At 30.9% G+C, this 57,671-nt stretch carries 55 protein-coding genes and 1 tRNA gene (1 of these 56 running past the window's edge); 22 read left to right on the top strand and 34 right to left on the bottom strand.

What is annotated here, in order from left to right:
• Positions 1-1,733 carry the 5' portion of a TonB-dependent receptor domain-containing protein gene (locus tag ACKTTC_RS13460; RefSeq protein WP_408040357.1) on the bottom strand. Its footprint begins 583 nt before the window's first position, so 1,733 of the gene's 2,316 nt are visible here — the first part of the coding sequence; it begins with the start codon at positions 1,731-1,733; its stop codon lies off the left edge, out of view.
• Positions 1,734-1,992: 259 nt separating this feature from the next.
• Between ACKTTC_RS13460 and ACKTTC_RS13455 the strand changes: the two genes are divergently transcribed.
• Both ACKTTC_RS13455 and ACKTTC_RS13450 read left to right on the top strand, forming a co-directional pair.
• Positions 1,993-3,033, top strand: a complete 1,041-nt coding sequence (locus ACKTTC_RS13455; protein ID WP_408040356.1) for a sensor histidine kinase — start codon at positions 1,993-1,995, stop codon at positions 3,031-3,033.
• A gap of 11 nt (positions 3,034-3,044) precedes the next feature.
• Positions 3,045-3,767: a LytR/AlgR family response regulator transcription factor gene (locus ACKTTC_RS13450; protein ID WP_408040355.1), complete on the top strand. Its 723-nt coding sequence runs from the start codon at positions 3,045-3,047 to the stop codon at positions 3,765-3,767.
• 1 nt (position 3,768) lies between these two features.
• Here ACKTTC_RS13450 and aroC read toward each other — a convergent pair whose 3' ends face one another.
• Positions 3,769-4,833, bottom strand: coding sequence for a chorismate synthase (gene aroC / locus ACKTTC_RS13445; protein ID WP_408040354.1), 1,065 nt, complete (start codon positions 4,831-4,833; stop codon positions 3,769-3,771).
• Positions 4,834-4,871: 38 nt separating this feature from the next.
• Positions 4,872-5,618, bottom strand: a complete 747-nt coding sequence (locus ACKTTC_RS13440) for a sulfite exporter TauE/SafE family protein (RefSeq protein ID WP_408040353.1) — start codon at positions 5,616-5,618, stop codon at positions 4,872-4,874.
• 131 nt (positions 5,619-5,749) lie between these two features.
• Between ACKTTC_RS13440 and ACKTTC_RS13435 the strand changes: the two genes are divergently transcribed.
• A tRNA-Ser gene (locus ACKTTC_RS13435) sits at positions 5,750-5,837 on the top strand.
• A gap of 290 nt (positions 5,838-6,127) precedes the next feature.
• On the opposite strand, the gene ACKTTC_RS13430 is transcribed toward ACKTTC_RS13435, so the two are convergent.
• Positions 6,128-7,249 (bottom strand): AraC family transcriptional regulator, encoded by a 1,122-nt coding sequence (locus ACKTTC_RS13430; RefSeq protein ID WP_408040352.1) that lies wholly within the window; start codon positions 7,247-7,249, stop codon positions 6,128-6,130.
• 260 nt (positions 7,250-7,509) lie between these two features.
• Between ACKTTC_RS13430 and ACKTTC_RS13425 the strand changes: the two genes are divergently transcribed.
• From ACKTTC_RS13425 to ACKTTC_RS13400, 6 genes are all read left to right on the top strand, one after another.
• Positions 7,510-9,864: a TolC family protein gene (locus ACKTTC_RS13425; protein ID WP_408040351.1), complete on the top strand. Its 2,355-nt coding sequence runs from the start codon at positions 7,510-7,512 to the stop codon at positions 9,862-9,864.
• 20 nt (positions 9,865-9,884) lie between these two features.
• Positions 9,885-10,970 (top strand): efflux RND transporter periplasmic adaptor subunit, encoded by a 1,086-nt coding sequence (locus ACKTTC_RS13420; RefSeq protein WP_408040350.1) that lies wholly within the window; start codon positions 9,885-9,887, stop codon positions 10,968-10,970.
• A gap of 20 nt (positions 10,971-10,990) precedes the next feature.
• Positions 10,991-14,104, top strand: a complete 3,114-nt coding sequence (locus tag ACKTTC_RS13415) for an efflux RND transporter permease subunit (protein ID WP_408040349.1) — start codon at positions 10,991-10,993, stop codon at positions 14,102-14,104.
• A gap of 5 nt (positions 14,105-14,109) precedes the next feature.
• Entirely contained in the window at positions 14,110-15,192 is a 1,083-nt protein-coding gene (locus tag ACKTTC_RS13410; protein ID WP_408040348.1) for an adenylate/guanylate cyclase domain-containing protein, read from the top strand.
• A gap of 22 nt (positions 15,193-15,214) precedes the next feature.
• Positions 15,215-15,910, top strand: coding sequence for an ion channel (locus tag ACKTTC_RS13405; RefSeq protein ID WP_408040347.1), 696 nt, complete (start codon positions 15,215-15,217; stop codon positions 15,908-15,910).
• Between the two features lie 156 nt (positions 15,911-16,066).
• Entirely contained in the window at positions 16,067-16,579 is a 513-nt protein-coding gene (locus ACKTTC_RS13400) for a hypothetical protein (protein WP_408040346.1), read from the top strand.
• Between the two features lie 34 nt (positions 16,580-16,613).
• On the opposite strand, the gene ACKTTC_RS13395 is transcribed toward ACKTTC_RS13400, so the two are convergent.
• From ACKTTC_RS13395 to ACKTTC_RS13370, 6 genes are all read right to left on the bottom strand, one after another.
• Positions 16,614-17,327, bottom strand: coding sequence for a hypothetical protein (locus tag ACKTTC_RS13395; RefSeq protein WP_408040345.1), 714 nt, complete (start codon positions 17,325-17,327; stop codon positions 16,614-16,616).
• 2 nt (positions 17,328-17,329) lie between these two features.
• On the bottom strand, positions 17,330-18,475 hold the full coding sequence (locus tag ACKTTC_RS13390; RefSeq protein WP_408040344.1) for a serine hydrolase domain-containing protein: 1,146 nt from the start codon (positions 18,473-18,475) through the stop codon (positions 17,330-17,332).
• 95 nt (positions 18,476-18,570) lie between these two features.
• Positions 18,571-19,371 carry a LytR/AlgR family response regulator transcription factor gene (locus ACKTTC_RS13385; RefSeq protein WP_408040343.1) on the bottom strand — a complete coding sequence of 267 codons (801 nt, stop codon included), beginning with the start codon at positions 19,369-19,371 and terminating at the stop codon, positions 18,571-18,573.
• A gap of 4 nt (positions 19,372-19,375) precedes the next feature.
• Entirely contained in the window at positions 19,376-21,904 is a 2,529-nt protein-coding gene (locus ACKTTC_RS13380; RefSeq protein WP_408040342.1) for a TonB-dependent receptor, read from the bottom strand.
• A 41-nt stretch (positions 21,905-21,945) separates the two neighbouring features.
• On the bottom strand, positions 21,946-22,860 hold the full coding sequence (locus ACKTTC_RS13375; RefSeq protein WP_408040341.1) for a FecR family protein: 915 nt from the start codon (positions 22,858-22,860) through the stop codon (positions 21,946-21,948).
• Between the two features lie 57 nt (positions 22,861-22,917).
• Complete coding sequence (locus tag ACKTTC_RS13370) at positions 22,918-23,427, bottom strand: RNA polymerase sigma factor (RefSeq protein ID WP_408040340.1); 510 nt, start codon at positions 23,425-23,427, stop codon at positions 22,918-22,920.
• A gap of 105 nt (positions 23,428-23,532) precedes the next feature.
• Here ACKTTC_RS13370 and ACKTTC_RS13365 point away from each other — a divergent pair, with 105 nt between their 5' ends.
• The 4 genes from ACKTTC_RS13365 to ACKTTC_RS13350 all read left to right on the top strand — a co-directional run bounded on the left by ACKTTC_RS13365 (position 23,533) and on the right by ACKTTC_RS13350 (position 27,977).
• Positions 23,533-24,528 (top strand): zinc-binding metallopeptidase, encoded by a 996-nt coding sequence (locus ACKTTC_RS13365; protein WP_408040339.1) that lies wholly within the window; start codon positions 23,533-23,535, stop codon positions 24,526-24,528.
• Between the two features lie 80 nt (positions 24,529-24,608).
• Positions 24,609-24,998, top strand: coding sequence for a DUF6438 domain-containing protein (locus ACKTTC_RS13360; protein ID WP_408040338.1), 390 nt, complete (start codon positions 24,609-24,611; stop codon positions 24,996-24,998).
• A 36-nt stretch (positions 24,999-25,034) separates the two neighbouring features.
• A complete protein-coding gene (locus tag ACKTTC_RS13355; protein ID WP_408040337.1) occupies positions 25,035-27,542 on the top strand; it encodes a T9SS type A sorting domain-containing protein in 2,508 nt (835 codons plus the stop codon).
• A complete protein-coding gene (locus ACKTTC_RS13350) occupies positions 27,543-27,977 on the top strand; it encodes a hypothetical protein (RefSeq protein WP_408040336.1) in 435 nt (144 codons plus the stop codon).
• A 49-nt stretch (positions 27,978-28,026) separates the two neighbouring features.
• Here the strand turns inward: ACKTTC_RS13350 and ACKTTC_RS13345 are convergent, their stop codons facing one another.
• From ACKTTC_RS13345 to ACKTTC_RS13330, 4 genes are all read right to left on the bottom strand, one after another.
• The gene (locus ACKTTC_RS13345; RefSeq protein WP_408040335.1) at positions 28,027-28,419 is read right to left on the bottom strand and encodes a hypothetical protein; all 393 of its coding nucleotides are present in this window, start codon (positions 28,417-28,419) and stop codon (positions 28,027-28,029) included.
• Between the two features lie 86 nt (positions 28,420-28,505).
• Positions 28,506-29,294, bottom strand: coding sequence for a class I SAM-dependent methyltransferase (locus tag ACKTTC_RS13340; protein ID WP_408040334.1), 789 nt, complete (start codon positions 29,292-29,294; stop codon positions 28,506-28,508).
• A gap of 8 nt (positions 29,295-29,302) precedes the next feature.
• Positions 29,303-29,848 (bottom strand): GNAT family N-acetyltransferase, encoded by a 546-nt coding sequence (locus tag ACKTTC_RS13335; RefSeq protein ID WP_408040333.1) that lies wholly within the window; start codon positions 29,846-29,848, stop codon positions 29,303-29,305.
• A 58-nt stretch (positions 29,849-29,906) separates the two neighbouring features.
• Positions 29,907-30,446: a Crp/Fnr family transcriptional regulator gene (locus ACKTTC_RS13330; RefSeq protein ID WP_408040332.1), complete on the bottom strand. Its 540-nt coding sequence runs from the start codon at positions 30,444-30,446 to the stop codon at positions 29,907-29,909.
• A 549-nt stretch (positions 30,447-30,995) separates the two neighbouring features.
• On the opposite strand from ACKTTC_RS13330, the gene ACKTTC_RS13325 reads away from it, so the two are divergent.
• Both ACKTTC_RS13325 and ACKTTC_RS13320 read left to right on the top strand, forming a co-directional pair.
• The gene (locus ACKTTC_RS13325) at positions 30,996-31,229 is read left to right on the top strand and encodes a hypothetical protein (RefSeq protein WP_408040331.1); all 234 of its coding nucleotides are present in this window, start codon (positions 30,996-30,998) and stop codon (positions 31,227-31,229) included.
• A complete protein-coding gene (locus tag ACKTTC_RS13320; RefSeq protein WP_408040330.1) occupies positions 31,216-31,770 on the top strand; it encodes a DUF6261 family protein in 555 nt (184 codons plus the stop codon). Before ACKTTC_RS13325 ends, ACKTTC_RS13320 begins: the two co-directional genes overlap by 14 nt.
• A 157-nt stretch (positions 31,771-31,927) precedes the next feature.
• Here the strand turns inward: ACKTTC_RS13320 and ACKTTC_RS13315 are convergent, their stop codons facing one another.
• The 18 genes from ACKTTC_RS13315 to pdxH all read right to left on the bottom strand — a co-directional run bounded on the left by ACKTTC_RS13315 (position 31,928) and on the right by pdxH (position 46,527).
• On the bottom strand, positions 31,928-32,338 hold the full coding sequence (locus tag ACKTTC_RS13315) for a VOC family protein (protein ID WP_408040329.1): 411 nt from the start codon (positions 32,336-32,338) through the stop codon (positions 31,928-31,930).
• On the bottom strand, positions 32,338-32,601 hold the full coding sequence (locus ACKTTC_RS13310) for a hypothetical protein (protein ID WP_408040328.1): 264 nt from the start codon (positions 32,599-32,601) through the stop codon (positions 32,338-32,340). Before ACKTTC_RS13310 ends, ACKTTC_RS13315 begins: the two co-directional genes overlap by 1 nt.
• 14 nt (positions 32,602-32,615) lie before the next feature.
• Entirely contained in the window at positions 32,616-32,888 is a 273-nt protein-coding gene (locus ACKTTC_RS13305) for a hypothetical protein (protein WP_408040327.1), read from the bottom strand.
• 22 nt (positions 32,889-32,910) lie between these two features.
• Positions 32,911-33,891: a deoxyhypusine synthase family protein gene (locus ACKTTC_RS13300; protein WP_408040326.1), complete on the bottom strand. Its 981-nt coding sequence runs from the start codon at positions 33,889-33,891 to the stop codon at positions 32,911-32,913.
• Positions 33,885-35,309 (bottom strand): hypothetical protein, encoded by a 1,425-nt coding sequence (locus tag ACKTTC_RS13295; RefSeq protein WP_408040325.1) that lies wholly within the window; start codon positions 35,307-35,309, stop codon positions 33,885-33,887. Before ACKTTC_RS13295 ends, ACKTTC_RS13300 begins: the two co-directional genes overlap by 7 nt.
• Positions 35,309-36,253 (bottom strand): agmatinase, encoded by a 945-nt coding sequence (speB, locus tag ACKTTC_RS13290; RefSeq protein WP_408040324.1) that lies wholly within the window; start codon positions 36,251-36,253, stop codon positions 35,309-35,311. The genes ACKTTC_RS13295 and speB overlap by 1 nt, the downstream gene beginning before the upstream one ends.
• On the bottom strand, positions 36,240-37,640 hold the full coding sequence (locus ACKTTC_RS13285; RefSeq protein ID WP_408040323.1) for a type III PLP-dependent enzyme domain-containing protein: 1,401 nt from the start codon (positions 37,638-37,640) through the stop codon (positions 36,240-36,242). The genes speB and ACKTTC_RS13285 overlap by 14 nt, the downstream gene beginning before the upstream one ends.
• Before the next feature lie 375 nt (positions 37,641-38,015).
• Positions 38,016-39,020 carry a GTP 3',8-cyclase MoaA gene (gene moaA / locus ACKTTC_RS13280; protein ID WP_408040322.1) on the bottom strand — a complete coding sequence of 335 codons (1,005 nt, stop codon included), beginning with the start codon at positions 39,018-39,020 and terminating at the stop codon, positions 38,016-38,018.
• On the bottom strand, positions 39,017-39,925 hold the full coding sequence (moaCB, locus tag ACKTTC_RS13275) for a bifunctional molybdenum cofactor biosynthesis protein MoaC/MoaB (protein WP_408040321.1): 909 nt from the start codon (positions 39,923-39,925) through the stop codon (positions 39,017-39,019). Before moaCB ends, moaA begins: the two co-directional genes overlap by 4 nt.
• Complete coding sequence (locus ACKTTC_RS13270; RefSeq protein WP_408040320.1) at positions 39,925-40,359, bottom strand: molybdenum cofactor biosynthesis protein MoaE; 435 nt, start codon at positions 40,357-40,359, stop codon at positions 39,925-39,927. Before ACKTTC_RS13270 ends, moaCB begins: the two co-directional genes overlap by 1 nt.
• Before the next feature lie 168 nt (positions 40,360-40,527).
• Positions 40,528-40,761 carry a MoaD/ThiS family protein gene (locus tag ACKTTC_RS13265; RefSeq protein ID WP_408040319.1) on the bottom strand — a complete coding sequence of 78 codons (234 nt, stop codon included), beginning with the start codon at positions 40,759-40,761 and terminating at the stop codon, positions 40,528-40,530.
• 3 nt (positions 40,762-40,764) lie between these two features.
• The gene (locus tag ACKTTC_RS13260) at positions 40,765-41,511 is read right to left on the bottom strand and encodes a sulfite exporter TauE/SafE family protein (RefSeq protein ID WP_408040318.1); all 747 of its coding nucleotides are present in this window, start codon (positions 41,509-41,511) and stop codon (positions 40,765-40,767) included.
• A gap of 1 nt (position 41,512) precedes the next feature.
• Entirely contained in the window at positions 41,513-42,685 is a 1,173-nt protein-coding gene (locus tag ACKTTC_RS13255) for a molybdopterin molybdotransferase MoeA (RefSeq protein WP_408040317.1), read from the bottom strand.
• Complete coding sequence (locus ACKTTC_RS13250; RefSeq protein WP_408040316.1) at positions 42,682-43,257, bottom strand: nucleotidyltransferase family protein; 576 nt, start codon at positions 43,255-43,257, stop codon at positions 42,682-42,684. Before ACKTTC_RS13250 ends, ACKTTC_RS13255 begins: the two co-directional genes overlap by 4 nt.
• Positions 43,258-43,266: 9 nt before the next feature.
• On the bottom strand, positions 43,267-44,286 hold the full coding sequence (locus tag ACKTTC_RS13245; protein ID WP_408040315.1) for an XdhC family protein: 1,020 nt from the start codon (positions 44,284-44,286) through the stop codon (positions 43,267-43,269).
• A 165-nt stretch (positions 44,287-44,451) separates the two neighbouring features.
• Positions 44,452-45,345 carry a Ppx/GppA phosphatase family protein gene (locus ACKTTC_RS13240; RefSeq protein WP_408040314.1) on the bottom strand — a complete coding sequence of 298 codons (894 nt, stop codon included), beginning with the start codon at positions 45,343-45,345 and terminating at the stop codon, positions 44,452-44,454.
• 14 nt (positions 45,346-45,359) lie between these two features.
• On the bottom strand, positions 45,360-45,848 hold the full coding sequence (locus ACKTTC_RS13235) for a SixA phosphatase family protein (protein ID WP_408040313.1): 489 nt from the start codon (positions 45,846-45,848) through the stop codon (positions 45,360-45,362).
• Between the two features lie 31 nt (positions 45,849-45,879).
• Entirely contained in the window at positions 45,880-46,527 is a 648-nt protein-coding gene (gene pdxH, locus ACKTTC_RS13230; RefSeq protein WP_408040312.1) for a pyridoxamine 5'-phosphate oxidase, read from the bottom strand.
• A 72-nt stretch (positions 46,528-46,599) separates the two neighbouring features.
• On the opposite strand from pdxH, the gene ACKTTC_RS13225 reads away from it, so the two are divergent.
• The 4 genes from ACKTTC_RS13225 (at position 46,600) to ACKTTC_RS13210 (ending at position 51,066) form a co-directional block, all read left to right on the top strand.
• A complete protein-coding gene (locus ACKTTC_RS13225) occupies positions 46,600-47,523 on the top strand; it encodes an AraC family transcriptional regulator (RefSeq protein ID WP_408040311.1) in 924 nt (307 codons plus the stop codon).
• 93 nt (positions 47,524-47,616) lie between these two features.
• Positions 47,617-49,776: a TonB-dependent receptor gene (locus ACKTTC_RS13220; RefSeq protein WP_408040310.1), complete on the top strand. Its 2,160-nt coding sequence runs from the start codon at positions 47,617-47,619 to the stop codon at positions 49,774-49,776.
• Between the two features lie 214 nt (positions 49,777-49,990).
• Positions 49,991-50,413 carry a DUF2141 domain-containing protein gene (locus ACKTTC_RS13215; protein ID WP_408040309.1) on the top strand — a complete coding sequence of 141 codons (423 nt, stop codon included), beginning with the start codon at positions 49,991-49,993 and terminating at the stop codon, positions 50,411-50,413.
• Between the two features lie 29 nt (positions 50,414-50,442).
• The gene (locus ACKTTC_RS13210) at positions 50,443-51,066 is read left to right on the top strand and encodes a tetratricopeptide repeat protein (RefSeq protein ID WP_408040308.1); all 624 of its coding nucleotides are present in this window, start codon (positions 50,443-50,445) and stop codon (positions 51,064-51,066) included.
• 72 nt (positions 51,067-51,138) lie between these two features.
• Here ACKTTC_RS13210 and ACKTTC_RS13205 read toward each other — a convergent pair whose 3' ends face one another.
• Entirely contained in the window at positions 51,139-52,569 is a 1,431-nt protein-coding gene (locus tag ACKTTC_RS13205; RefSeq protein WP_408040307.1) for a DUF389 domain-containing protein, read from the bottom strand.
• Between the two features lie 204 nt (positions 52,570-52,773).
• Between ACKTTC_RS13205 and ACKTTC_RS13200 the strand changes: the two genes are divergently transcribed.
• From ACKTTC_RS13200 to ACKTTC_RS13190, 3 genes are all read left to right on the top strand, one after another.
• Complete coding sequence (locus ACKTTC_RS13200; protein WP_408040306.1) at positions 52,774-53,175, top strand: response regulator; 402 nt, start codon at positions 52,774-52,776, stop codon at positions 53,173-53,175.
• Between the two features lie 120 nt (positions 53,176-53,295).
• Entirely contained in the window at positions 53,296-53,835 is a 540-nt protein-coding gene (locus tag ACKTTC_RS13195) for a heme NO-binding domain-containing protein (protein WP_408040305.1), read from the top strand.
• Positions 53,832-55,034, top strand: a complete 1,203-nt coding sequence (locus ACKTTC_RS13190) for a sensor histidine kinase (protein WP_408040304.1) — start codon at positions 53,832-53,834, stop codon at positions 55,032-55,034. Before ACKTTC_RS13195 ends, ACKTTC_RS13190 begins: the two co-directional genes overlap by 4 nt.
• Positions 55,035-55,052: 18 nt before the next feature.
• Here the strand turns inward: ACKTTC_RS13190 and ACKTTC_RS13185 are convergent, their stop codons facing one another.
• On the bottom strand, positions 55,053-57,455 hold the full coding sequence (locus ACKTTC_RS13185) for a TonB-dependent receptor (protein ID WP_408040303.1): 2,403 nt from the start codon (positions 57,453-57,455) through the stop codon (positions 55,053-55,055).
• Positions 57,456-57,671 lie beyond the last annotated feature (216 nt).

The following is a 57,671-nucleotide window of genomic DNA, read 5'->3' as shown; positions in this document are numbered from 1 at the left end:
AAACCTAAATCAAAAGCATCTGTAAACATTGGGTTTAAATCTGGATTTCCAACACGAATATTTCTTCGATCTGCAATTCCTCCAAACGGATTCAATTGCCAAAAACTAGGTCTTCTAATTCGTTTACTATAACTCAGCTGAAGATTTGTTTTTTCGTTAAAATTATAGGTTAAATGTACCGTAGGAAATAAGTTAGAGTACTTTTTATCTGTTTCAAATTGTTGTTTTATATCTGTACTTCCTGTATGTGTGTATTCAGCACGTAACCCCAACAAATATTGTAGTTTATTTTTTCTATTTCCATATTGAGCATATGCAGCATAAATACGTTCTTTATATTTTAAAACATTATCTAAACTATCTACCAATACATTGTTATCCCATACTTTATAATCGCTATCTATATCTCTAATCTCACCTTTAATTCCTAACTCTAAATGAGTTTTAGGAGCTAATGGTAATCTAAAATCGGTTTGAAACAATAAATCTTTACTACTCTCTACATCTCTACTTTGCAATACATTAGGAGAAACCGTGTTTGTATTTTCTTCTATAAACTCATTTTCATCATCATTCCAAAAATCATATTGTACATCTATTGTTAATTTTTGACCTTTTTTAGCAAAAGTTTTTACATGATTAAATTCTATTCTACTAAAGTTTTGAGGCTCCCTATAGCTTTCTTTATTAAGAATCGTATTTTGTAAATTTTGCGATGCATCTAAAAAATCAAATTGAAAATTACCAAAACGCTTACTCACATTACTTCGTAAAAAATAGCTAAATGTGGTTGTATTCTGTTTGTTGAAATAAATATCACTTCCTACATAAAGATTAAATATATTTCTTCTGAATAAAGCATTTCTTGTTTGGTTTAAAAATGAAGTTATTCCACTTGTATCAAAATTGGTTCGTTGCATTGCTGTTTCATACTCAAAATCTTGAATTCTATACCTTGCATTTGCAAATAAGTTAAATGTTTCTTTTTTAAAGTTTACATTATAATTTACTCCATGATTCGCAGGGCTTCCTGTTGTTAATTGTAATGAGCTACTAAAACCTCCAACTTTATTTTTCTTTAGTATGATATTTAAAATTCCTGCGGTACCTTCTGCATCATATCTAGCCGATGGATTTGTAATAACTTCTATACGTTCTATTGTAGATGCTGGTAATTGTTCTAATCCATTATTATTGGTTAGTACAGATGGTTTTCCATTAATTAGAATACGTACATTAGCATTTCCTCGTAAGCTTATAGCTCCGTCCATATCTACATTTACCGATGGAACATTATTTAAAATATCTGTTGCATTTCCTCCTTTTGCAACTAAATCTTTTCCAACATTAAAAATTCGTTTATCTAATTTATATTCGGTTGTAGATTTTTCTGCTCTTACTTCTACTTCTGCTAACTGTGTACTGTTTTCTTCTAAGAATACAACACCTATGTTTTGCGATGTAGTTAAATTTTTCGATTTTATTTGAGTTGATTTAAATCCTACAAACTCAATCTTAATATCATAGACTCCTGGTTTTGTAGTTATAGAAAATTCTCCTTTATCATCTGTAGATGTTCCAGTGATTAATGTAGTTGTATTTGGTTTGGTTACTATAATTGTGGCAAATTCTAGTGGTTGTTGTGTTGATTTGTCTGCTACTTTTCCTTTCAAAGTAATTTGTCCAAAAGAACAAATACTTAATAACAATATTAATAGTGTAATAAGTCTCATTGTTTTGTGTCTAATTTTAATTTACGGTATAAAAATGCATGGGTTTCCTCGGTACTATTAGCGTAATAGACCAATTCTGTAAAAAAGTCGACGTTTAAACAAAACCTGCATAAAAGACTTATTCAGGTTAAAAAAGGTTACATTCAGGAGTCAAAATCTCAAACTCGTCTACTTCTTTAACATTTTTCTTAGTTTTAAGTACTTTTGATACATGCTGGAATACATTCAAAAAATAACAAGCTACATAAAGTCTAAACGCGTGTTAAAACATTTTATATTTTGGACTGTTTTTATTCTTTTTAACCTAGTAAAAAGTTTAGCTACTTTTAAAGACAAAGGAGATGTGTATACAAGTAAACTACCTATCTCTTCTATTATAGGTAATTTACCAGATATTATTACCGCATATATTGTTGTCTATATCATTTTTGAAAAACTTATTAAAAAGAGAAAATACCTTTTAGGCACACTTTCTTTTTTTATTGTTATATATATAATGAGTGTTTTAAACAGGTTATGGGTTGTACAAGTAGTAGAAACTATTTATAGAATTCCGCCTTTTGAACAAGAAAGCTTCATGGAAATTATTAATGAACCTAGGCATTTAATTGCTTATTATATGCCTTCACTGGTTTTAAGTAGTTTTGTTTTTGCTGCTGTAAAATATTATTTTGAAAATGAAGGGAAGCATCTAAAACAGTTAGAAATAGAAAAAGAAAAATCTAGCATCGAATTAAAAACTTTAAAAGGACAATTAAATCCTCACTTTTTATTCAATACATTGAATAACATTTATTCTTTATCTGTAATGAATTCTCCACAAACTTCGAATGCCATTGCCAAACTTTCTGAAATGCTCGATTTTGTTTTATTCAAGTGTGATGATCAACTTGTTTCTTTAAAAAATGAATTAGCTCTTATAAGAAACTACATTGCTTTAGAAAAGTTAAGATATACTGATGAATTACAAATTAATATTACTTCTGATATAAATGTTCCAGCAAAAGTACCTCCACTTATTTTACTATCTCTTGTAGAAAATGCTTTTAAGCATGGAGCTAGTGCAAATGGAGGAGCTCCTGAAATTACTATTGATATAACGAGTAATGAAAAAACAGTTGAGTTTTTTGTTAGCAATACGGTAAGTGCTTCAGAAAAAACACAAGAAAGAAAATCAATAGGTTTATTGAATATTAAAAAACAATTAGATTTAATATATGGAACTAATTATACGCTAGATATCGACACCAATGCAGATTTATTTTCTGTAAAAATTACTATACAAAAGAACGTTAATTAATAAATTGCCTTATGCCTTATAAATGTGTTATTGTAGACGACGAACCTTTAGCTACTAAACTTATTGCGAACCATATTGCTAAAATTGATACGTTAGAAGTAGTGGCGATTTGTAATAGTGCTATAAAAGCTTTTGAAGTAATTCACACAACTCAAGTTGATTTACTTTTCCTAGATATTAATATGCCTAATTTAACTGGAATTGATTTTCTGAAAAGTTTAAAAAATCCACCTAAAGCAATTTTAACTACTGCTTATAGAGATTACGCTATAGAAAGCTACGATTTAGAAGTTTTAGACTATCTACTGAAACCTATTACTTTTGAGCGTTTTTTTAAAGCAATTGAAAAATTCTTAAGAAATAGTAATACTCCCGATCCTGTTGAAAAAACAGCACATACGCTATCTAAAGAAGATGATTTCTTGTTGATTAAATCTGGAAACAAACATCATAAAATTCTTATAAAGAACATTCTTTATATAGAAAGCTTAAAAGACTACATTCAATTTCATTTAGAAGACGATAAACGAGTGGTTTCTAAATATAAAATCAGTGATATAGAAAATGAGTTAAAAGCAAAATCCTTTTTAAGAGTGCATCGTTCTTATTTAATTAATACAACTAAAATAACAGCCTTTACAATCCATGATATAGAAATTGATACAGCTGTTATTCCAATTGGCGTGAGTTATAAGGAACACACTATGAGTTTTCTAGAGAAAATGAGGACTTAAATTATCCTTCTTTTCTCATTTTATTCATTAAATAAAAATCAGCTAAAACTAAAGCAGTTAACGCTTCTACTACAGGTACGGCTCTTGGAACCACACAAGGATCATGACGTCCTTTACCTTGAATTTCTGTAGCTTCACCTTCAGAATTTATTGTTTGTTGATTTTGCATGATCGTAGCTACTGGCTTAAAAGCTACTCGGAAATAAATATCCATTCCATTAGAAATTCCTCCTTGAATTCCTCCTGATAAGTTAGACTTTGTAGTTCCGTCTGTATTAAAAATATCGTTGTGTTCAGAACCTTGCATTTTGGCTCCACAGAAGCCACTTCCAAACTCAAAACCTTTAACAGCATTAATAGATAACATTGCTTTTCCTAACTCTGCGTGTAGTTTATGAAAAATAGGCTCTCCTAAACCAACAGGAACATTTTTAGCAACACAAGTAATTGTACCACCAATAGTATCTCCAGCTTTTCTTATTTGCTGAATTTTTGTGATCATTTTTTCAGCTGACGCTTCATCTGGGCATCGTACAATATTACTTTCTGTCTTAGAAAAATCTAAATCTTGGTAAGGTTTATCTATAAAAATATCTCCTACAGACGATGTAAATGCATTGATTTCTATTTGCGCTAATAACTGTTTTGCTAACGCACCTGCCACAACCCAGTTTGCTGTTTCTCTAGCAGAAGTTCTCCCACCTCCTCTATGATCTCTAACTCCATACTTTTTATCGTATGTATAATCTGCATGAGACGGACGGTATACATTTGTATTATGATTGTAATCTTTACTCTTCTGATTTGTATTTCTAATGACAAACCCTATAGGCATTCCCGTAGTTTTTCCTTCAAAAATACCGGATAAAAATTCTACAGTATCTGGCTCTTTTCGTTGTGTTACAATTTTAGATTGTCCAGGTTTACGACGATCTAACTCTTTTTGCACTGCATCAAAATCTACCGTAACTCCAGCAGGAAAACCATCTATTACTCCACCAATTGCTACTCCATGTGACTCTCCAAAAGAGGTTAACCTTATTATATTTCCAAAGGAATTAAACATATGCTCTAATTTTTGAAACGAAAAACGAATTTAGTTATTTACGAGAAAAACCACAGTTTAATTGCCATAAAAATTACCATAATAGCTAAAAATATTTTCACCAGATTATCTCCTTTGTTTACAGACCATCTACTAGCAAACCAAGCACCTGTTGAATTTCCAATAGCTAAAATAAGTCCATGTTTCCAGCTTATTTTATCGTTTAAAGCAAAAACAACTACAGCTCCTATTGTATAAATAAACGCTACCATTACTTTCGCCGCATTTGCTTTAACAAGTGAAAAGTGGTTTATAGAGGACATTGCTAGTAACATAAACAATCCTGTTCCTGCTTGAATAAAACCTCCATAGATTCCTATAAAAAAGAAAATAATAAGCGATAGCCATAAATATTTACCAGTTAATTGCTCTTCTACTTCCTTTAAAGATGTCTTAGGTTTCAAAACCATTAGCACTACCACCACTACCATAACTATGGCTAATATTCTATTAAATGTTTCTCCTTTAATATCTACTGCTATTCTTGCTCCTACTAACGATCCTAATAAGGCAGCTATTCCTATATATAAACTAAAAGGATATGCAGAAACTCCTTTACTTTTAAAACCAGCTATAGAAAATATATTTTGAATTAAAATAGCAATACGATTGGTTCCGTTAGCAATGTTTGAAGGTAATCCCATAAAGATTAGCATGGGTAAAGTTAATAGAGATCCACCTCCTGCAATCGTATTTATCACTCCAGCAATCAACCCTACTAAAATTAATAGTAAATATTCTGTCATAGTAAAAAATTGATTGTAAAAGTATTACAAAAAACAAGAAAAATAAATCGAAAAAAAACAAGAAAAACTTTTTGAGAATCAAAAAAGGTTCCTATATTTGCACCCGCAAACGAGTAATCGTTAGTATGACTGGAGAAATGGCAGAGTGGTCGAATGCGGCGGTCTTGAAAACCGTTGACTGTAACAGGTCCGGGGGTTCGAATCCCTCTTTCTCCGCCAAAGCCTCGAAACAAATATGTTTCGAGGCTTTTTTTATTGTATGATATGAGAAAAGATATTTGTAAAACCTTATCGTTTATTATTGCACTACTATTGTGCTATGCTTTTTTCATCAATATTGCTGATCTTACAATCATTCTAAATTCTTCTAAGACTATATGGTATAAAACTGGATATATAATTGGAAATATAGGTATAGGAGTACTAGCCTTTTTAGCTATTAAATATAGCTTGAAAAGCCAAGATTAAAAGGTTATTGAAATAACTGTTTTAAGACTTCAAATAAACGTTTAAAAATGATCTTGCCTAAATTGAGTAGGAGTTGTATTCGTTAGTTTTTTAAAAGCATGGTAAAATGTTGCTTTACTATTAAAGCCAACATCAACCGCAATTGCAAAAATCGTATCTGGTTTCTTAACCAACAAACGTTTTTTAGCTTCTAGAATACGATAATTATTAATATAGTCTGAAAAACTAATATTTTTATTCTCGTTAATTGCTTGTGATATATGCGGTACAGAAGCTTCTAATCGTTCAGAAAGTGTATTTATTTTTAATTCTGAAGACAAAAACATTTGCTCACGCTGCACTAAATCATCTATCTTTTTAAAAAGCGCTTCTGAGTTGCTTAACGAAGAGTTTTTATATTTCGCTTTAACTTCATTAGGCAAATCATTATAATCTCCAGTGTAAGCAAAAATTGGAAAATGCATTAAAGAATACACAAACACAAAAAAGTAAATTGTATAAATAACTGTCTCTATTTTAAACATGTTATCCATAGTACCAATATGAAACAGTAATAAAATAGCTTGAGACGCCATAAAAGCAATCACCAAAAAATTTATAACGAATAATAAATTAATCCATTTAAAATACATTTCCTTTTTCTTATTCAACGCTACAATCATTGGTGTGCTTTTAAATATGCTGTAAGCTTTGTAAATAAAAAACAAATTGATACTACACGACACTAAATAATCATAGATACCGTATTTGGTAATTGGATGATCTAGATCACTGAAAATTAAATCTGCAGCAACTCTAGTTTCAATTCTCCTTACCAAATACACAAAAAACAATGTTTTTAAAATGGTGTATATAAAGATTAAAATTATATATGGTTTAAAATTTATCTTTTTATCTAAAATAGAAGTAGCAAAGTAGAAAAATAAAATACCTATAAAGTGAAACGAAATAAAAGGCAAATAACTTACCCAGATTGGAGCTTTATAATTATTTGCATCTATATAATTTCCTATAGAAAGTAATGTATAAATAAATACAATAAAAGCTAAACTAAGCTTTGTAAAATTACTTGTTCCAAAACTACTCTTTGCACGTAGAATAAAAAAAATTAAAAAGCCTCCTAAAAGAGTACTTATTATAGGAAATACATTTATGATACTCATACACCTTCTAAATTCGCTTACAAAAATACATTTCTGAATTTAATTTCATCTAATATTATAAAACCACACCAAAACAACAATAAACAACTAATTTACAACACATTAAAAACAACTGTATTTTATCTAATATTATAAAATTAAACTTAAAAGTCGTAATATACCGCTAGTTTTGCCCCTAAGATTTTTATTGTTAAATTTATAAATCTACCCGTATAATCCCTTTTTACGTTTTAAAACATTAATTCAAAAAAAACAATGTAATGAGAAGACTTTTTCTTTTTCTATTTTTTTTGAGCATTGCTTCTGCATACACTCAAAAAAAGAAAAACTACAACATTGGTATTTTATTAGATTATAAAACCAGTGAAGTAGATCCTTTGTTACAACAGTTAAAAAATCAGATTAAAGCTGTTGTGGGGGAAGATGCACAAATTACCTTTCCCGAAAAAAGTTTGATGGTAAACAATTATAATTTGCAAAAAGCAAAGCAAAACTATCAAACCTTACTCAATAATAACACTGATATAATTATAGCATTTGGAGTAATTAACAGTGAAGTTATTGAAGCACAAACAACTTATACTAAACCTACTATTTTATTTGGTGCTGTAAATAGAGATTTCAACAACATTGATACTTCGAAAGCAACATCGGGAATTCCTAATTTTACGTATCTAATCAATTCTCAATCGTATTTAGACGACCTTAAAAAATTAAAGGAACTTACCGATTTTAAAAATGTTGGAATTGTTATAGAAGCACCTTTCGAAAAAATTCTTCCGTTACAAGAGACTTTTGACAATGAGTTAAAACAGCTTAATGCAAACTACAAGCTTATTCCTTTTAAGAATATCTCAGACATTAATAATAATCTTAACGACATTGATGCAGTATATATCGCTGGAGGTTTTTTCTTAACAGACACTGAAATTCAACAAATTGCTAAAGAATTTATAGCAAAAGAACTTCCTTCATTTACCATTAACAATATAAAAGATGTACAAAATGGTATTATGGCCACCAATCAATCTGAAGGAAATTTCAATCAATTTACACGTAGAGTTGCCTTAACTGTAGAACGTTATATTAATGGTACTCCTTTAGCTGACTTACCTGTTTATATTGAGTATAGTCCTAGACTAACAATTAATTACAATACAGCTAATGCCGTTGGAGTTCCAATTAAGTATAGTTTATTAAACGACACCGATTTTGTGGGAACTTCTATAGATCCAAATGCAGAAAAAACCTACAATCTCCTATCAGTAATTCAACAAGCTTTACAAAGTAACCTAGGGTTACAAGCCAACAAAAAAGATGTTGAGCTAAACGAACAAAATGTAAAAACTGCTAAAAGCAACTATTTACCTAATTTAACTGCATCTGCTAGTGGTACGTACGTAGATCCTAAGCTAGCTGAAATAAGTAATGGCCAAAGCCCTGAATTTTCTACAGCAGGAAATATTACATTACAACAAACTGTTTTTTCACCTTCTGCGAGTGCCAATATTACCATCCAAAAAAACTTAAAAAAGGCACAACAAGAAAACTACAATGCAGAACAATTAAATACAGTATTTAATGTATCTAATGCATATTTCAACACCCTAATTTTAAAAGCTAACGCTCAAATACGCTTGCGAAATTTAGACTTAACCAAAAAGAACTTACACATAGCCAAAGAAAACTTTGAAGCAGGAGAATCAGGAAAATCAGATGTATTGCGTTTCCGAAGTGAACTAGCTCAAAATACACAAGCTATGGTACAAGCCATAAATCAATTAGAACAAGGGTTTATTGGATTGAATCAGTTACTTAACAACCCTATTGATTTAGCTATTGATGTAGATGATGCAGAGCTAGACAAAGGACTTTATAAGGATTATAATTACAAACAATTAACAACCTTGTTAGACAACCCAACCACTAGAGAACCTTTTATTGCCTTCTTAATTGAAGAAGCTAAAAAAAATGCTCCAGAACTAAAATCATTAGGGTATAATTTAAAAGCAACCGAGCGTAATATCAAATTAAGCGGAAGCAATCGTTTTATGCCAACTGTTGCGCTACAAGGTCAATATAATAGAACTTTTAGCCGCCATGGAAAAGGAAGCACCATTCCTCCTGCTTTTGCTCAATTAGGAAATACTTTATTGAATAGTAATTACAATGTCGCTGTAAACTTATCTATTCCTATTTTCAATAGAAATCAAAACAATATAAACAAGCAAACAGCTTTAATACAAAAAGATCAAATAGAAATTAATCGTGCTAATAGCGAATTAAACATTGCTGCCAATGTACGTAATGGTGTATTGAATTTAATTAATGAAATTTCTAACATTGAACTTTCAAAAGTATCAGAGCAAACCGCTAAAGAATCCCTAGAACTTACGCAATCTTCTTATCAAGAAGGAGCCGTAAATTTTGTACAGTTAATAGATGCACAAAACAACTATTTAAACGCTCAATTAGCTAAAGCTACAGCGGTATACAACTTCTTAATTAATGCTATACAATTAGAACGTAATACAGGATACTTCTTTTTATTACATACACAAACTGAAAATGAAGCTTTTATTACACGTTTTCAAGAATATTTATTAAAAAACTAACTTATTAAACACCTAACAAAATGAAATATACAGTCAAATTATTCATCTTATTTTTCTCAGGTTTATTGTTTATTTCTTGTGGTAAAGAAAAGAAAGAAGCACCTAAATTAATACGTCCTGTAAAATATAAAACTGTAACACTTTATGGCGGCGATAAAGTACGCTCATTTAGTGGAACTTCTCGTACTGATAAAATTATAAAATTGAGTTTTAGAAGCTCTGGTATTATTACCAGTTTTGATATTAAAATTGGTCAGAAAGTTAAAAAAGGACAGCAATTAGCCGTATTAGATAATGTACAAGCAAGATTAAATTATCAAAGTGCCGTTTCTAGCTTAAATAGTGCCGAATCTGCCATGAATACTGCTAAATTGAGTTTGGATAGAACTCGTAAACTTTTTGAAAAAGGTACGACAGCATTAAGCAATTATGAAGCTGCTAAAAATCAATACACTTCAGCTAAAAATTCATATATCTCTGCAAAGCAAAGCGTTGCTTTACAACAAGAGCAAATCCGATTCGGATATTTAATTGCTCCTGAAAGCGGTGTTATTTCTTCTGTAGCTGCTGAAGTTGATGAAAATGTAACTCCAGGACAAACCATTGCTACTTTAAATGCTGGTACAGATATGGAAATTTTATTAGGATTACCAGAAAGTGTTATTAATGGTGTTCATCCTAGTATGAATGTAGAAGTATCTTTTGCTTCGTTACCAAACAGTACTTTTAAAGGAAAAGTGACAGAAGTTTCACCTGCAGTAGATGCCAATACAGCCACCTACCCTGTTCGAGTTGTATTAACAAATCCTACTACGGAAGTACGAAGTGGTATGGCTGCAAACGTAATATTCCAATTTGGAGAATCTAAAAGTGAACAACAACATTTAGTTGTTCCTGCAAACGCAGTTGGTGAAGATAGTAACGGAAATTTTGTCTTTTTAATTCAAGAAAAAGACAATGCAGCTACAGTTACCAAACAAAAAGTAATTATAGGCGAGTTAACACCAGAAGGTTTTATTATTAATGCTGGATTACGAATAGGACAAAAGATTGCAACTGCTGGTTTACAAACTTTACTAGACGGTCAAGAGGTAAAACTTCAATAATTTAAACGTAACTATCTAACATGAATTTAGCACAGTTTTCTATAGAAAAAAACCGCATTACCTTTATGGTTTTAGCCACCATTTTAATTATGGGAATGGTAATGTATTCAGGCTTATCGAGAGATAGCATGCCTCCATATACTGTACGTGTTGCTTCGGTCGTTTCATTCTTCCCTGGAGCGAGTCCAGAACGCGTAGAACAATTAGTTTCTGATAAGATTGAAAAATTAGCGCAAGAATTACCTGAACTTAAAGAAGTATCAAGTACTTCCCGTACAGGATTATCTGTTATTGTTGTTACGTTAAAAGACGAAACTTCTGCAGATAAACTACAAGCTGTATGGGATCGATTACGAAGAAAAATAAATAATATTCAAGGATTACCTCAAGGAGTAAAACCTGATTTGCAAGATGATGGAATTGGGGATGTATACGGAATTGTTGTTGGCTTAACCTCAGATGGATATTCTTATGCGGAAATGAAAGAATATGCCGATGACATTAAAGACGAATTAATTGCTTTACCAGACGCTGCAAAAGTTAGTTTAGGAGGAATACAAGAAGAACGCGTATTTGTAGAATTTGATAATACTCGATTAAAAGAATATGGTTTATCAGCTTCAAAATTACAGCAAATCATATCTACTACAAATATCCTAAGTTCTGGAGGACAAGTAAATGTAGGAGACGAACGTATTATCTTAGAACCAACAGGAAATTTTAATACCATTGAAGATATTAGAAACATGTTAGTTCCTGTAGGTATTAATGGTTCTCAATTAGTAAAATTAGGAGATATTACCACAATAAAGAAAGGTTATGTAGATCCTCCAACACAAATTGTAAAGGTAGATGGAAAAACTGCTATGTCTTTACATGTTAACCTTAAAAAAGGTGCCAATGTAATTGCTTTAGGAAAAGAAGTAGATGCCGTAGTAAATCAGTGGAAAGCCAAACTTCCTGTAGGTTTAGAACTTACCAGAGTATCTTCTATGGATACATATATAGACAATAAAGTACAGAATTTTATTAGTAACCTAATGCAATCTATTGGAATTGTATTGGCTGTAATGCTTGTCTTTTTAGGTATTAGAACAGGATTAGTTATTGCTAGTTTAATTCCTATTGTAACCATTATGACCTTAATGATTATGGGAATCATAGGCATGGGATTAAATCAGGTTACTTTAGCTGCATTAATTATGGCTTTAGGTATGTTGGTAGATAATGCTATTGTAGTCGCCGAAACTATAATGGTGAAATTAGACCAAGGAATTAATAAAAAGAAAGCTGCCGTAGATGCTTTTTCTGAATTATGGATGCCTTTATTAATTTCTACATTAACTACCTCTGCAGCATTCTTAGCTTTCTATATGTCTCCAACTACTATGGGTGATATTGTAGGGCCTATTTTTGTTGTAATTACTATTGCTTTATTATCTTCTTGGATTATTGCATTGACTATTATTACACTGTTCTGTTATTTATTCTTAAAACAAACTCCTAAAGAAGAGAAGAAAGAGAGTTTTATAGACAAGACTATTAATTATTTAAAAGAGAAATACAAAGATTTAATTCTAACTGCTTTAGCCAATAAGTGGAAAGTAATTATTGGAATTTTTGCTGCTTTCTTTTTATCGTTATATGGTTTTACCAATATTCCGTTTTTATTTTTTCCTGACAGTGATCGAAATATGATTACGGTAGACATTAACTTACCTTTAGGAACTAAAATAGAACGTACTAAAGAAGTTACTGAAAAAATTGAGCAATTTATGCTTGATTCTTTAAAAACAAATGAATCCCGCACTTTAGGAATTGTAGATTGGTCTTCTTACGTAGGACAAGGGCCAGAATCATACGATCAAGGATATAGCCAAGATGAAGCAAATTCGAGTTACGCTCATATCTTAGTAAATACTTCTTCGTTTAATGAGAACAAAGCTATGATTGCTAAGTTGGATAATTTTGCTTTTGAAAATTTCCCGAATGCAGATGTAAAAGTTAGTGCTTTAGGTGCTGGTGGTGGTGGAACTCCAATTGAAATTAAAGTATCTGGTAGCAGTCCTGATGAATTAGCTAAAATAGCAGAAAATATAAAAGCTAAATTAGCTAGCTTTAGTACTACCAAAAATATTAAAGATGATTGGGGACCTAAGAGTAAGAAGTTTTTAATTAAAATTGATCAGAATAGAGCGCAAACTGCTGGTGTTTCTAGTCAGGACATAGCTACCTCACTTACTACTGTATTAGATGGTTTTCAAACAGGAGAATATAGAGAGAATGATAAATCTATTCCTATTTTAATGCGAAGTGGTGACAGTCAGCAACAAACATTAGCTTCATTAGAAACCTTGAATATTTTTGCGCAAAACTCTGGTAAAAGTGTTCCTTTATTACAAGTAGCTACTATTATACCACAATGGCAATATTCTAAAATTAGACGTTTAGATTTACGTAAAACCATTAACGTTTCTTCAAAACTTCGCGAAGGCGGAAATGCCAATGCTGTTATGGCTGAAGTTACACCTTGGCTACAAGAACAAATAACAAGTTGGCCACAAGGATACACCTATGAATTAGGTGGAGACGCAAAACAATCTGCTGAAAGTATGGGATCGGTAATAAAATACTTACCATTATCTGCTTTCATTATTGTATTACTTTTAATCATTCAGTTTAACTCTTTTAGAAAAATGGGAATGGTAGTACTTACAATTCCATTAGGTATTATTGGCGTTGTAATTGGTTTACTAATTTTCCAAGAACCTTTTGGATTTATGCCTTTCTTAGGTGTAATTTCTTTAGCTGGAATTGTAATTAATAATGCCATCGTACTAATAGACCGAATGGAAATAGAAATTGCTTCAGGAAGAACCGATCAAGATGCAGTTATTGCAGCTTGTTTACAACGTTTCCGCCCTATTTTACTAGCAACTTTCACTACTGTTTTAGGATTAATTCCATTATATCTTTCTGGAGGTGAAATGTGGGAAGGAATGGCTGTGAGCATTATGGTAGGATTGTTATTTGGTACTATTATTACTTTATTATTTATCCCTGCTTTGTATAGTGTTTTATTTAAAGTAAACTATAAAGGATATGAGTTTAATAACGAATTATTAAATGAATAGAAAATATGAATTCTAACCTAGAGCAATACTTACAATTACTTTGGAAATCTGTTATTTTTTGGAGTTTTGCTCTGGGTTGCTATATTGTGTTCCGATTTTTAGGTTTAGAAGACGAGAAAGGACTCATTATTGCTCCAGAGTATAAAGGATTAATTTCTTTTTCTTATGTAATGGGTATATCAGCAACCGTTGGCGTAGTTTTAGGTTTTTTATATGCTTCAATTGAATTTTTCTTTGAAAAAATAATCACAAAAAAAATTAGTTTGGGCCTTTCTTTATTATTTGAGAATAGTATTGCTTTCATTATAACCATTGCAATTTTAACTATAACTTTCTCTACAATATCTAACATTTTTAATATCGAAATTAATACAGCTAGAGGCTGGTGGACACAAGACAAAACTGTTTGGCCGTTGCTTATTTACATTTTGCTATCCTCTTTTGTTTTTTCATTTATAAAGATTGCTTTAGAACGTTTTGGTAGTGGAATGTTTTTAAAAATGCTTATTGGGAAATATAAAACTCCAAAGGAAGAGCAACGAATTTTTATGTTTATCGATTTGAAAGATTCAACAGCTATAGCAGAAAAACTTCAGCATTATGTATACAGTAAATTTATTCAAGATTGTTTCTATGATTTAAACAGCATTCTGCTTCCTTATAAAGCAGAAATTTATCAATACGTAGGAGATGAAGTTGTACTTACTTGGCCTTTTAAAAAAGGAATACGAAATAGCAATTGCATAGATGTTTTTTTTGCTTTTCAGAAAAAACTACAATCCAGAGAAAAATATTACCTAGATACCTATGGATTTTTTCCTCAATTTAAAGCAGGTGTCCATGGAGGAAAAATTATGGTTACAGAAGTAGGTACTGTAAAAAAAGATTTGGCTTATCATGGAGATGTTATCAACACTTCATCTCGTATTCAAAAAGCATGTAATGCGTATAATGTAAGCTTTTTAATTTCAGAAACCTTATTAAATGCGCTCACATTTAAAGCTCAGTTTCCTAGCACGTTTCTAGGAGAGGTTTTATTAAAAGGAAAACAGGAAGAAGTTAAAATACATTCGCTTACCTCAGCATAAGAAAAAGACCAAGCACACTATTATGAGACAAGTTTTTACAAATTTATACAATCATCGTTTCGAGATTTTCTTATTATCTCAAGTTCTTATTTTATTTGGTTCATTAATATTTCCTGGTGAGTTTTATGAAGAAGTGATATTGCCCATTTTCTTCTTGTTTAATCTCATTACAGGAATGTTACTTATTTCTAAAAAGAAAAAATTACTTTGGATTCTTATTTTTCAGTTTGTAATACTAGCATTTCTTTCGGGCGGGAATATGATTCAAAGAGGTAATGAATCGGAAGGATTAGGACAATTTCGATTAATTATTTATTTCATCTTTTATATTGTTGTTACTTGGAATATTATAAGGCAAGTTTGGAATGAAAAAACAGTAGATAAAAAAGTGATACTAGGTTTAATGAGTGGTTATATTTCATTAGGTTTTTTAGCTTTCTTTTTATTTATGTCGATAGAGATCTGGACTCCCGGTTCTTTTCAAGGCGTACTTCTTAACGAAGAATTAGATATTAGAATGCAAACAGATTCTATTATGTATTACGCATATATTACACTACTAACTATTGGGTATGGAGAAATTATTCCTGTGACTCCTGTAGCGCAAAAAGCAGCTGTATTGGTTGGTTTAATTGGTCAATTTTACATTGTTATTATTACCGCTGTAGTTGTAGAAAAATATATTAGACATTTATCTCAACAAAAATTAAATCAGTAAAGAGTTCGCAAACACACCATAATTTTACAATTACACTTTATAAAGAATCTGAATCTTTATAAAGCTATTTTGGCAACCACCTTTTGAAAAATCAGAAGGTGGTATTTTTTATAGTCTAGTAAAATAGTATCTTTAAAGCCCACTAAAAGCATACTAATGCCAGATTATATTAACTCCCTCAAAGAACTACCAAAAGGTATAAAGCTATTTGCTGTTCAATTTTTATCATTTCCGTTTTGGTATATTTCACTTTATTTATTCAACAACGATTTTTTTAGAGCCAATACTTTTGTAACGATTGTCATGTTTTGTTTGTGCTTAATTGCAACAAGTAGTATTCCTGTAATGAATGAAATGCATAAATGCCTTGAATATTCTTACACGAAACAACGCATAAAAAAGATTACAGAAAAGTATTTCTTTTCCTTAGGAGTAGCCATATTTCAAGGTATCATTTCTTCTATACTTATCTTTACCTTTTACACATTACGTAAGTTTTACGCTGTTAACTTAGATTACTATGCTTACTTAGTAAGTTTCTATCTAATCACTTTTATTTATTATATATACTTAATGATTGCAAATAAAAAACTTCGTGAAAAAATTTTAACAAGACAAGCAGCAATTCTAAGTAAAAACCTAGGCTTTGCAGATGAAGAGGAAGAATAGTTTTTCTTTTATTTAGGATATATAAACATTCATCTTAAAAAGAATTTCTCCTCACATAAATTCGCTCTATCGTTTTATTACTATCTGACACTCCTTTCATATGAAGTTCTTTTTCATTTACTTCTATTTTCCAAGTTTCAGGCTGTTTACCTTTTTCATGCGACAATAACGTAACCTCAGGTTTATGTCCATGAATATACCAATACCCAGTTTTTCTTTTTCCACCAGTAACAAACTCAGTATAAGTACGCCCCCATTTGAAAAACAACTTAGATCCTGTATTTTTCTCTATACCATTAGAGTACTTATTACTTTTTTTGCTACTTTTTAGTTCCCATACTCCTTCTAGATAATCTGCTGGAGCCATGGGTAATTTAGTAATAGGCGATAAAGTGACTTTTACCAGCATTCCTTCTTCTTCTCTTTTCCATATCATTTGCTCCTTCTTAAATGAAACTGTAAAACCTCCAAATTCATCTATAATACCTAAATTATCTTTCACTGAATATTTATTTTCTTTTTCATCATATTTCCATGTACCTTCTTCATGCTGTAACCAGCCATTTCCTGATTGATATATTCCATCCGCATTTATTCTTATCCATTTTGCAATAGGTGTTTTATTATACTTTCCAACTTCTACATTTTCTACTTGCCAAAATCCAATTACATTTTCTTTTTGTGCCTGTATATAATATGACATTAATAAACACATACATATGGTGACTCTTTTTATACCTTTTTTCATTTTTACTTTATTAAAATAGTTACAATTCTTTGTGCTAATTCTAGTTCTCGAGTTTTATCTACATTACTTAAAAAGCTTATTACATACTCACTTTCATTTATATTAATAAGCATTGCTTTATAACCATCTGTACTTCCTCCGTGAATAATGTAAGGTTTTACAATATTCAAATTTCCCATTTCACTATAATTATTCTCATATACAGTTACCCAGCCATAACCATAACTTATCTTTTTTGATATATCTTTACTATGATTTTTCTTCATTAATTTTAAGGACTTCTCACTTAAATAACCTGAATTATCCATTACTTGTCCCCATCTGTTTAAATCTTCAGGAGTAGAAAAAATTCTTCTCCCTAAGGTTAAATCTATAAATGGATTTTGATTCCATTCAGCCTTTTCTTTTTTATATACATATGCAGGTGCCAGTTTTGAAATAATAGCTTCATTACTACTTTGAGAAGTTGTGTTTTTTAATCCTAAAGGTGCTGTTAAGTTTTCTTTTAATATAGTTTCAAAAGGTTTCTCATAGATATCTTCAAGAAGTATCGTTAACAAATGATACCCAAAATTGCTATAATAAAATTGATTTTCTGGACCTCCTACTGGAGTCAACTTACTGATAAAGTTTATATATTCTTTATTTGTAAATCGTAAACGTTTAAATTTCAAAAAACGCTCTTGCTGTAACTCCATTGCTACTGCATTATAATCTGGTAAACCTGAAGTATGACTTAATAAATGATGTACTGTAATATTTGGATGAAAATTTCCTTCATAAGTATATTTTGAAAACACATTAACGAGTCTATCATTTAACATAATTTTCCCTTCTTCAACAGCTTTTAAAACAAGTACAGCAATCATTGATTTATTTACAGAAGCTATATCTAATTTAACCTCTTTATTAAAAGGAATGTTCCAAGTTCTATCAGCTAATCCAAAATAGTTTTCGTACAATACTTCTCCATAATTTGTAATTACCACTCCTCCACTAAAAGCATCTTCTTTATTATAATTTTTAAAAAGTGAATCTATTTTTTGAATGTGAGATGTCTCTATTTTAAATTTTTCTTTTTGAGTGTGACATGCTATGAGTAAACTAATACTCAATAATACACCTAAGCTTATTACTAAATTCTTCATTGGCTTTTCTTTGATACAAAAAAAGTAGTAAAAAATTTATTTTACGAATATTAACGTGGTTTAGGGATGAAAAAACGTAATGAGGGATGAATAAATTAATTCAAAAAACTACTATGAAATTGTTTTGAAACAGGAATACTTGCCTCTCCTATTTCTAGAGCTACCTTTCCTTTAATTTGTTTTATATTTTGAACATTGTTCCTGTTTACTATATAACTTCTATGACATCTAACAATTTGTGAATTCACCTTTAGTTCTTCCTCTAACAGTTTTAATGTTTTCCGTATCAAATGTTTTTGAAGTGTTTTATTAGACACATATACAATTGTGATATAATTTTCTGAAGCATTAGCATAGAAAAAATCTTGAACCTTTATTTTCAATTTATCTTTTCCGTTAGATGATTGAAATGAAAGATAATCATCTTTTATAGCGATTTCTTTTATACTTTTTTTTACAACCAAATATAAAGTTAGAGGAAACGCTATCATAAGCGGGTACTCCTTTACTATTAGTAGATATGCAGTTAAATTCCACTCTTGCCAATTCCAAAAAAAATTAAACAGTAAAAAAGTAAGTTGTGTACCTAATAACACTAGAAACACATACCAAATGACATAATCTTTTTGTTTTTTTATATTGAATCTAGGTTTCACCCATATTTCTAACAAAAACCAAAACACAAAGGTTAAGACGCCAAAACTAACGCTTCTAAAAAAATGTGTATGACCAGAATAAGACACTCCTTTCTGAATACCATAAGCTTCAAAAAAATAAAGAATATAAAATACCGAAAAACCTAGGAAGAAACTTAAGAGCAAAGTCCATAATTTTGCACTAAAGTGTTGTGTTTTTTTATATGATTTCCTTTGAATATTCTTAAAAACAGTTATCATTCATCTAAAATTGTACTCTGAAAACCATATTCGGAGTAAAACCTAAAGATAATGTTTCTTCACTTGTTAAAATAGTAGTTCCTCCACTGGAAGTAGCTCTTAAAACCCTTTGTAAGGAATTTTCTCTATCATATATATTAAAAAAGGAAACTCCTATTTTTCCTTTCCAGCGTGAATCCTTAGAAAAGTTAAATTCATATGTTGAAGAAAAATCTAAGCGATGATAACTATTCAATCTATCAGAATTAACCTTACTTACAATAAATTGCGTCATATCATCATTTACAACCTGTCTAAATCCAGTAAAAGGCGTTCCCGTTCTATAAATCCAACCTAAAGACAAATCCACTTTTCCTAGACGATAATTATGGGACCATGTAAAATTATGTCGTATATCATTATTTCCTGGAAAGGACACTCCTTCATTTGTAGTAGGAAATATAAATTTAGTCTCACCAAAACCATAACTCAGCCAAGAAATATATTTTCCCATTTTCTTTTTTAGTAAAAGCGTAATTCCTTTTGCACTACTGCTACCATTAGAAGTAATTCCTGAGTTTGTAAATACACCACTCGACAACCAAGTTAAACCTTCTACTTTTTTAGTATATAGATTTACATCTAACAACCAATTATTTTTCTTAAACATAAATCCACCTGAAAATTGATTGGCGCTCAAAATAGGAATCCCATCTCTATTCGAAAGACTCCAAACATTATTCTCTAAACCAAAATCACTTGTAGAAAGTTCGATTATTTGACTAATATTTTGTTGTTTCTTTTCATAGGAAGAATTCACCCAAAAATGAGGGAACAATTGAAATTGCATAAATATTCGCGGAGTTACGAATAGTTTTTTTTCTATAGAAAAATAAGTATTTCTAAGACCTACATTAATATTAAATTTCTTTTTCTTATTGTAACTATACTCAGAATATAAAGCATAGATACTACTTGTAGTATTTTCTTCTCTTAAATAATCTAAATCAGAATTAAAAGAATATGCTCTACCTAAGGTATATCCCACATCACTTTTTATATAATCTCCTCCAACAGAAATTTTATGATTTTCCTTAAATGATTTTTCAAACGAAGTAGTAAAACCAATTTCTTTTATTGCATTTTTCTTAGTAGATGTTTGTGTGTAAATAGGTTCTACTGTTTGCTCACCCATAAAATCATAATCTAATTCATAATTAGAATAATAAAATCTGGTTTTTTGTTCTAAATTAGGACTCCATTTCCTATCCCATGTAGTGCTAAACCCTACATTATTTACCATAAGATTATCTACCTGAAGAAATGATGCATCATTAGTTCCAAAACTATAATCTAGTTTATTGTTTACATATAATTGACTTACCAACAATCTATCTTTCTCACTAATATCTGCTAGCAACTTCACGTAGAAGTCTTCAAAGAAAAATCGATTATCTGTAGTGTAAGTCATACTACTATTTGCAGCATTTCTAGAAATAATCGTATTTTGAAAAACTCTCTTCGATAAATTTCTAAAAGTAATACTATTAAAGGCGTCGGTAAGTGAGCGTCTTCCCGAAAGCACTAAAGAAACTTTCTTCCCTAATGGGATTTTTAAAAATCCATCTGCATGCGTAAAATTGGCTCCTATTCCTCCTGTAGCTTCTCTACCAACTTTTGAATCTGTTTGAATATCAATTACTCCTGAAACATGATTCCCATATTCTACCCCTGCACCACTTTCAAAAACTTTTACTTTATCTATTACATACGGATTAAATGCTGAAATCATTCCAAAGAAATGTGCTGGGTTGTAGATACGTATCCCATCAAAAAGCACTAAATTTTGATCTGGTGCTCCTCCTCTGATATTTAATCCTGAAGTTGTTTCATTAGGACTCTGAATTCCAGGCAATAATTGCAATTCTTGCAATACATCTGGCTCCGTTAACCCTGGTAAAATACCTCTCTTTTGTGGAGATATTTCTATAGCTCCATCATTATTTTTTGCAATTCCATCTACCAAATAACTTGTAACTAAAACTTCGTCTAATTGAGAAGTGTATTCTTCAATTTCGTAATCCATACACATTTTAAGTTGTTTTTGTGTAACTGGCTTAGCGTATGATTTATAACCCAAAAAAGACACGACTATCGTGTCCTTCTCTGTAACTCCTCTCAATTCAAAATAACCACTTTCATCAGAAGAACTTCCTATAACATTACCAGACAGATATACATCTGCTCCTAAAATAGGTTCTTTTGAATACTTATCTATTACAAATCCGCAGAATAATGTTGCATTCTTAGCATCTCTTTCTAATATTACAATATAACGAGCCGTAGCTCTTTTAAAAATAAGCCCAGTTTTTTCTTCTAGTGTTATTAAAAGTTCTTTTAATGATTTCTCAAAAGAAAACTTTCTAATTGTTTTACCTGCTACCAGTGTATCTGAAAAAGAAAATTTTACGTCGTGCTTTTTCTCTAACACAAAAAGCATTTCCTTTAAGGAAATGACTTCTTGGTTTTGTTGAGAAAAAAGCGATCCTACCATTAGTAGCATCCAGAGAAAAAAAAACCGGTGCTGTACTCTCATTATTCTTTTACAAGTGAAATTCTGTCTTTATCTACAAATTTAGGTTGAATTTTTAAAGGTGCAAAAACAGTTTCTAAAGCTACTTTTAAATTACCATGTGTAAACACGCCAGTAAATCGCTGATTTACATCAATATCTTTAGTAATTATTGTAACATTATATTGGTGTGCTATAGCATCAACTACATATTGTAATGGCACACTTGTGAAGGTACTCTCACCATGTTGCCAACTTGGTTGTTGTGCTGTAAACTCCCATTCTTCAGCGAAGCTTTTAGCTGCTCTGAACCCTTTTCCTTGAGTCAAATATATTTCTTTATTTTTTGAAATCACTAATACTTTTCCTTCAAAACATTGAACTTCTATAAAATCTTGATCCAAGTTCACGTTAAATTCCGTTCCTAATACTTGTACATCACCTAATGCTGTATGCACTGTAAACTTACTTCCTTTTTTAACTTTAAAATATGCTTCTCCAGTTAAATTAATAGTTCTACTACGATCCCATTCCTTTTCGTTATACTTCACAGTAGATTTTGCATTTAGAATTACTTTAGAACCATCTGGTAAATTTACCGCTAATTGTTCTCCAAAACCTGTACTATGTATTGTACTTGTATTAGCAAAATAAAAAATTCCCAAAAAGATAGCTACTGAAGCTGCAATAGCAATAGAAATACTGGTATAAATAGATCGTATTTTTTGCTTTGGTTTCTTATTCTCTTTAATTTTATTCTGCACCTTACCTAATAATTTATTTTTATCATACGGTGGTGCCGCTAGTTTTTCTGATTTAGAAACAATCTTCTCATACAAAGCATAATCCCGATGCTTTTGAAAAGCTTCTAGTTCAGATGGACTTAACTCATTGTTCATCCACCGAGCTAAAAAAGTTTCTTCTTTATTTATTTCCATGACATAAATTTTTATCCCTTATTAATTATATAACAGTTTACTTTAAAATTACCCTACTTATAGTACCTCAATTTTTTCTCTAAGATTTTTTAACGCTGCAGAAATTCTCTTCTCTACTGCTTTTACAGAGATTCCTAACATTTCTGCGATCTCTGTGTAGGTCTTTTTATCAATTCTATTTAATAAAAAAACTTCACGTTGTTTTTCAGACAACTCATCAATAGCGTTTTGTAATTTCACCATAAATTCTTTTTCTTCTAACAAAAATTCTGGTGTCTCATAAGTATACTTTTTCACTTCTTTCTTTTGATGCTCTCGCACCACTTTTTTATGTGAAATATCATTTAAAAATAAATTACTTGCTACCGTAAACAAAAATGATTTCGCTTTAGACATAGCTACTTTAGCACAATTGTTCCATAATCTTACAAAACTTTCTTGCACTAAATCTTCTGCTAAATCTATATCTCCGCACTTATAAAACATATAATTCCTCAAATTTTCGGAGTGTTCATTGAAAACATCTTCGAAAATTTTAGGTTTACATATTGATTTGTCGTTCTTCATAGAAGCAAACATAAAAAAATTTTATTCAAAAGGTAGGGTATAATTTAAGATAGCTGTTTCATATTCAAATAAGGCGAAATAATTAATAGTAAAACAAGAATGAATATGAAGAACTTTAGACACCTTTTTAAGGTTTTATGTTTTGCGACGCTTACCATCACTTTTGTTACTGCATGTAGTGAGGGAGAAATAATAACTCCTAATGGAGTAGTTTCTGACAACAATGGAAATAATGATAATGGAGGAAACAACGGAAATCAAGGAGTCAATGGAAATGAAGGAGAGATTACTTTGTATAAAGTAAATGGTTTAACTATTCAAAAAATTCAAGATTATAATGTTACTGGTAAAGATTTAGAATATCAAAAAGATGTTGCTAAACATAATCAAATATGGGATTTAGTTACAAAGATTGTCCCTGAAGATCAGTTAAAAAAAGTTGGCGAGTTTGTAATTTATAATGGAACTCCTACAGGTAGCGCAGGTTTTGTAGTTCAAATTAAAAGAGACTTGTCTAGTTGGAAAATGGGAATCGCAATTAATTATGCATATGAAGGAGGATTTAATGCTCGAGGTCAACTTGCTTATACTATAATTCATGAATTTGGACATGTACTTACTTTAAATGATACCCAATTAACTGCTGGGCAGAATAACTGTAGTACATATGATCCAGGAGAAGGTTGTGCTAAAGAAAGTTCATATATAAATGAACTATATCAAAATCATTGGAAAGATATTTGGCCTGAATACCAAACAGCTTCTAATGCTGGCGAAGATGCTTTACGTACATTCTATGAAAAATATAGAGATCGGTTTGTTACTGCTTACGCTGCCACCAATCCTCCAGAAGATATTGCCGAAGTATTTGCTACGTTTATAACTAGAAGAGATAAACCACAAGGAAACACTGTTGCTGAAAACAAAATACTTTTAATGTATAACAGAAGTGAACTTGTAAGTTTTAGAAATCATATTAGAAAGAATTTATCTCTTAGAGGCAGAGGAGCTACTACCGGATTTATTTTACCTGAGCCAGGTAGCTGGAAACAAGCTGACCGTATAGGAAAATCTTGTAGACATCATAAAAAACATTATTAGGTAATCCCTAAAACCCAAGCGCCAAAATGCTTTCACCTTCATTAGCACCCTACTTTTGGCGCTTTAAAATTTTATATGATATGAAATATTGGTATGTTTTTATGATAAGTATCATTATAGGATGTGCTACCTCAAAACAAACTACAACACCTACGATTCATTATAGGAAAACAGCTTGTTTGGGAAAGTGTCCTGTGTTTGACCTTTATGTATACAAGGATGGAAATATTACATATAAAGGATTAAATAATGTAAAAATTAAAGGTGAGCAAAACTTTCATATTACCAAACAAGAAGTAACGTATTTAGAACAAGAAATAGCAAAATTAACAATTAACACTTCAAAAGTTTTGGTTAGAGACCTTCCAAAAACAAAGATTACTTACAATGGTAAAACCATAACCATTCAACAAACAAAACAAGTTCCAAAATTTAATGCATTAGTTCAAAAACTAGGAATTCTAAATTAAAAACATCAATTAACCTGACTTATTTATAATATAAAAATGAGAACACTACACATCCTATTAATCTGCTTATTTATAAGCTACACCTCTGCCTATTCACAAGAATATAATTGGAGAATGGCACCATTTAATGAACAAAGTAATTTTTACGATATCCTTTCTAAAAATAGAGATGCATTAAAAAATCAAAGAGCAAAAAAAACTAGAGGGTATAGAAAAGAAAAAAAACAATTTGAACGATGGGCTAATTTCTGGAAAGATAGAGTTTTACCTAATGGTCATTTTGTTTCAGCTGCACATAATTATAATGAATGGGTTAAGGAAAACAAACGTCACGAAAATCTAAATCATAAAAAAACTACAAATACATGGAATTTAGTTGGACCAGTAAAACTACCTACTTCTTCTATTAGTTTCTACCCTGGAATGGGAAGAATTAATACGGTAGCTTTTCATGGTACAAATACCAATATTTTATATGTCGGAGCTCCCGGGGGAGGAGTGTGGAAAACGGTAGATGCAGGAAAAACTTGGACAGCATATGGGGACGGCTTTCCAAATATGGGAGTATCTGACATTGTAATACATCCAACCAATACTAATATTTTATATTTAGCTACAGGAGATTGGGATGGTGTACAAAATAGATCTTTAGGTGTATTAAAATCTACAGATGCTGGAGAAACGTGGAATACTACAGGATTAACATTTACCTTAGGTCAAAATAATCGAATTAGTAAACTTTTAATCGACCCAAATAATCCGAATACAATTTTTGCAACGACACTAAATAGCATTAAAAGATCAGTAGACGGAGGATTAAATTGGGCTGATGTAGTTACTGAAAACAGCGCTAGTTTTAACGATATTCAATATAAGGTAGGAAGTAATTCTATTATTTATGCAACTACAAACTCAGGAAAATTTTATGTTTCTACCGATAATGGAAGCAACTGGGCTGTTGCTTCTACTCCAACGGCTAGTGGAAGATTAGATTTTGCTTTAACAGCAAACGACTCAAACCTAATTTTATCTGTAGATAATGCCGGAAGTGTACGTAAATCCGTAGATCAAGGAAGTACATGGACTGCAGTATCTACAATTCCTCAGTTTTCATCTCAAGGTGGCTATAATATTACCATTGCAATATCTCCTCTTGATGCTAATTTAGTATTAATTTGTGGCGTAGACGGATGGCGTTCTAAAAATGGTGGTCAAACTTGGGAAAAATATTTAGATGGATACTGGAGAGCTGGAAACCCATACTTTTATGTACATTCAGACCATCATGATATGAAATTTGTTCCAGGGACAAATATTGCTTTTTCTGCAAATGATGGTGGAATTTTTAAAGGAGACGCTTCTAAAGACATCAAATGGGAAGACTTATCAGAAGGAATTGCTATTACACAATATTATAATGTTTCTGGAACTCCAAGAGATGCTAATAAATTAATTGCTGGAGCCCAAGATAATGATATAGCAATTTACGATGGAACTAATGGCTTTAAAGGAGAAAACCCAGGAAGTGATGGTGTAGAAGGTTTATGGGATTACAGCGGTACGAATATTGCATGGACTTGTAGTCAATTAGGAACAATGTATAGAACTTTAGACGGTTTTGCTACGCCTGCTCAATATGTAGCAACTCCTAATGGTGCTCCTTTTATATGGGAACTAGAAATTCATCCTACAGATCCTAAAACTATTTTTGGTGGGTTTTCTGACATTTATAAATCTACAGACAGAGGTGATAATTGGACCAATTTAAATTCTAATGCTGGTACAATTGAATTTATTTCTATTGCTCCTTCTAATCCAGATGTAATTTATGTTTCTGGTAGAATTAGAGTGAAAAAAACTATAGATGGTGGAACTACTTGGACTGATGTTGTGCTCCCACAAATTGGAAATGTAAAGAGTATTGAAGTACACCCTACCAATCCTCAAGAAGTATATCTTGCTTACTCTGGTTATATGGCAGGGAAAGTATACAAATCTACAGATGGAGGAACTACCTGGACTAATATTACTGGATCTTTACCAAATATCCCTACACATAAAATTGTATATAAAACAGGAACTACAGACGGGGAATTATTCTTAGCTACTGACTTAGGTGTATATTACAGAACCAATACTAAAGGAGATTGGGAACGTTTAGGCCAAGGATTACCTAATGTAATTGTACATGATATAGAAATACATTATGGTACAGAAAAGTTACGTGTAGCTACTTATGGTAGAGGAATTTGGGAAACTTCTATTGCTGCTTCCGTATTAGGTACCGAAGACGCTATATTACCAAAAAATAGTGTAACTATATTTCCAAATCCTACTAACAATAAAACTTTTACCGTTTCGTTTCAGAATTTAAACGGAAAAAGTAACATCATTGTATATAATATTATTGGAAGTGTTGTAAAGGAAGTTTCAACATCTAAAGCACGAGAAGAAATCGAATTATCTACCCTGCCAAAAGGCATGTATATTGTTACTATTACCAATAATGGAAAAAGCGCTACTAAAAAATTAATATTAAAATAAATGAAACATATAGTACTTATAGCCAGCTTTTTTTTACTCTATAGCTGTCAAAGTAGTTTATCAGTTATTAGCGCTAAGAAAAAAATGATTTATCCAGGAGTTCCTACTTTAATGCCATCTACCAAATTTGTAATTATAGTAGATGCGAAGTACCCGAAACGCGTAACGATAGATAGCTTAACATTTGTGGAAAATAGCAAATGTTATAAAATGGAACCCTACATTAAAACCAAAAACTCATCGTTTGTAAAAGAAATTAGAAAAGAAGGCATTTATGCTATAGAAGCCACTCTTAAAAGTCCTAATAAAAGAATTATAGCCAATAATTGTTCAACAGCAAAAAATGGAAATCTAACCATTTTTTATCATGATGAAAGTGCTGCTAAGCAAATTGAAATTGATTCTTTTATGGAAGAGAAAGAAACAAGAAGATAGTAAGGTAATCAATAATTAAAGGCGAGTTTTTCAACTCGCCTTTTTATTTTTATTCATTAAGTGAATTTTGATAATTGTAAAACGCCTTAAAAGAAACAGAAAAATTAAAATGGAAAATTGCTACTGAGTATATAAAAAACATAACCAATAGCGGTGTTTTATTCAAGAAACTTCCTTCTATCATAATTAATCCAAATAAAGCTCCTATGGCGCCTAAAGAAAAAAGAACGAGCCCTACTATTTTTGCCCAACTTTTTCCTTTATAAATCATTATTAATAATCCAGCTGTTAAAAAGAATCGTACAGCTTGCCCTATAATTCTCGTTGTTTTAATTTCTAATTGCAAACTATTAGAATAATAAATTGTATGAATTGTTATTAATAAAATACTAATTGATATTAATATTGTTCTTTTTCTTCCTAATTCTGCTAAATAATCCATTTATATATTTATTGTTTCTTTTTTTAGTTAAAGGATATGATATACGACAAAAATAAAATAATTCGTCTTGAATAAATGAGTTCTTTTCATGATATACGGGCTACGATATATAAATAATCTCCTATATTATTTTCATACGAATGCATTACCGCTTTAATTTTTGCACTATCAATATCTTTTCTAAGCATATCTAAACCTGCTCCCACCTCTTCTTTATTTGCTAAAGATGAAAAAGAAGAAATTCCCTTTCTAATTTGTGTATTGAAATACAATTCTGGTTGCTGCTTGCCACAGTATAAAAATTTATCTTTTAAATCTGGTTGGATAGTATATGGATACGTATTTTCAATCTGAATTTTTGCATTTTCCATTGCTTGCTTCACTTTCTCCAAAGTAGGCATTTGTTGCATAGAATCTGAAAGCATTCTAGGGAAATAATGACACAACCAATATCCTTTCATTTGCTCAGGTGTTGCTGTAAAAACGATTAATTTCCCTTCTTTTTTCACTACTCTAGAAATTTCTTTAAAAGCTTTCCCTAAATCTTTCCAATGATGAATTGTTAGACTGGCAATTGCTCCATCTACAGCATCTGTTTCTAATGGAATTTCTTCACTTGTTCCTAATTTCCAGCGAACGGTTGTATTCTTAGCTTTAGCAACTTTCAACATCTCTACAGATGGATCTACACCTATAAAATTTGCTTGACTTTTTTGTAACTCTACTGTATAATTCCCTGTCCCACAACCTATATCTAAATAAGTTTTTCCTTCCTCAGGTGCTAGGTATTTCAGAAACAACTTAACTAAATATGGATCTGCTTTTCTAGTTGTGTTATATCCTATACCAATAGTATCATATTTCGCTTTTTCCATAACACTCCTTAGTTGTCAAAAACTTTTCCGTAATAATTCAAATCTACCAGTTCTCCTTTTGTAGTTCTATAATCGCATCGAATGGTTCCTTCTAACTCAAAACCTAATTGTTTAACAACTCGTATGCTTCGAATATTTCGTGCTGCTGCTCTACAATACAATTTTTTAAACTTGTGTTTTGTAACAATTTGCTGTATTAACTCATTTCCTAAATATCTAACGATGCCTTTTCCTTCATGGTTTGCATCTATAAAAGCACCCAACTCAGCTTTAGGTACACTCCATTCTATATTTTTTACATCTAGAAGTCCAACTAATTTATCTGTTTGTGTTTCTATAATTACATAGGGAAAATAGCTTTTGTTTTTAATGTTTATTTCAACACTAGTACAATACTCCTGTGTCGTCTTTAGTGTTGTTGTTTTACTTACAATACCTGCAAAAAAGTCTTCTAATCTATGAATGTTATTTTGTATTAACTCATAAAAAGCTTCGTAATGACTCGCTGAAAGTAATTCTATATGGTATTGTGTTGTTTGTGTTGATGTTTTCAAAATAAAATATTTATTTCACAATACTAAGATAATTGAGAAAAGCCATTCTTGATCCATATCAAGAATTCTGGATTCTAGAAAAGGTTTCTGGACTAATATTTAAATAGGAAGCAATGTATTTATGTGGCACGTTTTGTAATAGCAAAGGTTGACGCTCTAATACTCTTTGATATCTTAGTTTAGGCGATTTTATAAGTAGATCTTTTTCTCGCTCTAAATGCCATACCGATAAATCTCCCAATGCTTTTTGCCAAAGTGTTTCTGCTATTTCGTAATTTTTAATGTACTCGTAAAATGTTGTTTTCGAAATTACTTTTACGCGTGTTTTTTGTAAACATTGAATGATTAACGACGATGGTTTCTCAGAAAAAAAAGAGTCTAAAGCTGAAATTAAAGAACCTTCGTATCCAAAATATAACGAGTGTTCATACGTGTTTTCTGTAAAGTAAACACGTACACAACCTTCTTCTATAAAATATAAATTGGTATCAATAGTATTGGCTCTTTTAATTTCGTCCCAACGATGTAGTTGTAATTCTTTATCCCATATCGCTGCTTTAGATAAATTTTGTTTTAAGTTTTGAATGGAATCTAGCATACATACTAATTATTATAAAAGCTAAATATATATAATAACAGTTTTATATTTTAAAAGTAGCGATATATTATTATAAAAAACCCACTCAAAGATTGAGTGGGAAAATTGCTATGAAAAAGAATCTCTAAGGATATGCTTTTATACCCCAAAAAAAATTGATCCTTAAGTTTTTAAAATGAATGGTTTCTCATTAATAAGCCTATAAAACCCTCATGCGACTCGCAAGGAACTCTAATGTATCTACAAAAGCCTCGTGCGACTCACAAGAAAGTCTTGTTTCCATAACAATTAGGTTTACGGTGTCGCAGGAAGCTCTTGTTCCTATAACAATAGGCATTCAGATACCGCAGGAAGCTTTTGTTATTAGTACAAATACTTCAGGAGCTCCGCATGACTTTTCTGTCGCAAAAAAACACCTTAAACCAAGATTAACAAACAGTTAACTATTACTTTTCAAATTAATTATGTATATTTAAAGTGCTATGAAAGCACTACTTATAAGAAATTGCTTTCACACAACTTATTTATTAATCATTAAAAAATCATGTTATGACATACCCATCATTAAACAGGTATCGTAATGTAGAGTTTTTACAATACATGCGACAAGTTTTAGAAACGGTAAACAAAGAAGATGTTTCTACTTTATTATTAGATGAAAAAGTTTCAGTACTTACTATAACTTTTAATAAAATGAATGTAAATTATCAACAAGCTCAAGGTAGCAATCTAACTCAAGAAATTCAGAAATTAGACGAACGAAGAGATAATGAATGCTATTAGAGGATTTAGAAACTTAGCCACTACTTACACTTACCATGCAAATGAAGCTAAAGCAAACGCTGCTAAAGATATGCTTACAGCAATAGACATACATGGTAGTGAAATTGCTAGACGAAGCTATAACGAACAAACAGGTATTTTATACAGTATTGTAAAAGATTTTGAGACTAAAGACAATTTAAAAGCTGCAATTACCTTAATAGGTGCCTCTGAATGGTTAACAGAGTTAAAAAACTCAAATACATTATTTGACACTAAATATTTAGAACGCAATGATGAAGCTGCTTTGAATCCTTTAACCGATTTTACCGAACTACGAAAGGAAGCTACAACAGGATATCGTGAGTTAATAAATCATATAGAAGCACACGCTACTTTAAGTGATATAGGCACTTATAAAGAATTATTAAATAAAATTTCCAATTTAGCAAAGCAATATAACCTATCACTTGAATTACGTACAGGTAACAATACAAACACCTCTACTATTGATAACGCGGATTCAGATTCAGACGCTATACCTCCTGAAGTAGCTGTATAATATTTAAAACTTATCCTTGTTTTTCCTTTTGATGTAATGATTTTTTTAAGTAAAAGTTATTACTAAAACATTAGCATAAGGTTTATAATTAAAAAGCCTTCTTAATATGTTTAAGAAGGCTTTTTAATATTAAAGAGTGAATACATCAAGTTTTTTACTATATAAAAATCTCATTCTCCCTTTTAAAGGTTTTAAACTCTATAAAGTAATTGTTAGGGTCTTGTACAAAAAAAGAATTTTGCTCTCCATTTTTATCTTCAAAAAATGTTGTTTTAATAATTGTGTCTATAGACCATCTATTAATTCTATCGTACATATCTTCCCATTCTTCTTGCTCCAACACAACGCCAAAATGAAAAGTAGGTATTTCATTATTTTCTAAAGAATAAAAAGGGTATTGAAATTCATAACTCATGGTAGTTACAAAAGTAATTTGGTTCCCAAATAAATTAACATCTGCCCAATCTTCTGTAGTTCTACCAATCTCTAATCCTAAATCTTCCTTATAATATCGAATAGTTTCTTCTAAATTTTTACTAGGAAGTGAAATATGAAAACATGAATGCATTATGGTAATAGTTTTAGTTCTTCTAATTTAAATATTATTAAATCCTCATCATCTAAATCATTGATAATTTCTTTATATAATATTTCAAACTTTTTTCCTTTTAACATATTCGATTTCAAATCGTATTTTACTAAAATTATCTTATTGATTTCTTCAAAATCGACAAGATCTCCGTTTTCAAATTCAAATACAAAATACCCATTTTCATATCCTATATATACTCCAATGGCTGTCATAGATTGCTCTGTGCTATAATATCCCATGCGTCTCAATAGTTTTAAAAATTATCGTTATTAAAATCATCAAACTCACTATCATCAAAAGACTTTTCGTCTTCCATATAATCATCCATGGTTTTTTCTAGTTTTTTACTAATCTTCACTAAAAAAATGGTGTCATCTGTTCGCACTTCTACAGCACTAATCGTTTCTCCTTTTGAGTTTTGAAAAGAAATGATATCATCGTACTCATAACCATCAGGATACTTTTCAATTAGCAAGTTTAGTATATTACTTGTTAATTTTGAATAATCTACAATTACTCTTTTCATATTATATAAAAGGTTTAGTTAGTTACATTTCTAATAGGTATGCAAAAATTAAAGGAGCTACAATTGTCGCATCACTCTCTATAATAAATTTAGGAGTATCTATATCTAGTTTTCCCCAAGTTATCTTTTCATTTGGCACTGCTCCAGAATACGACCCGTAACTAGTTGTTGAATCAGAAATTTGACAGAAATAGCTCCAAAACGGAGTATCTTCTCTTTCTAAGTCTTGGTATAACATTGGCACTACACATATAGGAAAATCTCCTGCTATACCTCCTCCAATTTGGAAGAAACCAATACCGCTTTTAGAATTTTCTGTATACCAATCAGCTAGAAAAGTCATATACTCAATACCTGATTTCATGGTTGTAGCTTTTAACTCTCCTTTAACCACATAAGAAGCAAAAATATTTCCCATGGTTGAATCTTCCCAACCTGGTACCACCATTGGTAAATTCTTTTCTGCTGCAGCATACATCCATGAGTCTTTTAAGTCTATTTCGTAATACTCTTCTAATACTCCCGATAATAAAAGCTTGTACATAAATTCGTGTGGAAAATAGCGCTCTCCATTATCTTCTGCTTCTTTCCAAATTTTGAAAATATGCTTTTGTAAACGTCTAAAAGCTTCTTCTTCTGGAATACAAGTATCTGTTACTCTGTTCAATCCTTTTAGAAGTAAATCCCATTCATCTTGTGGTGTTAAATCACGATAATTAGGCACACGTTTGTAATGAGAGTGTGCTACTAAATTCATAATATCTTCTTCTAAATTAGCTCCAGTACAGGATATAATATGCACTTTATCTTTACGAATAATTTCAGCAAAAATCTTTCCTATTTCCGCAGTACTCATAGCACCTGCTAAAGACACTAGCATTTTAGAGCCTTGTTGTAATTGCACTTCATAAGCTTTAGCTGCATCTACTAATGCTGCTGCATTAAAGTGTAAAAAGTATTTTTCTATAAAATCAGAAACCGGGTGTGTATTAACGTTTAACATAAGATTTCATTAATTAAATTTTGATCATCATTTAAACTCTTAAAGAGTTTCTTTTTTAAAGTTCCTTTTGAACTTATAAGCATTTGACTCATTTTATCTATCGCTATCATAGAAAGTGCAGATTGAATAAAGGCGTCTATCAAATCATCTATCCCAATTCCTAGAGAATTAAAGTCTTTGGTATCCATAAGCACCAATCTGTTGCTATCACTTTTCCAAATATCATTTTCCTTATATGACAAGTTTGTCCCTAAAATTTCCCAGCTGTTTACAACTTCTTCAAGTTCTGATGGTAATGGCTTTTTAGCTCTACGTGCATACGTACATAATGGCTTTATTCCTTGGTTTGTGGAACTTACCATCATTCTAATATCGCATACAAAGGTTTGGTTACGCTTATTTGGTATAGTACCTACATGATATAATTTTTGATTGTTAAATGTGCTACTCCAATCGGAGTTTCCTATTAAGCTTTGCACTATAAACATATCATAATCGAACTCCATTTTCATAAACTCTTCCAAATCTTGTTCAGTAACAATCGCATATACACCTTGCCCTGCATTAGAATATGGTACTTTAATTACAGCATGCCCTCCCATTTGCTTTACCCATAAAGGCACTTCATTTTTACGTACTTCCCAAACAGTATTTAGAATATTAACTTCTAATCCATACTCTTTAATTTCTGAATTAAAGAGTTCGTATGCTTTAGCTGCTATTAGCTTATTTCTTCCTCCAGCTAAACAACTTATAATTGGATTTATAATTTTTGTTTTAGAGAGTACTGGAAGTCTATTCCATGGTTTTTGTGTTACATATCTAAAACAGTCCCTTACTTTTAACCATTTTTCTTGGTATTGAATATACATTACATCCTTTTCAAATCGTACCTTAGGATTTTCTTCTTGATTTTTAAAAGGAATTAGATACACTTTTTCATTTACTACATCTGCTATGGCAGTTGCATAACCTGAAGCTTCCATATAATTTTTATCGTATATAACAGCTAGCACTCCTTTCATTCTTACATTTTTGAGTGCATTTTTAAATGTATTTTTTATAAGCTGATGGTAGGTAGTTTCTTCACTATATTCATTAATTAACGGCATTGACTTTTGCCCAGATGGACATGAGTTATTTTCTATAACTACCATTTGCCTTTTACCTGTACTAGAGGTAACATTAACTAAATCGGTACCACACCATACAAAAAATTTAGCTCTATAATTTAATAGTTCCTTAAGTTTTTTCTTATTTGCTTTTGGGTTTAAATGACAATACCTAGTAATAATCTGCTCTTGAGACATGTTTAAAAAATGCTTAACTATTGGATGAATAGTTGCATTTAATACCTTCTCGTACCAATGATTTTGAGACTCGAAGCTATTAGGTTCTATTTGTTTCTCTACTAACATTAATCTTCTTCTTGGTCTTTAAATTTTGAGAGTTTATTAAATGGTGAGTCTGTATTAGTATCTTCATCTATATATTTTTCTTCCTCTTCATTTATTTTAAATTTATAACTCAGCATTTTATAATATAATTTAGCGGCTAAAAAGTCTGATGATTTTTCTGCTTCATTAGGACATAACTCAACAATATCAAAACCAACTACATTTTTTTCTTCAAATACTTTACGTAAGAACTCTAAGGTTTCATACCAAAATAAACCTCCTGGTTCTGGAGTTCCTGTACTTGATAATATTGATGGATCTAGAGCGTCTAAATCGAATGTTATAAATACATTTCCAGAAAGTTGCTGTAATACATCTTCCATCCAATATTCATTTGTAGCCATTTCATGTGCAAAGAATACTTTATCTCTATTCATTACACGAGTTTCTGAAATGTCCATACTACGAATACCTACTTGTACTAAATTTGTATTTTGATTGGCTTCGTACACAGCACATGCATGATTACACGAACTTCCTTCATACTCTTTACGTAAATCAGCATGTGCATCTAAATGTAATACTGTAAGATTATCATAGTACTCATTAAAAGCACGAATAGTTCCTATAGAAATAGAATGTTCTCCTCCAAAAATGGTAACAAATTTATTTCTGTTTATATATTTCTTTGTTGCTGCATGCACTGCCTCAACCATTGCTTCAGGCGATGAAGATTCTGTAACTGCTGGAGCTAAATATACTCCTTGCTTATATACTTCACTATCCGTTTCTATATCGTATAACTCCATATTTTCTGAAGCATTTAAAAATGCCTCAGGGCCTTTATCAGCTCCTTTTTGCCAAGTACTTGTGCCATCGTACGGCACAGGAATTAATACAATTTTTGAAGTGTCTAATTTGCTAAATTCTTCTGGTATTCCAGCATAAGTTCTATTCGTTTCCATATCCTAAAATTGATAATAGCTCTTCGCTTTTTTGTTGTTCTTTAAATAGTTGTGTGGTTAAGTTTCCTTTGGAATCTTTTTGAATTAAAATATGTTTTGGGTGTGGTATTAAACAATGTTGTAATCCTCCAAAACCTCCTATAGTTTCTTGATATGCTCCTGTATTAAAAAACCCAATGTATAATGGATAGTCTTTTTCATAAACAGGTAAATAAATAGCGTTTACGTGTTGTTCTGAATTGTAATAGTCGTCACTATCACAAGTTAAACCACCTAATAAAACTCGTTCATATTGTGTATTCCACTTGTTTATAGGTAGCATAATAAAACGTTTGTTAATTGCCCAACTATCGGGTAAAGTTGTAATGAAAGAAGAGTTGATCATATTCCATTTTTCACGATCGTTTTGCTTCTTTTGATATAAAACTTCATAGATGGCTCCACCACTCTCTCCTACTGTAAAGCTTCCAAATTCTGTAAAAATATTAGGAGTTGCTACATCAGCTTCATCGCATGCAATTTTTATTTGATTGATTATTTCTTCAATCATATACTCATAATCGTATTCAAAAGCCAGTGAATTTTTTATAGGAAACCCTCCTCCTATATTTAAACTGTTTAAAGTAGGACATACTTTTTTTAAGTTTACATATACTTTTAAGCATTTAAGCAATTCATTCCAATAGTAAGAATTATCTTTAATTCCAGTATTAATAAAGAAATGTAACATTTTTAGCTCTACCTGCGGATTGCTTGCTATTGCTCTCTCATAAAAAGAAACGATATTCTTATATCCAATTCCTAATCTACTGGTATAAAACTCAAATTTTGGTTCTTCTTCAGAAGCGATTCTTACACCTATACTGAACGTTTTTTTTGTTTCTTTTAAAAGCAAGTTTAATTCTTCGTAGTTATCAATAATTGGAATACAGTTTTTATGTCCTCCTTCTATTAAACTAACGATATTCGTAATGTATTTATCTCGTTTAAACCCATTACATAGTACAAAAGAATTGTCACTTAACTTCCCTTCTTTTTTTAATGATTTCACAATATCAATATCAAAAGCTGAAGAAGTTTCTATATGTATATCGTTTTGCAAGGCTTCGTCTAATACATACTTAAAATGTGAACTCTTAGTACAATAAGAATAGTTATAGGTTCCATTATAATTATGCTTTTCTATTGCATTATGAAACCATTGTTTTGCCTTATTTATGTTTTCAGAAATTTTAGGCAAATACGTAAACTTTAACGGAGTTCCATATTCTGCTATTAACTCCATTAAGTCTATTCCATGAAAAAATAAATTTCCATGTTCTGTATGAAATTCCTCTTGAGGAAATTCAAAAGTTTGTGCTATTAAATCTTTATATTTTGTATTCATGCATGTTCAATAAAAATTATAAAAAACAAACCTTGTAGCTATCTAATAGCTAGGTTTGATATAACCTAAATTGACATGGAATACCTAAACTAAAAGTTGTAAATACACACCTCGCAAGCGAAGATTTTGAAGCGTGTTTAAAATTAAATTGGAAGAGACCTTAATTTTTTCGTTGTGTTTCCCAAACACTTCACAACTCATTTTCTTCCTTAAGGAGTTGCTAACGAAATAAGTAAAACATAACATTTTAACTTACAATGAGTAAATCAAAAATAACTTTTTTTTGTTTACAATGCTTTTTTTTGCAAAAAAAATGAAGTTTGTATATTAAAAATCTACACACAAAATAACACTCCAACAACTAACTACATAAAACTATCCGCCAATCGTGATCATACTTCTATTATTATGATTCGAGGTATTTTCAAAGTCTTTTATGTCTGTCATTCCAGCACGTACAGCTTTCTTTTTTAGTAATGTCGCTTGTATAATGGGTTCTATAGGAATTCCAGCTCTGTACGTAGTAAGTAGATCTGTTTCTGAAGTAGAAAACAAACAGTTTTTTAGTTTTCCATTCGCAGTAAGCCGAATACGATTGCAAACATCACAAAACGGATTGGTTACTGAAGAAATGATTCCGAAACTTCCTTCATAAGATTGTATTTTAAAGTTACGAGCAGTAAAATTATCTTCATTGGGTAAAGAAATTAAGGCATCGGATGAATAATAGGTTGCTACTTGACGTAACAATTCTTGATAACTAACTAGTTTTGATTTATCCCACTGATTCCCATCAAATGGCATGAATTCTATAAACCGAACAGCAATCTTTTTGTCTTTTGTAAACTCTATAAAATCAATAATTTCAGTGTCGTTAAAATCTTTTAAGAGTACCACATTCAGTTTTACATTAAAACCTTCATTCAATAATAAATTCATATTATCAAAAGCTTTTGCAAACTGATCGCGCTTAGTAATAGTATTGAATTTTTCTGGGTGTAATGTATCTAAACTTACATTAATCGTTTTCAATGCAGATTTCTTCAACACTTCTATGTATCTATCCACCAAAATAGCATTGGTAGTCATAGACAATGCTACAGGTAACTTTGATAACTCCGTAATAATTTCAGGGAAATCTTTTCGTAATAATGGTTCTCCTCCAGTTAATCGGATTTTAGTAACACCATGTTTTACAAATAATGAAGTAATATCTATTACTTCTTCCGTAGTCATTAACTGACTTTTAGGAGACAACAATACACCACTTTCTGGCATGCAATATGTACAACGCAAATTACATTTTTCTATTAACGAAATACGTAAATAGTTGTGTTGCCTGCCAAAAGTATCGGTTAATATGTTGTCTTTTTTTGTCATGATTGACGTACTCCTTTTAATACAGTATACCCATGAAATAAATGCGGCAATATTGCATCTAAACTTTCTACTACACCTTTACTAGAACCTGGTAAACATACAATTAAACGGTTTCCTATAGTTCCTACAACGCTTCTCGATAACATTGCAAAAGGCGTACGTTCTTGTCCATATCTTCTTATGGTTTCTTCAACTCCTATTAATCGTTTGTCTATTAACGGTAATACAGCTTCTGGTGTATTATCTCTTGGCGATATTCCTGTTCCGCCAGTTATTACGATTAAATTACATGTTTCTTTTAAATCTAACACCTGTGATCTAATCATCTCAATATCATCTGGAATAATCGTCACTTCTTTTGTTTGTAAACCGAACCCATCTAATTTTTCTTTAATTAGCTTTCCAGATTTATCTTCACCTATTCCTTTTGAAATGGTATCTGAACATACAATAATTCCTCCAACTAATTCTGCAACATTTTTAACAGGAAATGAAGATTTCCCTCCTTTTTTCTGTAATAGTTTTATGGTCTGAATTTCCACGCCCTTATCAATAGGTTTTAGCATATCGTACATATTTAATGCTACAATACTAGCACCATGCATTGCTTCTACCTCTACTCCTGTTTTATAAATGGTTTTTACCGTTACTTTTATTAATACCGTTAAGTCTTCTATTTCATACGTTACTCCAGTAAATTCGATAGGCATAGGATGGCAATCTGGTAATAACTCAGGCGTCTTTTTTACACCTAATAAACCCGCTGCTTTGCTCATGGCAAATACATTTCCTTTTGGAACAGTATCATTCTGAATTGCGTCTATCGTAGCTTGCGAGCTTACTTTTACAATAGCTTGTGCTGTAGCAATACGTAGTGTATTCGATTTGTGTGTAATATCAACCATTATTTATTTGTTTTCCATTGAAAGGATTCATCTTCAAAAATTTCTTTTCCGAAAATAGGTACTTCAGATTTTACTCGATTTACAATATATTCTGTAGCTTCATATACATACGGTCTATGCGGTGCTGATACAAAAACAAAAAAGCATACTTCTCCAACTTGTACGTTTCCTAAACTGTGATAAATATGCATACATGTTAAATCATACTTTTCAAAAGTTTCTTCTCTGATTGTATGTAATTTTTGCTCCGCCATTTCTTGATAACACGAGAATTCTATGGATTTTACCGTTTTATCGTCTACAACGTCTTTACGTACTTGACCTAGAAAGATATTATGTGCTCCTATTTGAGTTTTCACCTGATGCTTTGCTATAGCATTAGCTATAAATTCAGAACTTATTTGCCCTTCTATAAATACTGTTTTTTTCTTCATTTTTTGGTTGTTCATACTATCATTAGAACTTTGTTCGTAATTACTATTGCAACATAAAAGAATTAATCTATTCATTTTCTCTAAGAGTTCCTCAGAGATCACTTATATTATTTTGTCATTCTAAATGAAACAAAGTTTCTTTCTTCTTTTTCTCTATCCAAATAGAGATTATCCACCAGCAAACGCTGATAAAATAGCTACTTCATCTGTTTCTTTTAAAAGAATCTCTTTTTGTACATCAACTAAATTATGGTTAACGGCAATTTGCATATCACTCATATCTAACTGATACTTTTCTGTTAAATACGTAACTAATGCAGTTATTGTGTTTTCTGGCAAACTCACTTCTTCTGAAGTTGCATTTGCTATGGCTGCTATTTTTCCGAAATAAATAATATTCATTGGTTATACTAAAAATAATTTTACTGCCGCTATAGTTAATACTCCTGCCAAGACATATTTCAATGTTTTCATATCAAACTTCTTACTTCCATACATGGCTCCTAAACTTCCTCCTACTAAAGCAACAGGTATAAAATAAATTACTTCACTAGGAATATCTCCTTTGTGAATTAAAAAACCTATGAGTCCTGCTATAGAATTTACAAAGATAAACAATGCTGAAACGGCTGCAGCTTGCTTCATATTTCCCCATGCTAATAATACAATTACTGGACTTAAAATAATACCTCCTCCAATACCAATTATTCCTGAAAATAATCCTATTCCAGCTCCAATTACTAAAGATGGTAGCATTTTATTTTCTTTAATGATTGTGTTTTCTTTTCCAAATACATTCAACATTTTGAGAATTGCAAAAATTAAGAATACCCCTAAAATTTGCTTGTATAGTGTTGCATTTACAGAAACATAACCTCCAATAAATGCTGCTGGAATTGATGTAATTGCAAATGGATAAAATAGTTTCCATTTAAAATGTTGATGCTTCCTAAAAAACCAAAAGGACACTCCAGAAACAAAAATATTTAACACTAATGCAATCGGTTTCATATAGAGTACTGGAAAAGAAAATAAAGCCATTAGTGCTAAATAACCACTAGCCCCACCGTGTCCGACACTTGCATACAAAAAAGCTACTACTAAAAGAATAAGTATGAACGGAAGCATCGTTTCTATTTGAAAGATTTCCATCTCAGCTTAATTTTACACAAGTTATTTCAGTTCCTTTTTCAATAGTATTTACCTCTTCAGGAACTACTAATAATGCATTACTTACTGCAAATGATTTTAGCATAGAGGATGCTTGCCCTCTTAATTGCGTAGCTTCACCTTCAATCACTGATCCTTTTAAAAACAATGTTTTACCATGTATATTTTTAATACTATCTGACGCTTTCGCTTGAATTCTAGGTAAATGATAATTTGTATGTCCTAGTTTTGCTTTTAATATGGGTAATACATATACATAAAAACAACTCAAACTTGAAGCTGGATTCCCCGGTAAAGCAAATACGATTTGCTGGTCTTTATGCCCAAACCATAGCGGTTTTCCTGGTTTTTGATTCACTTTATAAAAAACTTCTGAAACTCCATTTGCTTCTAAACTCTCTTTTACAAAATCGTAATCTCCAACAGAAATTCCTCCTGAAATCAACACAATATCAGACTTTTTTAGATGTTTCTGAACAGCTTTTTTAGTAGCTTTCAAAGTATCTTCTACTTTATCTATCGTTACCTTTTTTATTCCTAACTGACGTAATGCCAATTCTAATGTAATAGAATTACTATCGTACACTTGTCCTTCTTCTAAGGGTTCTCCTACTTGTTTTAATTCATTTCCTGTAACCAAAATGCTTACACTAGGTTTCTTGTACACCAAGACTTCCGTAATACCTAACCCTGCTAAAAAACCAATAGCTGCTTCATTTAATAAAATTCCCTTTTTTAAGGCAATAGCACCTATTTCTATCTGTTCTCCTAAAGGTCTTACATTCGAATACATTTTAGGTAACTTTTCTATAGTAAGCTCTTTTCCATCTGTACTTGTATGCTCTTGTATGACTACTGTATCTGCATCATTTGGTACTCTTGCTCCTGTAAAAATCCGAACTGCTTCACCTTCTTTTAGTTGAAAGTTTGTAGCACTTCCTGCTTGAACTTCTCCTACGATTGTATATACAGATGTATCGCTATAACGAAATGCATAGCCATCCATAGAAGACTGTTTAAAAGGCGGCATGTTAATAGGTGAAATTACGTCTTCAGCTAGAATCCTGTTACGTACTTTTTGAATTGATTTTTGGACTGTTTTATTTGGTTTACAGTAGTTTTCTATGTGTTGAATCGCTTCAGAAACTGAAATCATGAGTTGGTTAGTTTTTCGTAATCTTCAGGAGTATCAATATCCAATAATTTTTCTGAATTTGTGATTGTTTTGATAAAATTTAACTCAGAATTTAACAATTCTTTTGCTCCTTTATCGCCTTGTAGTTTTAGTAATCTTGAATAGAAAGATTTAGGAAAAATAGCAGGTACACCATTTTTATTAGGATATTTAGAAGTAACAATACAGTCTTGATTTTGTTTATACAGAGCCACTAAATCTTGAAAATAAGAACTGTCTATCTTAGGTTGATCTGCTAGACAAATTAATATAGCATCGTAATTAGAGAGCCTTTTTACTCCACAAACGATACTCGTACTCAATCCATTTTTATAATCTGGGTTTTCTATACAAGTTACATTATAATTTGATAACGCTTTTTTTATTTCAGTTGCATTTGCTCCTAAAACCACATGAATATCTTTGAGTAAAATTCCTTGTATATTTTCAATAACTTTCCCAAGTAAAAACGTATTTTCATAAGGAAGTAATTGTTTAATTGCTCCCATTCTAGAAGCAGTTCCAGCTGCAAGAATCAGTACACCAATCTTCATATTTACGTTTTATTCGATATGAATTTTTCCTTTTATATTTCGTAATGAAAAAGGCTCTTTATTTCTTATAACAGACAAAATTTCTGATAAAATAGATAGTGCTATTTCTTCTGGTGTAATTGCTCCAATGTTCAATCCTGCTGGACTATAGATGCTTTCCAGCATTTCATCGGTTAGATTTTCTCGATAATAAAATAAGTCGTTTTCCAATTGATCTCTTCGTTTACTAGAGCCTAAGATTCCAATATATTGCGGTTGTTGTTCTATGAGTTTTAATAAAAATTTTAAATCTTGCACATAATTATGCGTCATTAAAACGACCACTGTATCCGAATCAATTATTAATTCTGCTAGTTCTGGAGCTTGTGCTTGTACTGTTGTTGCTCCCGGAAAATCTGATATCTCTTTTGGATCTTTAATAGATGTAATTACATCTATTTCCCATCCTAATAAACTTGCCATTGCGCATAGCTTTACAGCATCGTGCTCTCCCCCAATAATTAACAGCTTTGTTCTTGGTTGTAATTCTTGTGTAAAGATCTCTAAGTTTTGGGTTGCTGGCTTTAAAAATGTATTGTTAAATACATATTCTTTGCCTCCTGAAAATGATAGTAAACTACCAAAATTCCCCTCAGCGTTGTCTTCTTTAACAAAGAATGATTTTATTGTAAAACTCGTTCGATTTTGCAATACCTCTTCAAAATCTTTCACACAATTATCTGTTATACTAAATGGTTCTATTAAGATATAAAGAATACCTTCACAACCTAAACGATACCTACCGTCGTACGTAATTACTTTTGCTTTTCCTTCTTTAAAAACAGACTGAGCTCTTGACTTTACTTCTTTTTCTACACAACCACCACTAACTGCGCCTATCATTTCTCCACTTTCTGAAATCAACATTCGTACGCCTGGCTTTCTGTAAGAAGATCCTTCTAAATACACGACTGTTGCCAAAACATTTTGAATTCCATTTTGCTGATTAACAATCGCTTTTTTTACAATGTCTACAAACTCATGTGTCATGATGTTAAATTACGTATAAAAAACATAAGAATGGTTAAAAACGTTTTTCTTTAAGATTTTTTTAAGTAGTCCCTCATAAAGTTCATTTAGACAATACAACATAAAAAAAGCCTGTTTAAAAATTAATTTTTAAACAGGCTTCGTTCAGTATTTTTATTATTCAGTTTAAAGAATATCGAAATATAAACTCTTTATAATTCCATCTGAAAGTCCAATCTTAGGCACATAAATTCTTCGTGCTTTACTCCATTTCATTGCTGATAAATAGATTTTTGTAGCTGGTACAATAACATCAGATCTATCTGGATTTAAACTTAATTCTGAAATACGCTCTTCATAACTCATCTTTTTCAAGAATTCATATTGTGCGTTTAAATAGATATAAGATATTGGTCTTCCTGCATCCATTCCCGACATTTTAAATATCTTATTAATGTTTCCTCCAGAACCAATTAATGATATTCTTTTGTATTCTTTGGTGTGTTTTACAATCCAGTTTTCAACTTTAGCAAATAGCTTTTTATTTTTCTCTTTAGGATTGTTAATTAATCTAACTGTACCAATTTTAAAAGACTTTGACTTGATTATCTCTCCTCTTGAGAAAATAGTAAATTCTGTACTACCTCCACCCACATCAACATACAAATAGGTTTCGTCTGAATTGATTAAATGTTTTAAATCTGTAGAAGAAATGATTTGTGCCTCTTTGGCTCCATCTATAATATCTATTTCAATTCCTGATTCATTCAAAACTTTTTCAGCTACCATTGCTCCATTACTCGCTTCTCGCATTGCTGAAGTTGCACATGCTTTATATCTTTCTACACCATGTACTTTCATTAATAGTTTAAAAGCTTTCATGGCATCTACCATTCTATGAATATTATTTTCTGAAATTTCTCCAGAAACAAATGAATCTGCACCTAAACGAATAGGCACTCTTACTAATGAGGATTTTTTAAATTTTGGTGCTTTATCTTTCTCTTCTATTACATTCGCTACTAATAACCTAATGGCATTAGAACCTATATCAATAGCACCATATTTTTTTATTTTCAAAAGAATATTGATTTTTATTTATGATGTTTTGGAAACTCTACTAAAATAGTAGTTCCTTTCTTAATATCTTTCCAATGTTTCTCTTTAAACTGTATTCCTATAACTCCGCATGTTGACACATGTGCAATAGGTTTACTTCCAAACTTATTTACAAAAGTATTAATTCCATGATCGTGACTAAAGATAATTGCACTATCGAAATTATCATCTAACGCTTTTGCCGTTTTCACTAAATATCCGTCGCTAAAGCTATACAACTGCTTACTTATTTTTAAGTTAGACATTGGATACCCAAAGTTTTCGCAAAAAATAATTCCTGTTTGCAAAGCCCTATTAGCACTACTAGAAATAAATACATCAGGTCTTTGAATTGTCTTTGCGAGATATTTAGAAATAAGATGAGCGTCGTTAATACCTCTTTCTTTAAGAGGCCTATCATGATCTTTTACACTCGTATACTTCCAAGAAGATTTAGCATGACGGACTATGTAAATTGTTTTCATTCAATACAAAAAAGAATTCTCAAATATAGCATTACGGAGCTAAACGTTCAAGTTTCCATGCAAAATCTTTTTGCAATGCATATCGAATTCTATCATGCATTCTATTAGGTCTACCTTGCCAAAACTCAATACTAACAGGTTTTACAATATAACCTCCCCAATGTTTTGGCCTTGGAATTTCTTTTCCTTTAAATTCCTCTTCTAACTTTGAAAGATTTGCTATTAACTCTTCTTTATTAGCTACTACACTACTCTGATTTGAAGCCCAGGCTCCTAATTTACTCCCATCTGGTCTAGATTCAAAGTAACCATCTGATAAATTTTCTGCAATCTTCTCTGCTTGCCCTTTTATAATAATTTGTCGCTCTAAACCAGCCCAAAAAAAAGATAAACACACATGATTGTTTGCTGCAATAGCTTGCCCTTTTTCTGAGTTATAGTTTGTATAAAAAATAAAACCTTCGTGAGTATATTTTTTTAGGAGTACCATTCTATTTTTTGGAAAACCATCTGCTCCAATAGTAGCTACATTCATTGCATTAGCTTCCAATACCATTTCAGATTCATTGGCATCTATAAACCAATCACGAAATAATTCTATTGGGTTTTCTGGACAACTTCCTTCCAACAGTTCATATTTTTCGTAAGACTCTCTATAATCACTTAAATCTTGAGACATTTACTTCAATTTTAGTACTGTAAAAATACGATATTAATGCTAGTTCTATTTAATTCTTATACATTTGTTAGTATGGAAAAAAATGAGAAAAACACAGCTGTTTTCATTAGAATTAATAAAGCAATACAGTATATTGAGTCTGAATTAGCTACTGATCTTAGTCTAGAAGATGTTGCTAATGAAGCTTATTTTTCTCCATTTCATTTCCATAGAGTATTTAAAGCCATTACCAAAGAAACGCTACACAATTATATTACCAGAAAACGAATTGAAAAAGCTGCCAGTTTATTAATACATCAATCAGAAAAAACAGTTACAGAAATTACAGAGTTAGTTGGTTTTAATAGTATTGCTGCTTTTTCTAGGGCTTTTAAAAAGTTTTATGGCTTAAGTCCTAAAGAGTTTAGAGAAAAAACTCCAAGTAAATTTAGCAAGATTTGTAAAACGGAAAGCAAGAATGGTGAAATAAGCACACAATTACAACAATACATTTGTAACATACAAAACCACTTAAATTTTATACGTATGAAAGCAAAAAGTATTGGTGTAAATCACATAGAAGCGATTAAAGTAGCTTACATTCCTCATATAGGGCTTGATAAAAGCTTAGGAAACACATTTGAAAAACTCTTAAAATGGGCTTACCCTAAAGGTTTAATGAATGGTAACAACAAAGTTCTTACAATTTACCATGACAGTCCTAAAATTACTGCTCAAGATAAATTACGAATGAGTGCTTGTGTGAGTCTAGAAAATGCAGAAGTTGATACTTCTGACATTAACACTAGAATAATTCCTGCTGGAAAATACATTACTGCTCATTTTGAAATTTCGATAGAGGAATTTCAACAAGCATGGGAAGGTGTTTTTGTTTGGATTTTTGACAAAGGTTTTAAAGTTAGAAGCGACATTGATCCTTTTGAAGTATACCTGAACAACTTTAACGAACATCCTGAGAAAATATGTTTTGTTGATTTATACGTTCCTATTCAATAAAACAATTCATCTTACTTTTTTTACAACTCGGTTCTTTTTTTTATGAAAGAAAGGACATCTACTACACTTTTGTTGCATAAAACAACAAACCACATGAAACCAATTTTAAAACTTTTTATATTCTTTATTCCTGTTTTTTCCTTTTCACAAACAACTGTTTCTGGTAAAATTACAGATACATCGGGCACTCCAATAGAAGGCGCAAATGTGTATTTAGAAGGAACGTATGACGGAACATCTTCTGACAGCTTTGGAAACTTTAGTTTTACTACTTCAGAAACCAACATGCAAACCTTAATTGTTTCATTTGTTTCATTCGAAACTTTCACTAAAATTGGTAATGTTTCTCAAATGAGCAATTTAACCATTAAGCTTAGAGAAGATGTAAATACATTAGATGCCGTAGTGATTAATGCAGGTAGTTTTGAAGCTGGTGATAAAGCAAGAGCTGTAGCTTTAAAACCTTTAGATGTTGTAACTACTGCTAGTGCTTTAGGTGATGTTATTGGTGCTTTTCAAACTTTACCTGGAACTTCTGCAAACGACGAAGATGGTCGTTTATTTGTAAGAGGTGGTGATGCTGAAGAAACACAGATTTTTATTGATGGGATTCGCGTATTTGCTCCTTTTGTTCCTACAGCTAATAATATTCCTACTCGTGGACGATTCTCTCCTTTTTTATTCAAAGGAATGACATTTTCTACCGGAGGTTATTCTGCAGAATTTGGACAAGCTCTTTCTGGAGTTTTAGCTTTAAATACTATAGATGAACCAGCTCAAGAAAAAACAGATATTCAATTCATGACTGTTGGTTTAGGTGTTGGAAATACTCAGATTTGGGGTAAAAACTCTTTCAGTATTAATACTTCTTATATCAATTTAGCTCCCTATCAGTGGGCATTTCCAGATAGAAATCAATGGAACGAACCTTATGAAGGAGCAAGTGGTGAAATGGTATACAGACACAAACCAAATGAAGATGGATTATTAAAGTTATATGGAGCCTTTAGTTATAGTAATTTTGATTTGATTCAAGAGAATATAAATTTTGATGATGGATTTCGTTTCGGATTAAGTAATAGAAACTTATATTTCAACGGTTCTTATAAACAACGTTTAGGAAGTGGATGGAAAGTTTCTGGGGGAATGAGTTTTACACACGACAATTCTGAAATAAATTTACAGGATGACTTTGTTAACGACACTGAAAATTCTGCTCATTTTAAAGTCGTTGCTAAAAAACGTTTTTCAAGCAGGTTTAAGCTAAATTTTGGTACAGAATATTTCATCACTAAATTCAATGAAGATTTTGATCAAAGTATAAGTTCGAGTAGGTTTAATTATAATTTCAATAATAATATTTTTGGAGTTTTTACCGAAGCAGATATTTTCTTCTCTAAAAAATTAGCTACTAAAGTAGGACTTAGACTAGAAAATAATGAGTTTTCAAATCAGCTGACAATCTCGCCAAGAACTTCTATTGCTTATAAATCGGGAAATAACACACAATTTTCTCTTGCTTATGGGCAGTTTTACCAAAATCCTAAAAATGAATATTTAAAGTTTGCAGACAATCTGACTTCAGAAAAAGCAACTCATTATATAGCGAATTATCAATATGTAAAAGACAGACAAATATTTAGAGTAGAAGGTTATTATAAAACATATGACAACCTTGTAAAATTTAATGGCGATTTTGCTTCTCCTTTTGCTAATTTTTCAAATGCAGGTAATGGTTTTGCAAAAGGTGTAGATGTATTTTGGAGAGATGGAAAAAACATAAAAAATCTAGATTATTGGGTATCATACTCTTTCTTAGATACGGAACGAGATTATAGGAATTATCCTACTAAAGCTAGACCTAATTTTGCTTCTCAACATAACTTATCCGTTGTAGGAAAATATTGGGTAAACGATTGGCAAACACAAGTAGGTTTTTCATATAGGTTTGCTACAGGAAGAACTTATACCAATCCTAATATTCCAGGATTCTTGAATGCAGAAACCAAAAACTATAATTCAGTAAGTTTAAATGCTGCTTATTTAATCAGCCAACAAAAGATCTTGTATTTCTCCGTTAACAATGTATTAGGAACAGAAAATGTTTTTGGCTACGATTATAGCAATCAAGCTAATGCTAATGGCGTTTTTGAAAGACAAGCTAGGCGTCCAAATGCAGATCAGTTCTTCTTCATTGGCTTTTTCTGGTCTATTAGCGATGATAATAAAAGTAATCAGCTGGATAATTTGTAAAGTGAGAAGTGAATAATAATTCAAAAAAACGCTTTCAAAAAATAAATTACAAATAACTGATAACTGATAACTGATAACTGATAACTGATAACTGATAACTGATAACTGATAATAAAAAATACAATTCAGTAATTAAATTCTACGTTTCGGTAAGAAATTTGAGGATAAACATAAAAAACAATAGATATTTGAAACAAATAAAAACTTTATAACTATGCAACGAATCTTTTTACTTCTTGGTCTATTTCTTCTAGGTGCGCTTTCTAATATAAATGCACAAGAGAATCATACTATTACAATTGATTTTACAGGTATCGAGTCTGATAAAGGAAATATATACGTCGCACTTTATGACAATAAGGATAGCTTTTTAAAAAAGCCTGCAAAAGGGGATATCGTAAAAATAACTGATAAAAAAGCAACCGCTGTATTTAAAAATATTCCAAATGGTGTGTATGCAATCTCTGCTTTCCACGATGAGAATAACAATAAGAAAATGGATACTAAAATATTTGGAATTCCAAAAGAACCAATAGGTATGTCGAATGACGCAAAAGGATTTATGGGGCCTCCTAAATATAAAGATGCAAAATTCACCGTAAATGGCGATGTTACCCTAACTATAGAAATGAACTAACCTAATATCATCGAACAAATATTAATATCATGAAAAAAATTATTACGCTTTTACTTGTAGCTATTACAACTACAATAGCAGCACAATCGAAATATGACAAAGGAATGCAAAAAGCATTTGATTTATGGAGCCAGAATAAAACTACTGAAGCCGCACAGCTATTTGAAAGAATTTCAAAAGCAGCACCAGACCAATGGTTACCTCCTTACTATGTTGCTACTATAGAAATTTTAGGAAGCTTTGGCTTAAAAGATGAGGCTACATTGAACAGCAAATTAAAAAAAGCACAAGAGTTTTTAGATGAAGCCAAAAGTATTTCACCTGACAATCCAGAAATTATTATCAATCAAGCATTATTAAACACAGCTTATATTGCATTTGATGGTCAGAAGTACGGAATGAGTTTATCTGGTAAAAACGCTATTCTATATAACAAAGCTTTACAATTAGCCCCTAACAATCCTAGAGTTATTTTAGGAAAAGCAGAATGGGATATGGGAAGTGCACGTTTCTTCAATCAACCTATAGAGCCTTATTGTAAGGATGTTGCAAAAGCGCTTGAACTTTTTAAGAAAGAGAAGTTACCTAAATTCTATCCAAAATATGGTAAAGACAGAGCTAAAGAAGTTTTAAAACAATGTAAAAAGAGTTAATATTATATACATCTTATAAACAAAAAATCTCGCTAGTTAGCGAGATTTTTTATATACTGTTTTTTAAGAAAACTACTTTTTAATAATCAAGGTGTCTAGTTTCATTTCTTTCTGTAACCATTGTTGTAATTCTTTTTCTTTTTTAGCAATGTAATCTTCTTTTAATTTTTTACTCCAAACAATACTCGCCTCAGGAACTGTATCTACTTTAATAAAGTCTTTTGTTCTTAACACTTTTGAGAAACGGATTTCTTTAATCTCATTAAAACGAATTTTAGCATCTTTAGCAATACTGCTAAATGGAATTGTATTTTTATCTTTTTGCTCTATGGTTCTATTTAAATTAGAAATAATTCCTTTTAGTCCTTCAATTTCCTTTTGTAAACCACTAATTATATTATTTTTCTGATCTAAATCTGAAAAGGCTCTTTCTAGAGATAACGAAATATCGTCTGCACTTCTAGACTCATTCGCATTAATATTAAGTGTAAAATCTTTTATCTTATCATAGTTTTTTAACTCATTACGCAAGTCTGTAACTGTAGCTGGAGTTATTTTCCCGTTAAAATATAAGTTGATTGTCTTATCCTTTACATCTATCTTTTTTCTCTGCAACCATAAGTTTTCATTTGCTTCTACTTCCTGTGCTAAAAACTGTTTATAATTTGCATTAATTATTGTTTCGTTATACACTTTTATAAACGTTAAAACTGCAGGTATCATCACTAACAAAGCAACTACAGATGCAATTCGAGCTATACGTTTTCTCTTTGCTGAGTTTACATAACGAATCATTGTAAAACCAAGTAACTTTAATACAATAAAAGTCGCTAAGGCAATGAATATTGCGTTAATCGTAAATAAGTACATTGCTCCTAGGAAATAATCTAGTTTTCCAATAGCTAAACCATACCCTGCCGTACATAATGGTGGCATTAAAGCTGTTGCAATTGCTACTCCAAAAATTACAGAAGCTATTGTACCTTTTTTTGTTCTTGCAATAATTAAAGCTAATCCACCAAAAAAAGCAATAAGTACATCTCGTATATCTGGTTTTACTCTTCCTAATAATTCTGAAGTTTCTTCACGTAACGGAAATAAAAAGAAGAATAAAAATGCCGTTAATAAACTTAGCACAATCATTGTAGCCAAGTTTATCATTGATTTTTTTAGTGTATCGATATCATTAATAGCAATGGACATTCCTATTCCTAAAATTGGTCCCATTAGTGGTGATATTAACATGGCTCCAATTACAACTGCTGTAGAATTTGCATTTAAACCTATCGAGGCCACAAAAATAGAACATATTAAAATCCAAGCAGTAGCTCCTTTAAAAGGTACATCATTCTTTATTGCTTCAATCGTTGCTTCTTGATCTGTATCATGTCTAAAATCTAATAACTCATGCATGAAAGTTTTAAAACTCTCCCACAACCCTTTGGCATCTTGTTTTACAGCTTCTTTAGACTTATCTATTTCTTCATTCTTAATTTCATCCATGTATAACTTATTTTTAGGCGGAAATATACAAAAAGATACGCTATCGTATTTACTTTACACTTTTCTACACTACATATAAAACAATAAAACATTCGTCTATAGATAACGACCGTTAATCTACACTCTCTTTCACATTAGATTGAAAAACTGATTTGTAGCTCCTTGTTTTTATATCTTTCGATTGTAATAGACTAATAATTTAAAATGAAAAGACTAAATATCTTATTTATTGATGATGATGAAGTGGAGAGAATGAAGTTTTCTCGCGTTTGCCGTAAAAGTAATTTTAAGCCTATTGTCGTTGCTGCAAAAAACGGGGAGGATGCACTTACTAAATTAGAAAATCCAATTTCAGATTTGATTTTCTTGGATTTGAACATGCCAAAAATGAATGGCCTCGAATTCTTGAAAATTTTAAAATCTCATGATACGTTAAAATATATCCCCATAGTTATACTTTCTAGCTCAGATAATCACCAAGATTTAAAAGCTTGTTACGAACTAGGAATTGCAGGATATATGATTAAACCATTACGACTAGAAGATTATACAAAAAGTATTACCACTATGTTAGAATACTGGAGTTACAACGAACTAATCAGTTAACTAACAACAACATGTATACGCTTTAATTTACTAAAATAGCTACTTTAATTTGCAAATTACTGTATTTGCATTTATATTGTTAATCGAATTATTTTAGTAACCCCCATTGAATAAGATTACATGAAAGGAATTGTATTCACTGAGTTTTTAGAACTCGTAGAAGAAAAATTTGGTTTAGAAACTGTAGAGCAAATTATTGAGCAATCTAATTTAGAATCTAAAGGTGTTTACACTGCTGTAGGCACATATAAATTTGCCGAAATGGTTTCTTTACTAACCAATTTAAGTAATCTCACAAAGATTACTCCTGAAGTATTATTAAAAACCTATGGTTTGCATTTTTTTGATGTATTAGTACAAAATTATGGATCTATAATAGCTTCTTACAAAGACCCAATGGAGTTATTATCCTCTGTAGACAAACATATTCACGTAGAAGTTCGTAAACTATATCCAGATGCTGAACTACCGCGTTTTCAAATTATAGAACAAACCGATGATAAACTAGTTTTAATTTATAATTCTTCTAGATCTTTATATGCTTTTGCTATAGGATTAATAGAGGGGAGTTTTAGATATTATGATGAAACTGCAACAGTAAATTATGAACTATTAAAAGAAGACGGTTCTTCTGTAAAATTTGAAATTATTAAAAAGTGAGTAGCCCCAAAATAGAAATATTAGAGAAAGCCTTAAAACGTGAAAGGCTTGCCAGAAAAGAAGCTGAAAAAATTCTAGAAGATAAATCGCTAGAACTCTACGAAGCAAACCAGAATCTTAGTAAGGTTGTTAATGAAAAAGAAATCCAACTCGAAAGTTTATTCAAAACTATTGTAGACCCTTATATTTTAATGGATTTATACGGCAATGTTTTAAAAATGAACAATGCTGCTACTGAGTTTTTTGGATATGATATCGAAAAAGAATCTTTTAATGTCACCACTACACTATTTGCAGATGATGTTCCGTATGCAATGGAATCCTATTATGAACTCTTAGAAAAAGGTATTTTCAGAAATTTTAGAGCTCGTGTATACGATAAAAACAAAGAGATTCGTTGGATAGAAATCAACTCAAGTATCGTGTATGATGAAACCAATACAGCTACTTTTGCTCAAGGTATTGTAAGAGATATTACAGAAAATTTAAAGGCTCAAAAGGAAAGAGAATCTTTACTTAAAAATCTTACTAAGAGTAATAAAGAATTAAACGATTTTGCACATGTGGTATCTCATGATTTAAAAGCTCCTTTACGAAGTATGAATGCTCTTGTAAATTGGCTTCAAGAAGATTGTAGAGAATTTATAGACAATGAAGATATAGATCAAAACTTTGAGTTACTCATTAAGAAAATAGATAAAATGGATCATCTTATTAATGGTATTTTAAAGTATGCCAGCATTGATAAGATTGAACATCGCAAAAAGGAAGTTGACTTACAAGAAATTGTAGAAGGTATTGTAGATACTATTCACGTTCCTAAACATGTCCAAGTATTAGTTCCAGAAAGATTACCAATTGCTAAAGGAGATAAATTTCGGTTTCATCAGTTATTCCAAAACCTTATTAGTAATGCCGTAAAGTATGCTAATAAAGAAGACGGTAAAGTCCATATTACTTATGATACTATCGACGATTATTGGGAGTTCCAAGTTAAAGATAATGGTATGGGAATTCCAGAAAAGTATCACAAAAAGGTATTCGGAATTTTTGAAACCTTAGACGAAGACCATAGTTCTACAGGAATTGGTTTATCTATTGTAAAAAAAATAACAGATATGTACGAAGGAAAAGTTTGGGTAACTTCTATAGAAGGAGAAGGAGCAACTTTTCATTTTACATTACCAATACCTAAATAAACAAAGCCTTATTTTTAATTAAAAATCTACAATTAAACCTATTCTAGGAATTGCATTTCCATCAGAATTATCTAATTGCTCTAATAAATATCTTGTATTATCTGTAGGGTCTATTAAGTTGTTTCCATTAGCATCTTGTTGTACTAATAAAATTGGACGTTGTTGTGTTACCGATGCAAATACATTTTGTACATCTACATAAAAGTTTAATGACAACGATTTTAAATACCATGTTTTATCTACACGTATATCCAACTGTGTAAAAGTATCAAAACGCTCTGTATTCAGTCTAGAAAAATCATCGATTCCTCTATTGTTCAAATCATAATTAGCAATTAATGAAGATTCATCTAAATTATAAGGTGTATACGGTCTTCCACCTACCAATCTGAATTTGGCTCCAATTTCCCAATTCCTTTTTAGTTTTTTCCCTCCTGTAAACGTTAATAAATGGCGATTATCCCAAGTAGAAGGTACAAATCTTCCGTTTGCATCTTTAAACTCACTTCTTACAAAAGTATATGCTAAAATCCCATAAATACCATCATAAGACTTTTTCTGAGCTAGTAACTCAAAACCATAAGCTCTTCCTTCATTATTTGAAATTACAGCTTCATTTCCTATAATTCCAAAATCAGCACCTAAATTGGCTAAACTAATTTGGTCTTTTATTGAAAAAGGATAGTTGTCATATTTTTTATAGAAACCTTCAAAGGTAATTTTAGAACTTGCTTCTGGTCTAAATTCCAAACCTCCAACAGTATGTTGTGAAGAAATATACTTTACATTCGGCTTATTTACCAAGATGTTATTATTATCTCTAAATCCTAATACTGTATATGCAGGTAATTGATAGTACTTTGCAATATTTGCATTTGCATACCATTTATCGCTTAACTTGTAAGACATCGATAGTCTAGGAGAAAATTGATTGAAAGGGTTTCCCATATTACTATTGTAATTATTGGCATCCATTCGCAATCCTACAGATAATTCCAATTTATTAGAGAAGATTTTTTTAGACGCTTGCCCAAATAATGCATAGCTAAACATTGAGAACTCCGAGTCAAAATCAAAAACTTGCGGTCCGTTTACATTTGCAAATCGCTGGAATGTGCTGTTCTGATATGTAGATTGCTGTAGTCCGAATCCAAAATTTACGCTTAAACCATTTTCAAAACGCATGTCATTTTCAAAACGAAACTTATTTTCTATTTCTTTTGAATTATAATCGAACAATAAGTCTGCTGGATTATTAGTATTATTAAAATACTTAATCGCTTTATTTTTCCACTCATTTCTACTTAACACATATAATTGTGTACTGTTCTCTCCATAATGCTTGTAAGATGTCCCTACGGTATAATTCCATTGAGTTTGCACCGGAACTGTACCAATAATGAATCTGTTTCTTTTGAAATCATCTTCATCTGTTACACCATCATTAATATCTAAATTCAATTCAAAATCATCTATTGCAGCCAAACCAAAAATTGCCAACTCGTCTTTGTCCGATAATTTTGATTTAACATTTAATTGAAAATCTGTATATGTAGGTAAAAAAGGCAATTTAATTAACTGAAATAAGAATTTTAAATACGAATGCCTCGCCGAAAACATTACTGATGTATTTTCTGATAAAGGGCCTTGTAGTGTAATTCCTGCATCAGAAGTTCCAACTGTACCTCTTCCTTCAAATTCTTTTTGGTTTCCTACTTTCTGTGTAAATTCTATTACAGAACTTAATGTATTTCCTCTATTCGACGGAAAAGCACTCGAATAAAAATCTACGCTTCTAATTAAATCGGTATTTATAATTCCTACTGGACCTCCAGAAGCTCCTTGTGTTTGAAAATGATTAATTACTGGAACTTCGATACCATCTACATAAAATTTATTTTCTGAAGTAGCACCTCCACGTATAATGATATCGTTACGAAACCCTGGATTTGAAGCCACTCCTGGCAATGATTGAATCACTTTTAATAAATCTCTATTTCCTCCTGGGTTTTTCTCTATTTCCTCTACTCCTAAACTCTGCAAAGAAACTGGGCTTTCTGCGGTTCTTTTAAATAATGATTTTACAACAACCTCATCTAATTGAGAAGTTGCTTCATTCAGTTCTATTAGAATATATGGCGATTTTTCTTTCGTTACTAAATAATCTGAAGTAGTCACCGTTTGATACCCAACAAAAGATGCGCTTACTTTTACATAACCTAGCGATACATTCTTAATTAAAAACTCACCACTTTCATCGGTTGTACTTCCTTTAGTAGTTCCTTCAATAAAAACATTGACAAATGGCAACGCTTCACGGGTTTGTTTATCTATTACTTTTCCTTTTACGATTCCTATTTCCTGTGCTGTAACACTTAGTAATGAAGCTAAAATGAGTAGAAGAGTGAATTTTGTATTCATAGAGTATCTTAATTTTCTGTACACAAAAATACATTTTGTTTAACAAAACAAAGATAATGATAAACATTATTTTTATTAAAACAAAAAAAACGCCCAACTCTATAAGATTGTCAAACGTTTTTCTATCCCCCTAATTAAGTTTTAATTTGAAAAAAAGTGGGGAGAGCAGGATTCGAACCTGCGAAGTCGAAAGACAACGGAGTTACAGTCCGTCCC

The organism is Tenacibaculum amylolyticum, from assembly GCF_964511145.1.
Taxonomy (GTDB): domain Bacteria; phylum Bacteroidota; class Bacteroidia; order Flavobacteriales; family Flavobacteriaceae; genus Polaribacter; species Polaribacter amylolyticum.
Note: the sequence above shows the minus strand (reverse complement) of the source record. Positions and strands in the feature narration are given on the sequence as shown.

Coding starts and splice junctions, on each gene's coding strand:
- ACKTTC_RS13225 (WP_408040311.1), top strand. CDS start 46,600: ATGGAAAAAAATGAGAAAAACACAGCTGTTTTCATTAGAATTAATAAA.
- moaA (WP_408040322.1), bottom strand. CDS start 39,020: ATGACAAAAAAAGACAACATATTAACCGATACTTTTGGCAGGCAACAC.
- ACKTTC_RS13430 (WP_408040352.1), bottom strand. CDS start 7,249: ATGAGTATCATAAATGTATTTCCTATAATAAGTACTCTTTTAGGAGGC.
- ACKTTC_RS13320 (WP_408040330.1), top strand. CDS start 31,216: ATGAATGCTATTAGAGGATTTAGAAACTTAGCCACTACTTACACTTAC.
- ACKTTC_RS13215 (WP_408040309.1), top strand. CDS start 49,991: ATGCAACGAATCTTTTTACTTCTTGGTCTATTTCTTCTAGGTGCGCTT.
- ACKTTC_RS13385 (WP_408040343.1), bottom strand. CDS start 19,371: ATGATAACTGTTTTTAAGAATATTCAAAGGAAATCATATAAAAAAACA.
- ACKTTC_RS13375 (WP_408040341.1), bottom strand. CDS start 22,860: ATGGAAATAAATAAAGAAGAAACTTTTTTAGCTCGGTGGATGAACAAT.
- ACKTTC_RS13255 (WP_408040317.1), bottom strand. CDS start 42,685: ATGATTTCAGTTTCTGAAGCGATTCAACACATAGAAAACTACTGTAAA.
- ACKTTC_RS13350 (WP_408040336.1), top strand. CDS start 27,543: ATGAAACATATAGTACTTATAGCCAGCTTTTTTTTACTCTATAGCTGT.
- ACKTTC_RS13410 (WP_408040348.1), top strand. CDS start 14,110: ATGAATTCTAACCTAGAGCAATACTTACAATTACTTTGGAAATCTGTT.
- ACKTTC_RS13325 (WP_408040331.1), top strand. CDS start 30,996: ATGACATACCCATCATTAAACAGGTATCGTAATGTAGAGTTTTTACAA.
- ACKTTC_RS13235 (WP_408040313.1), bottom strand. CDS start 45,848: ATGAAAACAATTTACATAGTCCGTCATGCTAAATCTTCTTGGAAGTAT.
- ACKTTC_RS13440 (WP_408040353.1), bottom strand. CDS start 5,618: ATGACAGAATATTTACTATTAATTTTAGTAGGGTTGATTGCTGGAGTG.
- ACKTTC_RS13300 (WP_408040326.1), bottom strand. CDS start 33,891: ATGTTAAACGTTAATACACACCCGGTTTCTGATTTTATAGAAAAATAC.
- ACKTTC_RS13265 (WP_408040319.1), bottom strand. CDS start 40,761: ATGAATATTATTTATTTCGGAAAAATAGCAGCCATAGCAAATGCAACT.
- ACKTTC_RS13220 (WP_408040310.1), top strand. CDS start 47,617: ATGAAACCAATTTTAAAACTTTTTATATTCTTTATTCCTGTTTTTTCC.
- ACKTTC_RS13450 (WP_408040355.1), top strand. CDS start 3,045: ATGCCTTATAAATGTGTTATTGTAGACGACGAACCTTTAGCTACTAAA.
- ACKTTC_RS13295 (WP_408040325.1), bottom strand. CDS start 35,309: ATGTTAGTAGAGAAACAAATAGAACCTAATAGCTTCGAGTCTCAAAAT.
- ACKTTC_RS13315 (WP_408040329.1), bottom strand. CDS start 32,338: ATGCATTCATGTTTTCATATTTCACTTCCTAGTAAAAATTTAGAAGAA.
- aroC (WP_408040354.1), bottom strand. CDS start 4,833: ATGTTTAATTCCTTTGGAAATATAATAAGGTTAACCTCTTTTGGAGAG.
- ACKTTC_RS13425 (WP_408040351.1), top strand. CDS start 7,510: ATGAGAAGACTTTTTCTTTTTCTATTTTTTTTGAGCATTGCTTCTGCA.
- ACKTTC_RS13195 (WP_408040305.1), top strand. CDS start 53,296: ATGAAAGGAATTGTATTCACTGAGTTTTTAGAACTCGTAGAAGAAAAA.
- ACKTTC_RS13285 (WP_408040323.1), bottom strand. CDS start 37,640: ATGAATACAAAATATAAAGATTTAATAGCACAAACTTTTGAATTTCCT.
- ACKTTC_RS13370 (WP_408040340.1), bottom strand. CDS start 23,427: ATGAAGAACGACAAATCAATATGTAAACCTAAAATTTTCGAAGATGTT.
- ACKTTC_RS13305 (WP_408040327.1), bottom strand. CDS start 32,888: ATGAAAAGAGTAATTGTAGATTATTCAAAATTAACAAGTAATATACTA.
- ACKTTC_RS13355 (WP_408040337.1), top strand. CDS start 25,035: ATGAGAACACTACACATCCTATTAATCTGCTTATTTATAAGCTACACC.
- ACKTTC_RS13185 (WP_408040303.1), bottom strand. CDS start 57,455: ATGAATACAAAATTCACTCTTCTACTCATTTTAGCTTCATTACTAAGT.
- ACKTTC_RS13365 (WP_408040339.1), top strand. CDS start 23,533: ATGAAGAACTTTAGACACCTTTTTAAGGTTTTATGTTTTGCGACGCTT.
- ACKTTC_RS13250 (WP_408040316.1), bottom strand. CDS start 43,257: ATGAAGATTGGTGTACTGATTCTTGCAGCTGGAACTGCTTCTAGAATG.
- ACKTTC_RS13210 (WP_408040308.1), top strand. CDS start 50,443: ATGAAAAAAATTATTACGCTTTTACTTGTAGCTATTACAACTACAATA.
- ACKTTC_RS13360 (WP_408040338.1), top strand. CDS start 24,609: ATGAAATATTGGTATGTTTTTATGATAAGTATCATTATAGGATGTGCT.
- ACKTTC_RS13400 (WP_408040346.1), top strand. CDS start 16,067: ATGCCAGATTATATTAACTCCCTCAAAGAACTACCAAAAGGTATAAAG.
- ACKTTC_RS13330 (WP_408040332.1), bottom strand. CDS start 30,446: ATGCTAGATTCCATTCAAAACTTAAAACAAAATTTATCTAAAGCAGCG.
- ACKTTC_RS13395 (WP_408040345.1), bottom strand. CDS start 17,327: ATGAAAAAAGGTATAAAAAGAGTCACCATATGTATGTGTTTATTAATG.
- moaCB (WP_408040321.1), bottom strand. CDS start 39,925: ATGGTTGATATTACACACAAATCGAATACACTACGTATTGCTACAGCA.
- ACKTTC_RS13260 (WP_408040318.1), bottom strand. CDS start 41,511: ATGGAAATCTTTCAAATAGAAACGATGCTTCCGTTCATACTTATTCTT.
- ACKTTC_RS13420 (WP_408040350.1), top strand. CDS start 9,885: ATGAAATATACAGTCAAATTATTCATCTTATTTTTCTCAGGTTTATTG.
- ACKTTC_RS13205 (WP_408040307.1), bottom strand. CDS start 52,569: ATGGATGAAATTAAGAATGAAGAAATAGATAAGTCTAAAGAAGCTGTA.
- ACKTTC_RS13245 (WP_408040315.1), bottom strand. CDS start 44,286: ATGACACATGAGTTTGTAGACATTGTAAAAAAAGCGATTGTTAATCAG.
- ACKTTC_RS13380 (WP_408040342.1), bottom strand. CDS start 21,904: ATGGTAGGATCGCTTTTTTCTCAACAAAACCAAGAAGTCATTTCCTTA.
- speB (WP_408040324.1), bottom strand. CDS start 36,253: ATGGAAACGAATAGAACTTATGCTGGAATACCAGAAGAATTTAGCAAA.
- ACKTTC_RS13405 (WP_408040347.1), top strand. CDS start 15,215: ATGAGACAAGTTTTTACAAATTTATACAATCATCGTTTCGAGATTTTC.
- ACKTTC_RS13415 (WP_408040349.1), top strand. CDS start 10,991: ATGAATTTAGCACAGTTTTCTATAGAAAAAAACCGCATTACCTTTATG.
- ACKTTC_RS13200 (WP_408040306.1), top strand. CDS start 52,774: ATGAAAAGACTAAATATCTTATTTATTGATGATGATGAAGTGGAGAGA.
- ACKTTC_RS13340 (WP_408040334.1), bottom strand. CDS start 29,294: ATGGAAAAAGCGAAATATGATACTATTGGTATAGGATATAACACAACT.
- ACKTTC_RS13310 (WP_408040328.1), bottom strand. CDS start 32,601: ATGGGATATTATAGCACAGAGCAATCTATGACAGCCATTGGAGTATAT.
- ACKTTC_RS13270 (WP_408040320.1), bottom strand. CDS start 40,359: ATGAAGAAAAAAACAGTATTTATAGAAGGGCAAATAAGTTCTGAATTT.
- ACKTTC_RS13345 (WP_408040335.1), bottom strand. CDS start 28,419: ATGGATTATTTAGCAGAATTAGGAAGAAAAAGAACAATATTAATATCA.
- pdxH (WP_408040312.1), bottom strand. CDS start 46,527: ATGTCTCAAGATTTAAGTGATTATAGAGAGTCTTACGAAAAATATGAA.
- ACKTTC_RS13390 (WP_408040344.1), bottom strand. CDS start 18,475: ATGAAGAATTTAGTAATAAGCTTAGGTGTATTATTGAGTATTAGTTTA.